This window comes from Paraburkholderia kirstenboschensis, from assembly GCF_904848585.1.
Lineage (GTDB): Bacteria > Pseudomonadota > Gammaproteobacteria > Burkholderiales > Burkholderiaceae > Paraburkholderia > Paraburkholderia kirstenboschensis.
Genome location: NZ_CAJHCR010000002.1, coordinates 1 through 57,671 on the forward strand (window position 1 = coordinate 1; position 57,671 = coordinate 57,671).

Sequence of the window (57,671 nt, forward strand, 5' to 3'; positions counted from 1 at the left end):
CAGCGTGCGCGTCGACCCAGCGAGCCGCACCGTGCGTGTCGATCCAGGCTGCACTGCAGCGGATGTCGATCACGCGACCCACGCCTTTGGCCTCGCCGTACCACTCGGCATAGTCGGCAGCACGGGGGTCGCAGGTCTGACCTTGGGCGGAGGAACCGGCTACCTCACGCGCAAGCACGGCCTCACGGTGGACAATCTGGTAGAGGTGGATGTAGTGCTGGCCGACGGCTCTTTTGTCACCGCTAACAAGGACAAGCACGTTGACCTCTTCTGGGCGGTGCGCGGTGGCGGCGGTAACTTCGGCGTGGTCACGAGTTTTCTATTTCAGGCCCACCCAGCCAAAATGGTGTTCGCCGGTCCGATCTTCTGGGACGCCAAGGAAGCCAGGCAAGTAATGGCGATGTACCGCGACTTCATCCCACACGCCCCCGAAGAGCTTGGTCTCTTTGTCGGCCTTAAAACTGTGCCTCCAACCGATCCCTTCCCTAAGGAGCACTGGAACAAACGCGCCTGTGCTCTGATCGGTGCTTTCAACGGGCCGATCGCAGAGGGTCAGCAGCTCATGACCGCGCTGCTCGAGAAACTGCCCACCCCGCTGTTCAACTGGATGGGCGAGATGCCGTGGACTGCCATCAACACGTTGTTCGACCCGTTCTTCCCTAAGGGCTTGCAGTGGTACTGGAAGGGCGACTTCGTCAAGGCGCTGCCTGACGAGGCAATCGACGTGCATATCGCCAACGCGCTCAAGGCACCGCCCCCCTTCTGCCTGATGCACCTTTACCCCATAGACGGCGCCGTTCGGCGGGTCGCCAGGGATGCCACGCCGTGGAGCGCGCGGGACGCATCTTTTTCGATGGTAATTGCCGCTGTCAGCCCGGATCCCAAGGACGCCGAGGCGCTTAAGACCTGGGGCCGTGCCTACTGGCGGGCTATCCACCCGTTCAATCTGGAAGGCGCCTACGTCAACTTCCTGGACGCCGACGAGGCCGAGAACCGAGTCGAACTGAGCTACGGCGAGAACTACACGCGCCTTGCCTCGATCAAGGCGAAGTACGATCCCAATAACCTGTTCCGAGTCAACCAGAACATTAAACCGAAAGCGTGAAAATTTAAGCGCGCAGCCTCGCGCGCCCGCGCCGCGTGGTGGCGTTCAGCGCGAACACGCTGCCGACATTGCCGTCGTCGTTGCTGGGTGACTTGCGTGGGCCGCGCACGTTTGAAGAGCGTCCACGTCGCCCGAAACTGATCAGCGCGACGCGTGAATCAGATCGGAGCTAACCGAACTCCGCGGGGTTCACGTTCCCCGCACTCCATCGACTGTGTAGAGGGTTGACACACGCTGTGCGAATATCCCCGGTCTGCGATCGGTCGTGATCGTCCCTCCCCGGGGCGTTAGCGACATGTGCTCACCGCGTCGGCATGCGAGGCGGGAATCGTGTACCGATTAGCCGATCTCGCACCTCGGTTTTTATTTGAGGTCGACCGTGACGAAGCTTCGTGCGTGATTGCGCTGGATCAGCAACGCTGCCTTCTTGCCAGCCCTTGCCGCAAGCGACGCCAGTTCATCCTGCGACGCGACCAGCGTGCCGTTCAACGCCAGCACGACATCGCCCGGCTTGATGCCGGCAGCGGCCGCTGTCCCCGACACGTCATCGACCATCAGGCCTTGAGGAAGGTCCATACTGCGCCGCTCCTGATCGGTCAAAGAATGCATCGTTAGGCCAAGATGATCGAGCGCGTGAAACTGCGGCGAGCCTGCGTCAGAGCTTGGGCCTGCAACACCGCCCGCACCTGCGTTCGCCTGTTGCGACGCTGGCCCGACATTCACCATCACGGTCATCGGCTTGTGATCGCGGATCAGCTTCAGCGGGACTTTCGTCCCGGTCTGCAACGCCGGGTTCTGTCCGGTTAGATCGGCCGCGTGGTCGATAGGCCTGTCGGCGAGTTGCACGATCACGTCGCCCGTTTTCAGATTGCTCGCCGCCGCCGAACTGCCCGGGTCGACCGACGTCACCAGCGCGCCCGCCGCGCGCGGCAGGCCGAACGCGCTCGCCAGATTCGTATCGACGTCCTCTACCTGAATGCCCAGATTGCTGCGCGCATTGTCTTGAGCGCTTGGCTGGCCTTGCTGGGCTTGCTGGGCTTGCTCACCCTGCAACCGCGAGCGCACGTTGTTCGCCATATTGATCGGGATTGCGAACGTCAGGCTCTGCAAGCGGTCGCTATCGGCATACACCTGGACGTCAATGCCGATCACTTCGCCCGCGCGGTTGAACACGGGGCCGCCCGAGTTGTCGGGGTTCAGCGACACGTCCGTCTGGAAGAACGGAAACGTGCTGCCATCGGCGAGCGTGCGCGACGTCGCGCTGACGATGCCCGCCGTAACCGTGTTCTGGTAGCTGTCTGGTGAACCGATCGTCAGCACCTGCTCGCCGACGCGCACGCGCGCCGAATCGCCGAGCTTGACGGTAGGCAGCTTCGTCGCGTCGATCTGGATCACGGCGATGTCGCTTTGCGTATCGACGGCCACGATTTTTGCCTTGAACTCGCGCCGGTCGGTCAGGCGCACGGTCACGTCATCCGACTGATCGACGACATGCGCCGTCGTCAGAATGAGACCGTTCGGGCTCACGATGAAGCCCGATCCGACGCCGGACATCGCGCGCGGCGTAGCGCCCTGCCCGTTTTGCGATTGTGGCAAGGCCTGCTTGAAGAACGAGAAGATGGGATCGTCACCGTCGACCGCTTCGGCGCTGGGACCAAAAGGGGGCGTCGCGCTCGCCGGCGCATTCACCGGCACTGTCACGCGGATATTGACAACCGCTGGCCCATAGCGCTCGACGATCGCAGGAAAGTCGATTGGCGCGGGCGTGCTGCCGGTTGCGGCGCGTATTTCCTTCGCTCGCGCGGTGGCGGCCGCCGATGGGGGCGCTGATGCAGGAGCAACCGCGGAAGCGGCTGCCGGAGAAGTGGCGACTGCGGCTGCGTCCGCGCAGGAACAACCGGTCACATATGCCGTTGTTACGGCGGTGTAAAACCAGATGCGAGACAGGGTTGAGCGGGTCGATTTGGTCAGGTTAAACACAGCGCGCCTCCCATGGTGCCTTTGCACTGTGAAGAATTATTTCGCGCGTGTGATAGCGTCGAGCGTTCCAGTGCGCTCGCGCGCAGGGATGCGATCGACCGGATACACGATCCTCGGATCAAAGTCGACTTGGGATTCGGCTGCAGCATGTTTGCCAGCAATGGGCCATCAGGACGCGGACGGTTTGCTTGCTCTCTCTCTTTTATTTATAGGGAAGCGGCGGGCAAATTGCAGCGAGTACAAATCCTGGCGTGCGTCAAAGGGTTGTCGTCGGCTCGCGTTTCATGCGGCGGTGCAAAAAGGGCCGACGACCCGTTCCTGCGCATAGCTAAGCGCGCCGTCGCCAGCCGCTTCTCACTGTTCGGCCCCGCGCTCGCCGCTGATGCCCAGTAGCCTTTTGTCGATGACAAGGCGCTGAGAGCACGCGTTTCAAATGCTCCTGATCGACCCGTTACTGGCGGTCGGATGGTCGCGGTTCCATCGGCAGGTATCTGAGTGGAACGGCCGTACTGAGCCCTTCGTTTATGGACTCGTCTTCGGACGAAGCGGCGCGCGACGGTAAGCCTTTTTGCCAAGATCTTTAAGATCCCATATTACATAAGAAGATTTTGGGCAGCGCCGCGAACTTCTTGTGATGGGAAATTTGAATGCGCTCCGCCAGTTCGCCCATCTGGACGGCACGGATTTCGGCGTACGAGAGCGTGGCGTCCGACACCGGTTCATCTGGCACGCTCGCGAGCCCATGCACGAGATTGGCATGACTAACTATGTCGATCACCCGCCCGGCGGCGGTGACCTGGTTGTTCGTGTAGGTCAGACTGGCGTCGATCAAACCGTAAAGCGTGACACTTCTTTGGGCATGCGCTACGCCCGCCAGTGTGATCATCGCCGCCGCACCGGATAAGTAACTTGTTCATTTGTCTGCCTCGGCTTAAGACCGAGAGAAGACATTCTCCGGCAATGCTTTGAACACAGACGTGGGTGCCTGGACGGCGCGGCACTATCGGACATGGTCAGGAGAAGGCGCGATAATCTATATGGCGCTGACCTCTCACAACTATGTGGAGTCGCCCCTCACAAGTGCCGGGTCGTTGCGCAGATACGGGATGCGAGCCCGCAAGGCTTAGAACGGATCGGGGCCCGTTAGCCGCCGAGCTTAATGATTGCTATCGTAAGCAGAATGCCAAGCGCGATCATTGCAATACCTGCCTTCATTGGCCCTGCACCGGTGTAGCGCCCCAGCGCAAAGCCGGCGATGAAAAGCATCCCAAGAGTAAGCACGCGCGAGGCGATCAATGCCGTTGTAACATCCCTCACGACGAGAAACGGCACCGCGACCGGAAACGTCCCCAGAACCACAAGCAGAAAGATGCCTAGCGCGCCGACGAAGTCACCACTCACAAAACTTGCCCGAGGTGGCAGCGTCGATGCGGTCGCGAGGCGCACGCGGATCCGCTCGAGGTCGGCATCTTCGACGAGCCGCCCCAGCTTCTCGGGCAATGCATCGCGCAACAACCGCACGGCTACCGCCTGGTTCTGCTCCCGCTGTACGGTCTCCGCGAGTTTCAGGCGCTGCCCTCGGTCGGCGAGCGTGCGTACGAGATACATCACGGCGTCGGCGAGTCCCCACGCGAGATTGCATCCAAGCGCGGCAAAGAACATCCTGTACCCCTCATCTTCGCGTGCAGTTACTGCCCTGACGGCGCCGACGAATGTCAGGGCCATGAACAGGCCAAAACATATCTCACAGACACGGTCAACAGTATTGAGAATCGGTTCACGCCGTTCGGGTTCGGCATGTCCGGCCGGCATGATAGTGCTCATATGGCCTCGACTGGAGATAGTCAACGAGACGTTTCGCTAGCTGCCAGCATGGGGTGCTGGTACGAGCAGTATATGAAAGAGACGACAGTTCGGAACTTATTTTGACAGACCGGGGACGGCGGGAGTGGCCCGAGAATCCCGACGCCAGCGGGATGCGGCTGTGGACCGGCAGCGACGTGACCGCTGATGCCTGCGCCTGACTGTGGCGCTTCGATCAATTGAGGTACACGAACGGTAGTTGACGCATCGCCATTCCTGCATTGATGCCTTTCGGGCTCCGGTGCCGGAATCGGTTCGCGATTATCAAGAAGAAGTGGATCGAATCGGACTTCATCGCGAGTGTTACGGCGGCGGCCGTCGTGCTTCCAAAGGCGACATCCTGGCGTCACGCCGAGCGCCTCGAATCCCCCGGATGGTTGTGGATCGCAAACCGATCACGCTGCAGCCGCAGCGGCGTGAACGTTTCAGATGCGAAACGGCATCGATCTTTTTCGGAGTATCACTTCCGCTTGTGGCGGGTTAAGTCGGTTAGCGGTCTTTCTGTTAAGTCGGGTTCGAGTAAAGCTGGGCCCTTTGCCGGTTGCCTATTAGTGTCGCGGGGCGGAGTTCGTGTGATTTCGTTGCTTGCAGGGATCCGCTTCACATGGCTATCATCATTGCAACCCGCGCCCCGCCTGCCCTCGCGGTGGCGGGGGGCCTCCCTCAGCTCAAAGCTGCGATTCAATGGGCAGCAGACCCATGAACCAGACGCCGGAGCGGCGCAGGACGGTGGTCTCCGGCTCTGTGTCCAGTTCCTTCACCGTCCCGTCCGCCGCGGTATCGATCCAGACGATTCTGCGACTGCCGTCTGCGTCGGTGCGCAGTCGGAGCTGCCATGCGATCTGATTCAGCCGCGGTTCGACGTAGCCGATGACCTGGTTTGCGATCGCTGCGCTGTCGCACAACACGCCTATTTCAGTGTTGAGATAGACCGAGCGCGGGTCGAGATTCATCGAGCCGATGAACACCCGTTCACGGTCGAACACAAACGTCTTCGCATGCAGCGACGCTTTCGACGAACCGAAGAACTGCTTCTTGTTAACCGCGTCTGCGCCTTCTGCAACGGGCTTGAATTCGTAGAGCTGCACGCCCGCGGCGAGCAGGTCTTCGCGGTAGCGCCGATACCCCGCATGAACGGCGGCGACGTCGGTCGCCGCCAGCGAGTTGGTCAGCACCGTCACGCGCACGCCATTTCCAGTCAACCTGCGCAGCCAGGTCACGCCATTTTTTCCGGGTACGAAGTACGGGGAGATGACCAGCAGTTCGCGACTCGGGTGAAGGTCCTGCGCTCTTAGAGCGGTCAGCAAGTGGCCTTGCGACTCTTCAGGGGCGCGCGTGACCTTGGACGGGTCATCGTAGAACAGCGTGGCTTTGCCCCAGCTATAGTCGGCGGCGCCCGTCTCGATGACTTGCGCAAGCCGTTGTCTCGCGTGCACGACATAGGGCGAGGCCTGTTCCGAAGCGACGTAGCGGTCCAGCTCCTCGCGATACGCCGATAATTTTTCGGGGTCTGCGGGGATGCCCATCAGCCGGTCGATCGGATAGGCCGCATCGGAATTCCAGAACGTGTCGAAGGAGTTCGAGACGTTCTGGACGATCGGCCCATGCATCAATACGTCGAGATCCCCGAATGTCACCACACTCGACGCACCGAAATATTCGTCGCCGACATTTCGCCCGCCCAGAATCGTGGCCCGGTTATCGGCTATGAGTGCCTTGTTGTGCATGCGGCGGTTCACCCGCGAGAAGTCGAGCGCAGCCGAGATCGTCTTGAACTGACGGCTCGCCACCGGGTTGAAGAGCCGAATAGAAATACTGGGGTGGGCGCTCAATGCGAGCAACGCCTCGTCGTCGGCGTTCGTGCCCAGGTCGTCGAGCAATACCCGCACCCTGACGCCGCGGTCCGCCGCCTTCAGCACGGCCGACGCAAGGGCGCGCCCCGTCAGGTCGCTGTGCCAGATGTAGTACTCAAGGTCGAGTGTTTTCTCAGCCTTTTCGGTAAGGATCACCCGCGCGAGGAGCGCGTCGACGGAATCGGGCAGCAGGTGAAACGCGCTCTCGCCAGGATGAGCGTGCTCGCCGGCCGCGAGGTGCTCGGCAAGCGGCGTCGCTCCTGTATCTTGCGCCGCATAGGTCGGCGTGCGTCCGATCTGTGGGGGCAGGCTGGCGCACGAGGCCAGCATTGCAATCAGAACGGCTGCGGCAAGATTTTGAAGTCTGGCCATATTCGAGCTCTCTTCGCTTGCTGGACTCGCCTGCCGACGCCTATGCCAGCTCTGCACAGCAATGGGCCAGCGCGGCCACGAGCCACCAGGACGGAGAGCAATCATCGCAGATTCGACCGCCTTCCGCCAAGCCCGCGCGGGCATGGCCAAGCCCGCGCGGACGTGGCGCACACGAGGTAGGCACGGGCGCCCCTCACAGGAGCGTTCGGCATTCGGGAATTCTGGAAACAGCAGCTGTGTGAGGAAAGCGTTGGTCGCCAGGAGCGCGGACGCGCTCACTCCGCACTTGATCGCGTTTCTTTGCTCAATCGCCGTGGTCTTGTGGGAGAGCTCCGACTGCGCGACATCGCGCAGGCCGGGCGTCGTCCACTGGAGGCTTCGCCTGCGCATAGCCAATGAGCGGCCGTAGTTGCACGCAAACCAGACACTCCCGTGGCCGATCAACAACTTGAGTGAACGACCGTTTGTGGCCGACCGTCGCCCCACGAGGGAGTTCTGCCACTTGCGTTGGTGGTCAGATCTGAGGCCGGTCTAGCATGACCCACTGCTCCACTGACGCTCGTTCCCATTGATGCGCTACGTACGACGCCAACTTTGCGGGGACATCATCGCCATTCATGACGAGGCGATTTAGCATCAAGGCCAAATCACTGTCTGCGATACACCAATCGCCGAATAGGTTCGATGCATGCTTTGAGAGAAGCCGATCCGCCGCAAAGTATAGCTTTTGCACTGCGAGCTGCACCGTGGCACTGAGAGGCGGGGCCTGCCTTTTGTAGAACACGAACTCCGTCGAGCGCTCCTGACGAATGTGAATCAGGTCGCTTCTAAAGCCACGCTTGGACTTGGTGTGCCCTACCCCTGAGATGTCGGTCCTGCGGATAAACGAGCGTCTCAGCGAAAGCATCGTCTAGGTACTCAGTGATAGCCGATGACCCGGAAAGCGCAAAATCGCATGCGCTATTGTGGGCACGCGCTGAGTCAATGATTTCGCGGCGTAGCTCAGGACGCCGGCTCTGAACTTGCACTTCGAGCCTCGGCACCCAGCCATTTTCTGAGCAAGGGTTCTACCCACGTCAGCGCCAGAAGAAAGCAGATTGCGACGGTAAAATTGAATATCAGATGGGCCCATGCCACCGCCATCCCTGGATTGGCTGTCAAATCCACCATTGCTCTTGAAAAGGATCTCAGGAATGGAAAGTAACACAGCACCCCGGTTGCGTTGAACAGAAAGTTCGTAATCGCCGTGGCTCTTGCGATGGGACTCATCCCGAGACCTGCAACCAACGCGGTCGAGGTCGAGCCGACGTTCGAGCCAATGACAATCGGTATAGCGGCCTGCGGCGGTAGCACCCCTTGCTGGACGAGGAGAATTGCCAGACCAGTGGTGACACTGCTGGACTGGACCAACGCAGTGAATACCAGGCCGCCAAGCACGCCTGCCCACGGAGCCTCTGCAAGTGCAAGCCATTCCTTGAACTGCGGGCGATTCTGCAGAGGTTTCAGTTCCGCGGATATCAGATCCAACGCGAAGAAGATCAATCCAAAATAGAAAACAGCTTTTCCGATGTACCGTGCGCGGATCGGCAACACCGAAATCAAGGCCCCAAGTACGATGAATATGGGTCCGATACCCGTGAGCTTGAAGGAGACCAACCAGGCCGTTGCCGTGGTCCCGACATTGCTGCCGAGCAGGATCCCGAGACTGGCGCGGAAAGAAATGACGGACGCGTCCACCAGAGTGACCGCAAGCGCTGTGATAGCGCTGCTTGACTGCACAATCGCTGTGGCGAATGCACCGACCAGAAACCCGAGCCAGCGGCTTGCAGTCACGCGTTCGAGCCATGACTGCAGCGCCGTGCCCCCGACCTCCTGCAGTTCGCGACTAAAGCCCTGAAGGCCGTAAAGGAAAAGAAGAACCGCGGAGACCGCGGCGAACAGTCCCTGGATTGGTGTCATGGCGACCTCCTTATCCGCTCTCCTCTCCGCAGGAAAGCCGTTCGAGTGCTCAGATCACGTCGATAGAAGACAATGCTGCGCCGCCCCCCAGTAAGTACCCTCTTCGGGGTTCTGGGCAATCATGTGGCCCCGCCGCTGTCGAAATGCAGAACACCGAGCGAACCGTGCCGGCCTGCCGCGTCGGCGTGCTTCACAGCTAGCGCACGCATTTCATCAAGCGCCGCGTTTGCGACGGGGCGGGTGGCAGAAATTTACCTGCGAAGCTCCGGGATAAACCTGAATGGATAGTCGGGTTCTTTGTAATCTCCGGGCTTCTGTCGTTTGGGCAACGTGACCTTCTCGCGCGCCACCTCCTCATAGGGAATTTTGCTTAGTAAGTGGCTAATGAGATCGAGGCGTGCGCGCTTCTTGTCATCCGACTTCACGACGTACCAGGGCGCAAACTCAGTGTCGGTCGCCATGAACATTTCATCGCGTGCGCGGGAGTAATCGTACCACCGCTGGTATGACTCAAGGTCCATCGGTGACAGCTTCCAGATTTTCCGTTGATCATGAATACGCGCTTCCAATCGACGCGTCTGCTCTGCCATACCGACTTCGAGCCAGTACTTGAGCAAAGTGACGCCGGAATCAGTCACCGCCCGCTCGACCAATGGCGCGTCTTTCAGAAATATCCTTGCCTGTTCTTCGGTGCAGAACCCCATGACCCGTTCCACTCCGGCGCGGTTGTACCAACTGCGATCGAACAGGACAATTTCGCCGCTCGCGGGAAGATGCGGCAGGTAACGTTGCATATACATCTGGGATTTTTCACGGTCGGATGGCGCTGGCAATGCGACGACGTGAAATATGCGCGGACTCACGCGCTCGGTAATCGCCTTGATCGTACCGCCCTTGCCGGCACCGTCGCGGCCTTCGAATAACACGCATATCTTGGCGCCCGTTGCAACGACCCATTGCTGGAGCTTGACCAGTTCGACGTGAAGGCGAGCCAGCTCTTTCACGTACTCCCTGTTTCCCAGATGATGCTGCCTGTTTGCCTCTGTCGGACTTGCACCTACCTTTGCATCCTTCATCGCGCTTCTCCCACGGCATGTCGGGTTTGCTGCCTTGCCGCACCTGGTTCGTCACAGTCCCTTTGAATTGCCCAAACACCTGTTGCCATAGCGAACGGCACCAGCATACGCGGTCAGAAGCGTTTCGAAAGCAACTGAGCGAAAACCCCCTTAACCGGACTAAGGCAAAATAGGCGAGTACGTTACGCGCGACGGCGGCATCGCGCCGCTGTGTTGCGCCAATCGGACGCATGGAGATGCGCTATGGAAAAGCTCACGAAAAGCTGCTCGACGCTTGCTGCGTTGGGGCTCCTCCTGACTGGCTATGCCGCCGCCGGAGTACCACACAGCGGGCCACACCTGACCCCAACCGAGTGCCGTGACCTGGCCGCGACCAAGAGCAATGCGCCTCGGACGAGGTCACAACACAGAAGCGAGCTTTCGGCTCTCAGCAAAGCGGGCTACAACCCATCACCATGGCACGACGACCCAAATTACCCAGCGGATCTACACGCGGCGCAGCGCCGGGTCGACCATTGGTTTGAAACGGAGTGCAAGCCGCCTCAGCCCAAATGAGGAGCCCGAAGCCACTTGGGTCCACGTCAGAGTTAGCGCGCCGCAACCGCGCGTCGCATTGCAGCGCAGCTGCCGATACCTTGGAGCGTGGCCCGCAGATCGGCCCACGGGTCTCCCTTTCGACGAAGTACATGGGCGCTGCTGTTTTCTCACGCCACTAGCCGGCGTTACTGACATCGCCCAGTTCGCGCCACCAGATCGGCATTGACAGCCTCCCGGTTGGCTCAAGCACTCTTATGCGGTCAACAAGGACTACCAGGTGTTGCACGAGACGATCTACAGGAGCCTTTATATACAGGCCCGCGGTGCGCTGAAGAAGGAATTACTCGAACGTTTGCGACGGACGCGAGCGATGCGTCGTTCCCGTCATCACACCCGCCTGAGGAAGATCCGCAGCATCCCTGACAACGTGGCTCTAATGAAAACGTGGTCCGATGAAACGGCCAATTGCGGTGGGACTCCGCCTCCAATTTCCGGCGGCACCCAATCGCCGGACTTCCGCAGCTGGCCCAAGGTTGACGGTTGCGCGCTCAAGCGAACAACGGCAACTTGGCGTGCGACCGCCTCGTTTCCAGTTGTCGGCTTACTGCATCTGGAGCACTCGACAGCCATTCGCAGAATGAGTAATGAGAGATCCTTTCGAAGGTGAATAAAACATACGCAGCCTTGCTCCCCGACCATACAATCTGTATTGCACGCTATGCATCGATGAATCGCAAGCGATTCCCTGCATCGACCGCACGTAGCATTACTGCATTCATTGCAATAGATGTTTAATCCGTCGTATGCCAAAGGGTCGCTAGCTGCTGCACATAAGACAATACGGCAACGCTACGCTCACCAGACCTGCGGCCAATGTTGTCGCCGCCGGGATATGCTCACCGAGGGCAAGCCACAGCTTCGGCGGATTCACGAACTACGGCTTGCCGCGAACAACATGCCAGCCCACCATCATGGCCGCGTATGCGCTTGTGCGTGCACGTGTTCTTCAGTGGACAGTTGGCGACTCTGAACTATGTCAGCCAACCGACCCGTTGACCGACGCCCGAAAGGCGCGGAGAGCTTGCAGCGATGGCTGCGCCACCTTCCTGGCGCCGCCATGCTCAAGGGCTATCACCTGGCGTGGCTCAGGAACGATATCGTCGCGGGCCTGGTGCTCACTACAATGCTCGTACCCGTGGGCGTGGCGTATGCGGAGGCGTCCGGCGTGCCAGGTGTGTGCGGCCTGTATGCGACCATCGTCCCGCTTGTCGCGTACGCAATCTTCGGCCCAAGCCGGATTCTTGTGCTCGGTCCAGATTCGGCGCTCGCAGCGCCGGTTCTCGCGGTGGTCGTGTTGAGCACGGTGGGCGACCCCTCGCGCGCGATTGCCGTCGCAAGCATGATGGCGATCGTCTCGGGCCTCGTATGCATCGTCTTCGGTGTGCTTAAGCTCGGCTTCGTCACGGAGTTGCTCTCCAAGCCTATTCGTTACGGATACATGAATGGCATCGCACTGACGGTCCTGATCAGCCAGTTGCCCAAGCTCTTTGCGATCTCTTTTGACGATCGGGGGCCACTACGTGATGTGGCCAGTCTCGTCAACGCGATCGCCGCAGGCCAGTCCAACTGGTATAGCTTTGCCGTCGGCGCGGGCAGTCTCATACTGATCTTGCTGCTCAAGCGCTTCGACAAGGTGCCGGGCATCTTGATCGCGGTCGTACTCGCGACTTCCTGCGTAATCGCGTTCGATCTCGACCGCGCGGGCGTGAAGGTGCTCGGCACGATTCCTCAAGGCCTGCCCGCCTTTGCGCTACCGTGGGCGAGCGGGGCCGACATCGTCCGGATCGTGCTCGGCGGGTGCGCGGTCGCACTGATAGCGTTCGCGGACACGAGCGTCCTTTCCCGCACGTTCGCGGCACGCGCGAACACGCGCGTCGATCCGAACCAGGAAATGATCGGGCTGGGCGTCGCCAATCTCGCGAGCGGGCTCTTTCAGGGCTTTCCTATCAGCAGCAGTTCGTCGCGTACACCGGTTGCGGAAGCTGCGGGCGCCCGAACGCAAATGACGGGCGTCGTCGGCGCACTCGCGGTGGCGGCAGTTCTGCTCGCGGCACCGAATCTGCTGCGCCATCTGCCGAGTAGCGCACTTGCCGCCGTCGTTATCGCCGCAGCGATCGGGCTCTTCGAGTTCGAAGACCTGAAACGCATCTATCGCATACAGAAATGGGAATTCTGGCTGTCGATCTGCTGCTTCGTCGGCGTTGCGGTATTCGGCGCGATTCCCGGCATCTGTATCGCCGTCGTGATCGCGATCATTGAATTTCTGTGGGACGGATGGCGACCGCACTATGCCGTGCTTGGGCGTGTGGACGGTTTGCGCGGCTACCACGACATGAAGCGATACCCGCTCGCCGTACAGATTCCTGGACTGCTGCTATTTCGATGGGACGCGCCGCTCTTCTTCGCAAATGCGGAGCTGTTCCAACAGCGCCTCATCGAAGCCGTCGATCAGGCGGCCACGCCGGTGCGGCGCGTGGTCATTACGGCAGAGCCGGTGACGAGCGTGGACGTCACCTCGGCCGACATGCTGCGTGACCTGCATCGGTCATTGCAGGAACGTGGCGTTGAGTTGCATTTCGCAGAGATGAAAGACCCCGTTCGTGACAAGCTCAGACGCTTCGAACTGTCGTCAATCTTTCCCGACACATGTTTCCATCCGACAATTGGTAGCGCAGTCGATACCTACATCCGCACTAGCGGCCAAGACCAGGTCACAGACCTGCCGTCTGACGATCGCCGAGGCGCCTCGTAGGCGGCATATCGCGGGGTTGCCTGAGATGCGGCTTCATGTCCGCCTCGCCTCTGTCGCCGTGCTTGCAGGCTGCCCGTCTGGCCGCTGCGCTCGTGATAAGGCCCGTGACAGCGTGCCCGTTAGACGAACCGTAGCGCGACGACTCAAAGGAAACCGATCGTCAGACTCGAACGCCTTAGTAGTGCGTGGGAGACAGACAGCGCCGGTATGCAAAGTACTGCTCGCGTCTGCCAAAACCTCAGGCCGGATGGTTGGCCTCTAGCGAGCCCTCATGCATCACCGCGGACGCCTCGACGACGGACATCGCGCGTCATGCTCAGACCTCGCAGGATGCGCGATGCCGATCGAAGGCCAGAAGCATCACACACGCGTAGAGCGTGACGGCGAGAAAAAGCCCCATGCGCATGGCGAACGCCGTGTAGACATCCTTCCCGGCGACGCTGTCCTGCACCGACTGGCCCAGCAAGATGATCATCGTGACGAAGCTGTTTAGCCAGAAGCCCGGCGAGTATCGTGTCGGATCGATGCCGCACAGCTTGCGCGCGACGAGCAGGCCGAAAAGCAGCATCCACAAGAAGAACATCCACAGGTCCACGGCGAGCTTGAGCGCAAACCAGAACGCGATAGCAAGCAGGCCACCGAGCAGCGTCGAGCCGATAAGCTCAAGCGCCGCACTGCGCGCCGTCGCAGTGCAACTCTGTCTGCCGAGGCTGACGGACTTCATGATGATCGGCATATAGGTCGCCGGGTCGGTCATGGCGAGCAGGTAGGCCGGCATGACCACGAGCGTTGCGCGCAGCGCCAGGTACATCGCCAGATCGGCGGGAATGGCGCGCGCGGCAGCCTGTGGGCGCGCGCTCGCGGTTCCGGGAAATAGCCAGTGGGTCAGTGCCGAGATCATCACGGCAAGCACAAGCCCCTTCACGAGTGCGCCGACCACAGTAACGGCCAGCGGGAAGTCGGCGGTGCCCGCCGCTGAGATCATGGTGAGCCCCGCCACGAGGAAGGTCGCGACGAGATCGTTCCCGCCACCGAGTCCGAAGCGAAACGCAAGAAAGAGCAAGAAGCCGACGAGAATCACGCCGGCTAAGGCGTAGTGACGAAGCAGCGGGACCAGCAGAAGGCCGCTGCCCGTAGCCAGCATCACGACGAGAGAGAGCATCACGCCTGTCCAAAGCGACAGCGGCCGGTTTTGCGTCGCGAGCAGAAAGACGGCGAACACTGGCGCGATCACGGGAATCGGGAGATCCAGCGCGAAGCTGATCGCGAAGCACAATGCAGCTCCAGTTGCGATGCGGAGCACGCTTCGGCCGGTATGCAGGCGCTCGCTGTCCATGACCGTCTTCAGTAGACGTAGGAAATCCAGCTCATCACGCGAAAAAAGATCCGCCCGAGGGGATTGAGCAAATTACCCTGAGTCGGGAACGCCATCACCTCGGCCTGGCCGCCCACACGGATGTTGGAGAGACGCGCACGCTCAGTCGGATCCAACTCGACGACCACCGGAAAGCGCTGCGCGGGACGCAGCCAGTCACGGCTATTCTGCACGCTGGGAAGGCTGCCGGGCGGCGTGCTCGACCCGACGCTCACGCCATATCCGATGCTGCGCACCCGCCCGTCAAAGACCTCGCCCGGCAGCGCATCCAGCGCAACGGCAACTCGGGTGCCGGGCTTCAGACGGCCGAGATTGTTCTCGGTCATATCCGCACTGATCCACACATCGCGGATCGCGATCAGCGTCATGACCGCCTTGCCTGCCGCCGCAAATTGCCCGACTTCGGTACTGAGATCCGTGATGACGCCCCCTGTGCGCGCCTTGATACGCGTGTTGGCCAGATCGAGGTCAGCCTTTTCGAGCGCCGAGGCGGCGCTGCGCAACTGCGCGTTCTCCGCTTCGACGCCACCCTGCTGCTCGCGTGCCCGCTCGACTTCTGCGCGCGCCGCTGCGACCTGGCTTTGTGCCTGCTCGTACGTGGCGCGTGCCACTTCGAGGCGCCGTAGGGAGATCGTGCCCTCGTCTTCGCGATAAAGCCGCTCGAGCCGCTCGCTGTCCTGCCTCGCCTTGACCTCGTTCGCGATGGCCGCGCGCAACGATGCGCGCGCCGAGTCGATGCCGGCCGTGCTGGCGCCGATCTGCCGGCGCACGGTTTCGAGATCGGCCCGCGCGCGGTCGGCGGCGATGCGATACTGCTGGTCGTCGATTTCGAAGAGCACGTCGCCTGCGGTGACCTCCTGATCGTTATGGACTGGCACGCGCGTCACTCGGCCTGATATCTCCGCCACGACGGGCACGACATAGGCCTGCACGCGCGCCTGTTGCGTGTAGGGTGTGAAACGGTCGGCAAGCAGGTACCAGATGAGGCTCACGACGATCAGCGCGACAACCCACTTCACCGCCCTGCCCGACGGATCTGTGCCCGGTCCCGGCGACGGCGACGGCGACGTATGCGCCGGTTGAGTCTGCGCCGGCGCGGCCCTGGTCGGCCCGGACAATTTGCTCATCGGGACGCTCCCTCGGCCGGCGCGTTCGCGGCGGGCGGCTCGCTCAGTTCGTTCAGCAGGTTACCCCAGTCGGTGCGTTGTTCCATCTGCTGGCGCGTTGCGGCATCGGAGAGCGGTTGCAGTGTGGTCCAGCCGCCGCCCAGCGCCTTGTAGAGCGCGATCAGACTGGCTGTGGCGTTTCGCCGGTTGACGACATAGGCGTCCTGCTGCGCAAATAGCGTGCGCTGTGCATCGAGCACGCGCTGAAAGTCCGAGTATCCTTCCCGGTAGATCGCGCCAGCGAGCGTCAGCGAGCGCCTCGCAGCACCTTGAGCTTCGTTCAGGATCGAGTCCCGCCGCAACGCGGCGAACAGCGCCGTGGCGGCATCGTCGGCTTCGCGCGCAGCTTCGCGCACAGTGTTCTGGTAGGCAACTGTCAACTGCTGCAGCCGGGCGTCCTGGACGCGCACGTTGTTGGTGATCCTCCCGTGATCGAAAACATTCCAGGTGACGCTCGGGCCGCCTGCCACCGCGAGGGTGTTCGCCGAGCCGGTGAGTGAACTGGCGCTCCAGACGAGCGTGCCGAGCAGCGACACCGACGGGTAGAGATCGGCTTTCGCCACACCGATGAGCGCCGACTGAGCGGCCATCTGATACTCGGCGGCACGCACATCCGGACGCCGCAGTAATAGTTCGGCTGGCACGTCCTGCAGCACGGCTCGGTCCACGAGAGGAATCACACCTTCCTTGCCGGAGGACGCGTCCAACTCCGGCAGCGGCCCGGGCGGACGCCCCATCAGCACGGACAACGCGTGCCGCGCGAGGACGATCTGGCTTTCGAAATCCGGGATACTGCTCAATGTGCCCAGATATTGCGTCTTCGCCTGCTGAAGATCCAGCTCGTCCGTCTCGCCGGCCTTGAATAGCTTTTGCGCGATGTCATAGCTACGCTTTTGCAATTGGGCATTCTCGCGCGCGATGCGCAGGCGCGCCTCGGCGGTGCGCATGGTGAAATAGGTGTCGGCGATCTGTGCGTGCAACAGGACCAGCACGGTATCGCGGTTCGCCTGCGCGGCAAAGAACGCCGCGTCGGCCGACTCGATTGCACGGGCGAAACGTCCCCAGAAGTCGAGCTCCCAGCCGACGACGAACCCCGCGCCATACTGCAAGTAAACGCCCGAGCGCGTATTGAAACCCTCCGAGCGCTTGCGCGCCGAGGCGAGCACCTCGGCGCTCGCCTGTTGCACCTGAGGATAACGTCCCGCGAGCGCAATGCCCAGTTGCGCGCGCGCTTCGATCACACGCAGGCCGGCGATCTGCAGGTCGCCATTGCCGGCATCGGCCTGCACGATCAGACGCCCAACAGTGTCGTCGCCGAAAACCTTCCACCATTCCCGGAGGTCGGGCTGCGATGCTTGCCGCGTAACGGCATCGAGTGTCGCGCTGCTCCAGCGCTCGCTCCAGTTTTCGCGTTGTGGATGAAAGTCGGGACCCACGCGCATGCAGCCGCTCAGGCACCCTGCAATGCACACGATGGCGCAGCCGCTGGCGTGGCGCAGACGTGTGATCCCGCATGGGCGCATTGAAGGCAACATGGGCGTCGTCTGCGCAGCGTCCTCAGGAGTGCTTTTGCTCTGTCAACAGATCGGGTTCCGGCTGGTCTTTCACCCAGCGCCAGAACAGTTTGTAAGCTACCGCCAGCATCACGGGACCGATGAACAGGCCGATCAACCCGCCCGTCACCATTCCGCCAAGCGCGCCGATCAGCACCACGGGCATCGGCACCGCAACGCCGCGTCCAAGCAGCAGCGGCTTGAGCACGTTGTCAGCGAGACCCGCGACAAAAACATAAACGGAAAACGCGATCGTCGCCGCGCTGATGCCGCTCGTTACAATCACGAAGATGATGACGGGAACCGTGATCAATGTGGCTGGCAGCTGCATGATCCCGATGAGCAGCACGGCGAGCGCGAGCAGACCCGCACCGGGGATGCCCATGACGACGAACGCGATGCCGATCAGCAGCATCTGGATGAATGCGATCCCGACCACACCCTGCGCCACGGCGCGAATCGTAGCCGTGCACAGATCGGCGATCTGCCGGCCGTTCTCGGGGCCGGAGATGCGCGAGGCGATCTGCACCGCGCTCTGATAACCCTTTTCGCCGTGCGCCATAAAGATGCCCGCGACGATCAAGGAGAGAAAGAAAACCAGCAGTGCGGTTCCGAGACCAGTAACCGTGCCGAGCACCGCGAGACCGGCTTGTTTGAGCTGAGGCGCGAACTCTTGCGCGAGGCCTGACAGATCCGTCGATGCCTGGGTCCAGAAGTCGAACACCCTCTGTCCCACCAGAGGCCATGCGGCCACTGATTCCGCAGGCGGTGGTATCTGGAAGCTACCGCTCCTGAAAACGGCCGTCGCGCGTTCGACCGAGCCGGCCACGGCAACGCCGAGCAGATACGTCGGGACGAGGATGACGACAAAAGCAACGAGGATGATCAGCGTCGCGATCAGGCCATCCTTGCCGGCGCGCCGACCGCGAAGCCGAACCTGGAGCGGATAGAGCGTGACCGCGAGAATCACCGCCCAGACCATCAGGTCGAGGAACGGGACAAAAACACGGAAGCAGAGGACGGCGAGAACAGCGACGAGTCCGGCGCGGATCAGAATGTCGAGCAGCTCTCTGGAGAGCGTGCGTTCGGTAATCGGCGATAGCATCTCATTGCCTCCTCTCAGCTTGACGCAGACCTTCCGAACGGCTAGCCACCTGGCTGGGACCCGCAACCTGGCGGCCGGACGCGAGTTGCTGTCGCCCATCCTGCAGCACCGGCGACACCGTCCGGCAGAACTGTTCCACCAGAAGTTCGACTGCCGGAGAATGTGCTCATCCTAAGTCTAGGATGGACAGAACCACTTCTCAAACATCCGGGGAACGGTCTCGGCTGTCGCCCGGCTCGAAGGTTCGTCAGGTCGTCCGCGCTCGCGCATGACTGCCAAAGAGCCGGCGTTGCGCGAGCAGCAGGAGTGGCGTCGATACCATCGAGAGCGCAACGACCAGCGTGACCAGCGACGCCTGACGTTGATCGATAACCCTTGCAGCCAATGAAGCGGCCATCACCACGAAGGCGAACTCGCCGCCCTGTGAAAGGAGAATCGCGAAGTACGCGCGATGCGGAGGCGGAACTTCGAATCGACTTGCCAGCATCCACTGCGCGATCGCCTTGATGCCGACCAGTGCGACTACCAGCACCGCGACCCGCACCGGCTCACGAGTCAATACACTGAAATCCATCGACATACCCACCGCGATAAAAAACAAACCAAGGAGCAGACCCTTGAATGGCGCCATGTCAACCTCAACCTCGTGGCGATAATCCGAATCTGCCAGCAGCACGCCTGCGACGAACGCACCGAGGGACATCGACAAATGCACGCTTTCCATAAGCAGAGAAATGCCGATGATCCAAAGCAGCGCGAACGCCGTGAAGATCTCTGGAACCCCAGTGCTCCTGATCAGACGCAACACGGCGTGCAGCAGATAGCGGCCCGCAAGCGCTACCGCGCCAAGCATAAGAAGCGCCTTTAGCGCTACGAGCCAACCGGGCTCCGCCGTAGGTATGGGCACGGTCGGCCCAAGCAGCGGTAACAGTGCAATCAGCGGAATGGCCGCCATGTCCTGAAACAGCAGAATGCCGAACCCGGCACGGCCTGTCGGCGTGTCCATCAACTTGCGCGCCTGAAGTTCGGACATCACCATTGCAGTCGATGACAGCGAGAGCGCAAGGCCGCCCGTCAGGGCAATCCGCCACGACAACCCCAGGAGCAGGAAAATCGCCGACAACGCTGCGGCACAAACGGTCATTTGCATCGCGCCGTAGCCAAAGATGGTGCGACGCATCGCCCACAACGCGTCCATTCTCATCTCGAGTCCGATCACAAACATCATCAACACGATGCCTAATTCTGAAAAATGGAGAATCGCGTCGACATCGGTCACCAACCGCAATGCCCATGGACCGATCATGACGCCCGCCACCAGATAGCCAAGCACCGCCCCGAAGCCGAGGCGGACCGCCACCGGTACCGTGACCAGCGCGGACGCAAGGAAAACTACAACGTCGATCAGCAAGTTTGACATTCACCGTACTCCCTATCCATTAGGACAACGGCTGGTCCACTCTCATTACCAGTTCGTGTTCGACGGGTTGCCTGCGCCCTTCGCGGGACGCTTCTCCCCGAGCGTGTCCACTACCAGCGCGACGTCACTCTTACCGCCTGAATTGTTTCTTTCGGCAAATCCCTTCAACACTTCGTAACGATCGACAAGCGCTCTTTTTGCAACCTCGCGGGCCGGATCGGTTGCCGCTGCGGCCGTCAGGACAGCCGTGATTACACGGATGCATCTAGAAGGGCCGCCGAAAGTGCGGCGCGGGCGGCAAACCTTGCATGGAGAATGGTGCAAGCAACTGAACTTCAGATTAGTCGACGTTTTTCAGGTTCGCAGGCCTTATCGCCTGAGCCGGACCTAGTGCCGTTCCAGTCGTTCGCTTATGAAAGGCACGCGCTAACGCTCAGAGCCGGTTGAAGGTGCAAGTAGCGCGGTGTGCCGCGCATTAGAGCGGTTCCGATTGTCAGACCGACGATCGAGTCACATGTCGCTGCTGGCAGAATCCGTTCCGTGGCAGCCGCCGTGTACGCCCACCTTGTGCGTCACGTGGACGAGTTCAATGAGCGACCTGGCTGGCGCCGGACTTTGTCGGTCGTCGGGGACACCGCACGGCAACCGCCACCAGCCCAAGGCGCAATTTGTGACTGCCTTCATACCTGACCATCATCGACGGCAAGCCTCCGTCGCGACGATGAGCGGAGAAATCGCCTTGCACTTCGCCGCTCCCGGCATCTCTTTTGTACATGTCGCTGGCGAAATCTGGCGGTTTCAATTGCGGTCGCATAAAGTGTACGAACAACATCGCGCCTTTCCGCACGATGTCGGCTGGACCATCACGTCTGTATTCAAAGCATTGCAAGAGAATTCTTTTCTCATTCTTTGGCTGGAGCAGACAAATGAACAAGGTACTTATAACCGGTGCTACAACGATAATCACCCTGACCGGTGTAGCGCACGCGCAAAGCGGTGTCACGCTGTACGGGCTGATCGACGCGGGTCTGACATACACGAACAGCCAGATCACCGGGACGGGCGGAGGCCACAGCAACTGGGAGATGACGAGCGGTGCGGTCCAGTACAGCCGCTGGGGCCTTCGCGGGGCTGAGGATCTAGGCGCCGGGTGGAAGGCCGTCTTCACCCTGGAAAGCGGCTTCAATCTGAACAATGGGCAGTATTCGTCGAGCAATCGAATCTTCAATCGCCAGGCCTATGTCGGCTTATCGAGCCGCGATTACGGCGCGCTCACGCTAGGCCGCCAGACCGACAGTATGGTCGATTTTGTTGCGCCGCTTTCATTGACCGGCACGGAGTTCGGTGGCACCCATTTCGCCCACCCCTTAGACAACGACAACCTGAACGATTCGTTTCAGATTAATAATTCTGTGAAGTATCTGAGCGCGGATCTGGCAGGCTTTCGGTTTGGCGCGTTGTACGGGTTCTCCAATCAGGCGGGCGGGTTCGCGAACAATCGCGCCTATAGCGTTGGGATGTCCTACGTATCGGGCGCGCTGACTTTCGGTGCAGGGTACCTCCACCTCAACAGCTCTGCGCGCACGCCGGGACAGCTGAATGCAAATGGTGCAGTCACCGATACGACCGGCTCGTCTTTGCAGGGCGCGCTCTCGCCGGCCACAGTTCCTTTAGGAGTGCTCGCCAGTAGCCAGAAGACCTTTGGCGCCGGCGTGAGCTACACCTTCGGACCGGCCGTGGCGGGCTTCGTGTACTCGCACAGCAAGCTTGCCCAATTCTTCCAGACCGGGCTGAGTGGAACTTTCCAGAACTTTGAGGGCAATTTTCGCTATGCGTTGACCCCGGTGGTCGAACTTTCGGCCGCGTACACCTATTCCCGCGCTGGCGGGAACGGAGGCGGCGGCATTCCCCATTGGAATCAGTTTAACGCGATGGCCGACTACCGCTTATCGAGGCGCACGGATATCTACATTCAGAGCACGTGGCAACGGGTAAGCCCGAGCGGCACTTCGCCATTGGGCGTGGCGTGGATCAACGGCGTCACCGCTCCCTCTTCCACGAGTGATCAGCTTGAGGCAACCGTCGGCTTGAGGCATCGCTTCTAATGCCCTAGTAACAACCGAACCCCCTGAAAGACCGTAGTCACTAAGGACTCGTTCGCCGCGATTGAAATATTTTTACGATTGTTGTTTCTGCATGACCTTCGACGTACACACCACATTTCGTTGCCGGTCGCGGCCGTTCATAGATAGTGAGCAGACCGTCGAGCGACTGGCTCGTTGGACTGTCCGTGTGACTGCTTGTGGCGACGCCGGTCCTCCTGTTGAGGGTTAGACGACGTGCTCATCGAAGGTTCGCTCTGAAAAACTGGAGCGCCATTTGGTCGAACAACGTATGAAAGGCGACTCGATCGAATCCGGCAGCATCGACACACAACTCAGGCGCGCTCTGCTTTAGCGAAACGGAGCATGGAGCGAGAAACGCAAAGCGTGTCGAGGTATTCGGAAAGATGGCGCACAAGGTACTTCGACGGCAGCCATCGTCAATACTTGATGTCCCGTTTCTGCTGGCGACCCTGTTGTTTCGCGTCGCGCTTGTCCTGCCTGCACTGAGAATTGCTCTTCTGGTTTGCGGCGCGACAGTCGACCTTGCTCGCGCGCGCTTCATGTTTGGCAGCCTGGTTCACGCTCCTGCCCTGTTGACGTTGTTGCGACTGGGTTGTGCCCAACGCCGCGCCCGATAGCGTCAGGAGGGCGGCGGACAGCATTGCGCCTATCCGCATGTGCAGCCCATTTCCGGAATCAGACATTTTCGCGCTACTCCGCACACGATAGAAAATGAGGAAACATGCACGGCGAGCACAGGCACTTCGCGTCCTCGCCCGTAAAAGCCGATCAGTGAAACGTCTGTTACGTCCTGCCGCTTCCGCCACTGCACTGAAGTCTAGGCTCTGATGCAGTCTTCGTAAACACGATGTGAGTGATTGTTCGTCGAAAAGCAGCTAGTCTGCACGTTGCGTTCAATAGCTCTCTTGCTCGCGCAGTGGATAAGGAAGCGAATTGCTCTGTGTGCTTTGACTCACTTCCCGAATAGTCCCGGAAAAAAATCGAGAACACCCGCGCTTGTCGCATACGTCGCGCGCGCGAGGATAGTCGATAACGTCAGCGCCAGGCCACCCACTCCAGCGTTGCCAGTTCAACGGATTCCCAAGGGAAATTGGTGAGAAACCGGTGCCACCATCGATCCGTGCAATGGTACTAAAACTAAAACTTACGTCTCGTCGATATCGTTCAACCGCGAATGTCCGTCAATGACAGCGCTCCACCACTATTGCTCAAAACGGGCATCCACTGAACAACATTGCAATACTTATACAGCGGGAAATTGTGGCGCGGAAAGATTGAGGTTCTGTTAATAATCAATTGTTTATATGATCTTTCGGCGTTCCAGAATTGTCGAGCGCGTACACCTCGGCGACCTGTCATTCGGATCGCGACGTCGTCGGATAGCGTCATGATTCCGTCCCACGCTTCCTCCGAGATCATTACGGCTCAGGCCCGTGATCACCGTTTTATCCGGGCATGGTCCGAGCATATCTGTCGATGAACGTCGGGCCTAGAATGCCGTTCCCGTAGCCATCTCGAAGATGAAGTCCTTGAGCAGGATCTTGGCTTCGTCGGTGCGCGCGCCGAACTCGGCACCGACCAGCACGCCGTCTTTTTTGCGCCTGACGTTTCTTGCGACGCAATTCCATAGGACAGCGTGCGTCTTGCCATCTGTCGGCAAACGCAATGCGAGCTTGAAGTGCTCGCCGGGCATCAGTGCTGCATCGCGCATTGACAATTGAAGACCATCGATGCTGACGTTGACGACAGTCGCATCGTATCCCGCAGCGGCGGCATCGTTGCGAATGACGCGGGCGGCCACCCTGGTCTCGACGCGTCGATGGCGCCTTACCCTGTGTTTGACCACCTTCTCGGGATGCGCGAGCACTACGAGATCGGTAGGAGCCGCGTGACGTGCGGTCACCCGTGTGCCGAACGTATACACGTCCCGCCCGAATATCATCTTTGCCTGGACCATGGCCCCGGGTTGCAGCAGTTCATCACCCGTTGGCGCTGTCACGATCAGCGCACTCCCCTTGACGGTGCCGACATACGCAGTTTGCACCGGGCCTCTGTCCACGCCCTCCACTGTGAGTTGCAAGCAATCCAGTGCCTGGGTCAGTGCGGGAAAGTCCACGCTGATTGCAGTAGCGGCGCTCGATGCTGGACGATGGTTCGCGCTCGAAATCAGCATGCTGCCGGCGGAACCGCTCCCGTTTCGCGGCCCGGCCCTGCTGTCGTCGCGATATGCACCGACATCGAAAAGGCGCTCAAGCTGCGCCTCGGAACTAATGCAGCAGCCCCGGTTCAGAAGCAGTCTGCCATTAGCTGTGTAAATCGAAAATCTGATGGGTGCACCCAGTTGGACGTCCCCTCTGCAGACTTGTACAAAGGCCATGGTGATCGATGGTATGAGTTGGACAGGTTGACTTCGCGCCGTTGCTTCGCGGCGGCTCGAATCATCGCGAGTCACCCGACTGTATCGCTTCAGTCGAATCACAAACGTGCGCCAACGCTCTTCCGTCACACTAATCCCACGGACCCCGCGCCTGTATCTGAAGACGATGCGCTCGTCCGCCCGCAATGATGTTTTGCGGGCTTGATAGAAGTCGGCACTTCGTCAGCGAGTCACGCTCGGCTTTATCCGCTCGCATGAACCAATCGCATGAGTCGGCACCGGCCACGAAGGAGCACTTCGGGGCCTGTGCAGACGTTCATCGTCTCAAATCAAGTCGCCGCAGAAACCCGGTGCTAGCGGCTCTTGCCGACCCGGTTGATGTCCATCGTGTAGCCTGCATGTCGATGCATGCTCGCTGTTCTGGCCGTAAAGACTCGTCTCTTTGACCTGTCCCATTCCTGACAGCTCCTGTCCAAGGGTCGCCTGAATCTGCGCCGACAGCTCCGCGATCAAAGCATGTTTCCGCCGGAACGCGGCTCGCTTGTTAGAAGGCACCTGGCCGATCTCCCGATGGTGCAGGATGCGAGGTAGGATGAAACGATCACCAGACTCCACGCCACCCATTTCACGCCAGAAAGCGTCGTAGTCTGCGTGAAACCCCTTGTCCCGGGCATGTGCCACGTGCGAGCTTTTCGCGACAGCTGCGAGCACCGGGATGTTCAGCAAGCGGCACAACTCGCAAAGCGCCTCCATTACGGCCGCTTTGGGACGAAGACCATGACATGCTTTCGTCGCGTCGCGTACACGTTCCCGATCAATTCCGCCTGGCCCCTGTAGGCCGCCAATCAAAAGCACCCACGAGCGCGTCTCCGCCGAGTACTCGATGCTTACCGTGGCCCACGCAAGATCGACCCCTGTCTGCCGGTCCATCCACGCGACTGTCAGCAGGCCTTCACGCCAGCATCGCGTGGGTTCGCGCAAAACGATGTCGTATTCAAGCGTGGACGACAGTGAGACCGATTCGCCAAGCAGATAAATGCGGGCCGTGAGCGCATCGCCCAGCATTTGCTCCATCGCCGCATAGTGTCCGCAAATCAGCGCGGCCCGACTCAGGGCGGCCATGTCCGCCCGCCCGAAACGATGGAACGGTTTTTCTACGAAGCGCCGGTTGCGGACGGCGAGATCGGTCAATAGGGATTGCCTGCTCAACGCCTGAAACCAAAACCATGCCGCGCGTGGATAGATCCCGGAATACAACAAAATCCGAAACCCTCGGAAAAGGGACTTTGGACTCGTCCCGACAACGGCTTTTCGAAGTAGCGTGTACGTGTTTGAAAACGTCGCCATCAAATCGGTCCAACAGCGGGACGGCGCTGCGATGTCAGCGGCAAGTGCCGTATAAGCCCAAGGCTCGGTCCCGCGTGGCGCCCAGCGAACGGCATTTTTTAACTTCATATTTTTCGCGCCCAGTTGCGATCGCCGACGACGGTCGGCTGCTCGGCGCAGATTGTAACGTCAAAACATTACGATTTATTACAAGGACCGCTTTTGGAGGTTCCATTAGGGAGCCGGAGTACAGACTGGAGACATCGCCGACCGGTCTACGGCCGACATAGTTGACACTTTCGGCCAATCGAACGCCGGACCCCTTCATGCCCTCGAACGTAAAAGACACCATGAGCGGGAGCGCCGCTATTTGATGCCGATTGCCATCGAGTCGGGGCCGACAAGCCGCTCCACACGCACCCGCGTAAAGCCCGCCTCGCGCATCCATTCGATGCATTGCGCGCCTGTGTAGTCGAAGCCGCCGGGAGTTTCGATCAGCATGTTCAGACTCATGAGCAGGCCAAAAGCGTTGTCGCGGCGCTCGTCGTCGATCATCGCGTCATAGACGATGAGGGAGCCACCATCCGGCAGCGAGTCGTGGCACTTGCGCAGCAAGGCGCGCTTCTGGTCAAGATCCCAGTCGTGCAGGACGTGGCCCATCACCAGTACGTCGGCTGTTGGGCACGGATCGTCGAAGAAGTTGCCTGCGTAGAAGTGCAGTCGCTCCTCCAATCCGTGCGATGCGACGTATTCCTCAAAGACAGGCCGCACTGGGGGCAGGTCAAAGCCGCCACCTGACAGATGCGGATGTGCGAGCGCCACCTGCACCGGCAATGCGCCCTGTGCCGCGCCGATGTCAATGAACGTACGGTAGTTCTGCCACGGAAACTGCTGCGCGATTGCACGCGCAGCCCCGAGACTGACGCCGCTCATCGCGTGCAGGAACGTCCGCAGTCGTGCTCCGTCGCTATAAATCGCCTCAAAGACGTTCCCACCCTGCCTGGACTCGTTTTGTGGCATGCCGGTGCGCAACGCTTCTGTGAGCGAGCCCCAGAACGGATACAGCCGCGAGTTCGCCATTTCGAGTAGCCCGCCGATGTAGCTCGGCTTCTCCTGGTCGAGGAAGAGATCGACGTCTCGCGTGTTGCTGTAGACGCCGTTAGTGCGGTTCAGGAACTTGAGCGCGACAAGTGCGTCGAGGAAATCGAGCGCCGATCGCGGATGCAGCCCCAACGCCCCGGTGAGTTGCGAGGCGTCTTGCGGGCCGCGTGCGAGATGGCTGAACAATTGCATCTCCACAGCCGAGAGCAATGTCTTTGATGCCCAGAACCCCATTGCCACCTGCAGGATCTTTTCGGGCGAAGGCTCCGCTTCTGTCGCTTGGTCGGCGCGCGGCGCCTCTTGTTGCGTGGCTGATACTGATGCCATCGATGTCTCCTATACGAAGATCGTTCGTCGTTGGATCACATCTGGTAGCCGCACGATCGCTCCCAGATGTCCGCTACCGCACAGACAGATGTATGTGCTTTATCCGGATCGTTCCTCGTTCAGCCGCCGCGGAACTGATCCGCGCGCGCTACATCCGGCAGAAGAACGCGTCGGCGTCAACCCGTCGTCCGTGCGCAAATGAAGTCTCAATGTGATCGTTCCACTATAGAGTCCGCTTTCCTGTTGGGCAATGCTGACCCGTGGCCCAGCCCACCCCATGTCTGCGACCGTCGCCGCTGGTTGTCAACCACGGGCGGTCACAAAATCGTAAATCTCTATATCGCCGACAACCAATGCGAAACGGCGATTCCCCTGGCCGACACTGTCGCCGGCCGCTGGTCCCGATCAATCCATCTGTTCTTGCAATGCCCTTGCCTTGTTTGAGTAGTAATGGAAAGCGGCAGTGTCGCCATTGCGCCGAAACACTTCGCTAATCTGCCGCGCGGCCTTGGCAGCAATGTTGAAGGCAGCGATCAGGTCATTACGGTCCTGATCTCCTAGTGGTTTGCCATCAACAAACTTCCCCGCGACATATCCAGACGGCGTTTCAATGACACCGATGGAGAGGCGCCCACGCTTTATCTCTCCGAAATAAGATTCGACAACTTTACCGTTAGAGTAAGCACGCAAAACTCCGTATCCGTCCGCTATTCCGTCCGCGGAGCAACCGCCGCTCCACCGCAAGACGGTGAAGTCCCACGAAGCCGGGGTCTCAAATCGGCATCCCGAACGCGTATCCGCCCCATTCAGCGCAGACGCGCAACCGTCCTGCGGAAATGCAAATCCCAATACCGCCGCTACGAAGGCGACAGGCAACGCTCGCAAAACAAACGGCAAGCGCTTCATTTCAGTACTGCAGGCCAGCTTGCGACGAGATCCTTGCCCGCCTCGAAGTGCATTCCGTCTTCGGTAGGAAAGGCGGCTCCCCAATACCAGCCGTGGCGATTAAAGATGGGACAGATAAGAGTCAGGCCGACCTGGACCTTGTTGTCTCCGCGTGTATCGAGCACGCCGGCTATCGTCAGGTCGACAGCAGTACCCCACGAGTGATTGGAAATCGTTGTCGCACTACCGCGCCGGTAGCGGCAGCACAACATACCCGCCGTTCCGATCTGCGCGGCGAGATCGGGTAACTCCCGCCCGATATCCGCGAAAACCTCTCGCAAGCTGTCCACAGCAGGCAACAACCCCTGAACGCGGAAATTCCCAATCCTGGCGACCACTACGTTTCTCTTCAGCCGCGAGTCGGTCAATGGCTGGCAGTCGGACGAATAACTTTGGCGCGGCTGCCCTAGCGTGCTTTTCATGAACGCGTCGGAGACGGGGTGTATGCCATGATTAATGGTGTTTGCCGCGGGGCGCGAGACGAGGCGCAGAAACGGAGAAAGCACGGAAGGTGGATGATGTTCGAACGCCACTAAATGACGCCAGGACCTTCCGTTCGGGTCAACGCGTCCATCCGGAAGCTTTGTGAACTGGCGCTGGAAACTCTCAATCGCCTGGATTGTTTCCTTGTCGCAGACACCTGCGGGCGGAGCGAGACTCGTGAACCCGTGCTGGACCAGCAGGGTTTGAACCAGAGCGACGTCGTCTTTGTTGTTCGCGCCACCCTGACCTACGGATTTGGCAATGCTTGCAGTCATAGATGACCTCGCCGCGAAAACGCCTACCCTAATTCTCAAACGTCGATAACCTGAATGGATACGCGGTTGCGCCGGGACTCAAAAGCCCCTGCTCTACTCCGATGGGCACCTGACCGTCGCCCGGCCCATACAACCAATACGTAAAATAGAGCGCCCCCGGACTACTCACGGCCAGCCGTTCCAAAGCCTGGAACGGACCGCTATTGATCTTGCCCAACTGCGGCACGAGGTTGATATCGGTCGAGCCGCCTAGCGTATGTGGAATCGCATGTCCGCGGTGGTACGTGCCACCGTTACTGAGCGGATGTCCACGCATCCGCGTCGCAATTTCCTTGCGGGGCACATTGCTCTTCCCTTGACTAATTCCCCATGCTGCAACCAGGCGTTCGGTAGAAACGTCGAACAGATAGGAGAATCCTCCAACGGAAGCTTCGATCAGCTCGCAAGATGCAAAGCGTCGGAAATAGTCGTTTGCCCACAAATCAACCAGAAGCGGAGTAATCACTTCGTGTAACGCTGTGTCCGCGTCCGTCTGCGACAGATGAGGCAAAAACACATTCAGTTCCGCGTAATTCGTCATGCATCACCCTGCATTTCATGGCGCCAATTCTCGCCCCTCTGGCCCAACGGTGACGCTTTCTTGCAGCCGCCGCCGCACATCGCCCACATCCACGCCGCCAACCCCCTTGGTATCAACGATCGGCATGTACTCCGCTGGCGTATGCAGCAAATACGCCTGCATCTCATCGATCACCACACGGTCGCTCGGGTCGTAACCCAGCTTCGCTAGTTGTCGAGTCAGTTCTGCGCGTTCTTCAAAGCTCAGCACTCGCCACCAGAACGCGCGGCACGCTTGCGCATACGCACTGTTCGAAAAGTACAGCCAATGCCCTAATTCGTGACTGAGTATTGCTGCTCTGACGGCGGTGTCGATCGCCTCTCCACCCGGCCCTGGTCCAAGACCCGGAATAGTGATCAGAAAATCGTGAACGCTCACCGCTTTCCAGTTCCGTTGCACTTCGCGGATCAGATGCCATCGCACAAGGATCGTCCGCAGCGCGCGCTCGTCCTGGCTCAGCACCACGCCTTGCTCGTGCGCCACTTCGAAAAAATGCGCCAGCTCGACCGTGCTGAAATCGTTGCCGACGGTCAACCCGGCGGAATCAGTGCCGAAGCGCCGCGCATGCGCCGCGATGGCCGCCGCGGGCACTACGCGATTACGCGGCATATCCCGCCTTTCCAGCAACGCAACTATTCGTGCAAACATGGCGCCCTGTTGCGCGAGGCTTGCTGCCTGCATCACGTAGAGCCCCGGTTTATCCGTAATGCTGAACAATTGCAGTCTTGCGTCGGATGCAAGGGCAGCTTGCAGATCAGCAAGCGGCAGACGTCGCGCGCCAGTTTCGCGATCCACTGCGACCGTAAGTGCTTCACTCGCGCCATCGGCCGCGTTCACCGAGGTATTCGCCTGCGCAGCGACCGCGACTGGCGTTGCGGAAACAAATAGCAGCGCCGCCATTGCCGCCCGGGCAGAACACGCGCGATAACTTTTCATCAGCGTCGGCCCGAAAAGCAGCTACTCGGTGACGGTAATTATCGTCACACGGCGATTTTCCGGCGCCGTCGGATTACGCCTGTTCAACGGTTCGGAAGAACCTTTACCGAGCGACGACAGCCGCTCCGGAGCGATCCCGTCTTTCTGTGTCAGATACTTGACCACCGCGGCCGCGCGATCCTCGGAGAGTTTCATGTTCGTATCGGGCGAACCGCGCGGGTCGGCGTGCCCTTCCACACGAAACCGGTACGCGGCGAGCTTTTCGGACTGTAACGCGCTGGCAACCTTGTCGAGCGCCGCTTGAGCGCTGTCGGTGAGCGTGGCCGAATTGCTGGCGAATGTAATGAGCATTTGGGCGGCCGGCTTTCTCGCGGCTGCCGCGGGTCGCGCCGCGCCAGACGGCTGTTTGTTCGAGAGCACGAAACCGCGTGTTACGACGTCGTCACTGGGCGCGTCGGGCTCCAGTGCGCGAGTTACCGACTGCTCGTTGATGTCCTGCTCGTTCAGGACCGGTTCTGCCGCATGCGTGGGCGTGCAAAACAATGCAACGAGCCATACCGCTACGACAAGTAGAGCGCTTCCCGCGCGTTGCACGGAAGATGAATGTCTAAGGCGCGACATACGGCGATCTCCGCAGAATGCATGACAGCCTCAACTTCAAAGACGAACGATGGGCAGACAATTTGAAACCACTGCCAGCGCACAGCGCGCTGCGGTGAGTTATGTCTGCGTGCCCGGATTCGATATCACTGCAGCGTCAGTTCGACGATGGAATCCCATTCATTCGTGCCAACGTCGAGAAGGCTCGCGAACCGCAAGCCGCTCATCGCGCCCGCACAGATTCTCGCCGATGCCGCCAGGTCGGGCGAGCCCTCGCTCCACCAGATACCTTGTCCCGCTATGGCAGCTTTCACAAGCAACGTTGCGAAGCTGTCATCGGATGCGTCTCTTACCGCGAGCCGCCATGGCGTCGCCTCCTGATTACCACCGGAGAATTTCACCGCGCGCAACGCCTCATCGAAACCATCGAGTGAGAACTCTGGGGTCAATGTAGTCAACGCCAATTGCGTCAAGCGGTCATACCATCCTTGTGCGCCGCTCAGCCGGCGCCCGAGCTCCGCCCCCTCGAATGCCTGAGCAATCGTGAACGGAAAGTAACGCCCGACGCGGTCGACGCCCGGCATCAACACGCCTGCCCACGCGTTCACGCCATACACATCTGGACCCAGCGCGAAACACCACACCGGCGCATTCAGATACAACGGCAGCCATTGCGCACCGAAGCGCTGCTGCGCAGCCAGCATGTTTTCCTGTAGGCCCTGGTCCCAAGGCCTCAAGAACTCTGCGGGCAAGCGCCGGGATACGAAGTCGCCATGCGTGCGCACCTTGCCGAAGAAGCCGGGCGCTGGGAAGATGCTCGCGCTCATAACCGGTCCGGGCAGCGGAACTGCTCGACGATGCCGCGCCGAAACGGATTCACGATACTGCTGGCCGCCAGTTCGAATTCCGCGCGACGGCCATCCGAGTCGAAGCTCAGACGGAACCGGTCCGGCTGCGAGGTAGGCTGCAAGTGCGCGCCATCCAGCAGGTGCAGCAGCGCCCACGGACCACCGGCGCGTGCCGCAGGTGCGCCACCAGGCGGCGTAAACTCGACGTGCGCGTCGCCCGTCCCTTTGCCGCTCGGCCACTGAAATACCATTGATTGTTGCGCGCCCGGTTTCACAACCAGTTGCTGTCCGTCGATGTCAAGCGTGAACTGCACGATTGCTGGATCGATCGTCAGAGGTTTCACTTCGAAGCGCACCGATACATCGCGCCCGCCCGCGCGAAAGAACGCATCGCGGATCTGCGCCGCACGCTGGAACTGGACGAGTACATCCGCAGGTATGCCGAGCGTCTCGGTGCCGCTGCGCCAGCGCCATTGCGGCCCTGACATGTCGACGAGCGTCGCCAGGTTCTTCTGGAAGAAATCGTCGATTAGCCCGCCAGGCCCGAGCAGCCTGCCGAAGTCGTCGGGCGCGGCATCGCGCGTGGACCCGCGCACAAGCGGATAACGGCCGTCGAGCGCCCGCCGGCACAACTGCGCGACATTCGCCTGCCACAACGCATTGAGCCGTGCGCGCTCGCCCCCGACCATCAGCAATCCCGCGCCGGCCGCGACGTCGGTGGCTACCGCAGCCAACGGCGGCGGCGAGCCTTGCGCGACCAGCTTGAGCTTGTTCAACGCATCGCCCGCAGGGGCCGCGAGACCCTGGCGGCGCGCGGCGTCCGCTGCCTCCAGATAGGCCGCCGCATCCTTCAACGCGGCGAGTTGCACGTCCAGCGGAACTGGGCCTGCCGCGCCGGGTTTGCCGGCAAGATCGTGCAGTGCCTGGAAATGTACATCGACAGGATTGAGTTCCGCCGGTGGTGGCGCTGCCACGTCTTCCGGCTGGTTTCCCAAGGCGCTTTCCAGGCGCTTCCTGGCCGCATCGAGCTTGCCGCCCAGCGCGGCGACGCCCTGCTGGGCCAGCGATCCGCCGGTCTTCGCGTCACCCAGCGTGGTCTCCTGCGCCGCCGCCAGCATCAACGATCGCAACGGAGAATCCGGCGCGGACAACAGGTTCGCCACGCGCGCGCCTTTTTCCAGACCGTCGAACGGCACCACGTCGATGTCGTTCAGCAGCCCGTCCCACTGCCGGATGTACTCGTCGAAGTACAGGCGCGTGATGCCCGTCCTCAAATCTTCTATGCCGGTTGGTGTCAATACGGATTCCTCACGGCCGAGAACCCAGTCGTCCTTCGCGATATCGAGCACCGCCTCGTTGCGCAGCTGGATGAACTTGCGATAGCCAGCCCGCGTGTAAGCTCCGGAAACGCCGCGCGTCAATGGTGCGCCGCTCTTGCGCACGAGCACCAGCGCCGCGTTGCGGCCTGCCGCGTTGGCGACGCTGAACTCCGGGAGGCCGGCCTGTTCGAGATTGCGCTTGACGCGGTTGAAGAGCCGTTGCGTCAGCGGCATTCTCGCGATGACCGTACGTGCCTGCGCGATCAGATCCTTGTCGAGCGGTAGCGACGCATCGAAGCGCGCCGGCTGGAATAGCGCTGCAAGATGGCCGTCGATATCGTTGCGCTGTTCGTCGCTCGCAGCACGCAACGGACCGCGTCGCCAATCGACATCGGCCCACAAACGCACGGAGTCGGCGTCATAGTGCAGCGGGTCGCCGAGCATCAGATAGGCGCGCAGGACTTCATACTGAAAGTCCGGATTGTTCGCGTCGCCACGCCGCAGTTCCTGTTCCATTGTGCCGACCACGAGCGGCAGCAAGGTCTGCCGCAGCAAGCGCCGATAGCTCGCCTGCGCTTCGAGACCCAGCTTGTCGCCCTGATAGAGGCCGAGGCGGGACAACCACGGCACGCTTTTGTCGCGGTCCGCGTAACCGCCGGGAATATCGCGCGCGGCGTTGAGCAACGGCAGCAGCGCAAGCGGGTTGTCACTTTGCGCAGTAGTCTGCGCGAGTTTCTGCAACTGGCCGACATGCTGTTCGACATCGGCAATATAGGCGCGATTGCGCTGATAGCTGACAAAGAACAGCAGCAGCGCGACGACCGTGAAGATACCAATCGCTGCCAGCGCCGCGCGCTGGAACCACACGCGGCGCCGTTCCAGTTTCCGGTTCGCGCCCGCCAGCCCGGCTTCTTCGAAGATTACGTCCCGCAGCAGGCGCGTGATGAAGTAGGCGCGTCCGCTCGAAGCGTCCGGCACTACGACCTGTCGTTGCAAGCCGAGCGCCGCGGCCACGGCGCTCATCACGCGGTCGATCGGCCGCCCCTCCTGAGTGCCGCTCGTGAAATAGACGCCACGCAACAGCGCGGACTGCTCGAAACGCGAGGTGCTGAAGGTCTCGTCGAGAAACCCTTTCAGCACCGACTCGAGACCGGCGAACTGCTGTGGGAAACCATAGACCAGCGCGCGCCTGCGCGTGTCGGTCTCGCGCTGCATGCGGTTCAGCACGCGGGCTTGCAACTGCTTCTCCAGCGCGTCGAATTCGGCGGGGAATGCGGCGAGCGCCTCGTCGGGCAAGCCTTGCTCGTTGAATGGAAAAGTCATGCCCCATACCTGCTCGCGCTCGTCGCGGCCGAGGTCGTCGAAAAACTCTGCGAAGCCTGCGAGAAGATCGCATTTGGTCACGACCACATAGACGGGAAAGCGCATGCCGAGCTGGCCGTACAGTTCCTTGAGCCGTTCGCGCACGGCGTTCGCCTGCTGTGCACGTTGCGTTTCCGACAGTTGCAGCAGGTCGCCTGCCGACAGCGCCACGATCACGCCGTTCAGCGGCCGGCGCGGACGATACTTGCGCAACAGTTGCAGGAAGCCGGCCCAGGCGGCCTGATCGGCTTCGGCGAAACTGTCCTGTGTGGTGAAGCGGCCAGCGGTATCCAGCAGCACGGCGTCGTCGGTGAACCACCAGTCGCAGTTGCGCGTGCCGCCGACGCCGCCGATCGATTGTTTGCCGAGCCGGTCGGCCAGCGGAAACTTGAGGCCGGAATTCAGAAGCGCAGTGGTCTTGCCGGTGCCGGGCGCGCCGACGAACATGTACCACGGCAACTGATATACGTACTGGCTTCCAAAGCGGCCCTTCACACGAGCCTTTCGCAATGTCGCCATGGCGGCTTCGAAACGCTGCTTCAAGGCCGCGACGTCGGCCTCGGATTCCTGCTTGCCGGTCGCAGGCGCGGCTGGCTCCTGTGCCACGACGCGTGTGAACCTGACGTTGACGAAGCGCATTGCGATCCAGCGCACGATCCAATACAGCGCCCATAGCAGCAACAGCACGACAATGACCGTCAAGCGGCTGCCGGGCGTGTCGAGCGGCTCGTGACCCGCGTATCCGAGCAGCGGCCCTTCGACCCAGACGATCAGCGCAAGCGCCAGCACGCCGAGCAACGACAGCACGATGGGCCGTCTCAGCCAGTTGAAGATTTTCATAGCTGGCTCCCTTGCACGCGCGGCGCGCTAGTCACCATGGCGCTCACGATGCCGCCCCCGGCGCAAGAACCGTGATATCGACCCGGCGATTCTTCGCGCGATTCACACTGGTGTCATTGGGCACGATGGGCTCGGCGTCACCGCGCCCTTCGGCGCTGAAGCGGCCTGGCGTGCCAGCGCGGGCCGCGAGCATGTCGCGCACGGCTTCCGCGCGTGCCTGCGACAAATGCCAGTTTGACGGGAAGCGCGCCGAGAGGACCCGCTGATTGTCCGTGTGGCCCGCGACCACGACATTGCCCTGCACTTCCTTCAACGCGTCGCCGATGCGTTGTATGAGCGGCACGAAGCCCGGCGCGACATCGGCGCTGCCCGAGGCGAACAGGCCGTCGCCATTGATGGTGACGACCGTGCGATCCGGCAACTCCGTGACCCGCACGAGGCCGCGCGCAATTTCAGGCGAGAGGAACTGCGAGAGCCTGGGCGCGAGCTTGGGCGCTGCCGCCAGTTTCGAGGCGAGCGCGGGAGCCGGCGCGACACGAATACCGTGAAGCGCTTCGAAAACGCGATCGGACCTGTCGTTCAGACTGAAGCTCAACAGCAGATGAACGACCACCAGCACCACGCACGCAACCGCCGCTGTCACCCACACCGGCACGAGGTGCAACAACGGCTTGCGCTCCGCCTTCACGGGGAGCCAGTGCGGCGACAGATCGCGCTCGGCGGCGCCGCGCTGTCCGCGAATCATCTGTTCGAGGCGCTCGCGGATCGTGTCGAGTTGCGTCCGGCCCCCGTCGATCAGCCGGTAGCGGCCTTCGAAACCGAGGCCGAGAATGACATACATCAATTCGAGTACATCGACGTTGGCCGCCGGATTTTGCGCGAGGCGCTGAAGAATCATGTAGAAACGCTCGCCGCCCGACGCCTCGTTATGAAATATGACGAGCAGGCTGCGGCTGCCCCATAGGCCCGCGCCCCACGGCGTGCTCGCGATCGCCTCATCGAGAAAGGTGCACAAGCAGTAGCGCGACGCACCGAGCTTTTCGTCGTCGATGCCGTTGGCGCGGCCTTGCGCTTCGAAGTTGCGCACCATCTGCACCAACTGATTGCGCAACTCCTCGACATTCGGATGAGTCGGCAACAGACGCAGCGGCAAGGCAAGTTCGATCAGCGGATTCGCCGCTCGCAACAGCGGATTGAGACCCCCGCCTGCCGCCAGCATCGGCCCGGGTGTTGTCGCGGCCGCCATCAACGCCGCGCGCGCGCCGCCGGGCGTCGGGATCAGGATCGTCGCGCCGGGATCGTCGGAGCGGCCGCGCAGTTCGTCAGGACTCACGATGAACTTCCTCAAATCGATTGCATCAGCGGCGAATTGCCCAGAACTCCATCGTCAGCCCAGGGAAGTCGCCGGCGACATGCAGCGCCATACCGGCGGAACTGGAGAACTGCTTCCACAAGTCGTTGCCGCGGTCGAGTTCGAAGTAGGTAAAGCCCGCATGAAACGGCAACTGCCGGGGCGCCACGGGCAACGCACGCAAGCCGACGCCAGGCAATTGCAGGTTGACCAGATCGCGAATGCGCTCGATCGGCCCGATCTTCACCTGCGGCGGGAAGCCGGTCAGAATCTGCTCGGCCGGCATGTGCGCGCGCACCGCAAGGACGAAGGCGGCCCCGGTGAACAGCGTCTTGTCCGGCACGAGCGCCACGCGCAAGCCGAACTTGCGTTCCTCGAGCGGAATCGGCACCGCGTGCGGATCCATCACCATGCCTAGAGAGGCGCGTATATCGTCGATCACCGGCGCAAACGTCTCTCTCAGCCATTCATGGCGATAGACCGGATACGCTTGCGGCCGCTTCGACGGCTGGCTGAAGGTCGCCAGTTCGCCGGCGAGCTGCACCGCCACCCGGTACAGCTCTTCGGGGTGCAGGCCGGTCATCGTCGAGAGATGGGAGGCGAGCGGCTCGTGGCGGTTGACCAGTTGCAGCAACAGAAAGTCCGCCACTTCCGCGACACCGGTCACACCCGGCTGGGCAAGGCGCGCGGCCAGCGCTTCGCCGCGCTGATGCAGAAGCCCCACCAGATCGTCGACGAAAGCGCCAAGGCGGCGCGCCACCCGGTAGTCGAGACACGGCGGGCTGTAGTCGTTTTCCAGTACGACCCGGTTGTCTGGCAGGCGTTCGAGCACGCGGGCAACTCCGAGCGCCGTGTAGCCGTTCGCCACTTCGGGTGCCAGCGCGAGGCGCACTCGCAATTTGCCGATCTGCATCAACGCGGCTCCCGCATTCGGATCGTTGCTGTCGCTCACGTCGAGTTCGGCGATGCGGTGCCGCGCGAAGTTTTCCTCGCTCGCTTCGTTGCCAGTTTCGGCGACACCGGGTCTGCGCACCGGCAGCGCCAGTTGGACGAGCATGTTGCGCGTGCCTTCGGGAATGTCGAGCGGCTCCGGCAAGTCGTCGTCGGCAGGAAGATCGAATGGCGTGCCGTCAGGCAGCACGCCCGAGCACGACAACAGCGCGAGCTTGCCGAGCTTGAGCAAGGGCTCGTCGATGCACAGCGCCGTAAAGCCCCAGCTATACGAATGCAGGCCGCTCGCGCGCGCCTCCAGTTGCCTCTGCAGATAGCGGTCGTGCTGCTGCAGATGCTGGGGCTGAAGAAACATCCCCTCCGACCAGATGACTTTGCTGTTCCAGGACATATCGTCTCGTTCAAAAGTAAGTCAGGTGGATTTGGCCGGGTGCTTCGGCTGACGCTCGCGGGCCGCGTGCAGTGCCTCGATCTGGGCCTCATATGCGTCGTTGAAGGCTTTGCCGAAGAGTTTCTGAAAGTCGTCGTCGGCTTCGCGCGCGACCGTGCCCCGCAATTCGACGAACAGATCCCACAGCTTCGCCTTGCGGTTCGACAGCACTTTTTCGAGTGCACCAGGCTCCTTCAGTTGGGCTTCGATCGTCGCGGGATCGAAGCGGCCGAGCACGTGCGCGAGCGCCGCGCGCATGCCGGCGAGCACGGCGAGTTCGTGTGCTTCGATGTCGTCGAAGGCGCGCTTGAGCGCTTCGTCCGGCGGCAGATAGCCGGCGCTGCGGCCAGTCAGCATTTGCGCAAGCGCGCTGTCGACATCGGGGAAAAACTTGAGCGGGTTGTTGTCGCGCGCGACGATCATCGTCGTATCGAGGCGCGCTTCGCGTTTGGTCATCGACCGTGCGCGCAGTACGGCCATTGTTCCGCGCAGCGACTCGCGCAGCATTTCGCCGATGAGGCGCGCGAATTCCGGCTCGGGCAGGTTCGGCGGGCGTGATGCATCGAGGCCGAGACCTTCGAGCAATGCGTGGATGGTGCTGGCGTTTTCGCTGACTGGGGCGGAAGTATCGCGATGTGCCGGTGCGGCTGGCGCGCCAGGCGTGGCCGGCGGCGCGGCTGATTGGCCACTGTCATCCGCCTTCGTGGCGAATGTCCGGAGGGGCGCAATGTCTGCGGTCGGTGACGGCACGGAAGTTTGCGGTGTGATTGAAGCGGGCTGCGGATCAGGGGATGTAGCCTCCGGCTGGATAGACGCAGCAACAGGCGTGACGAGCCGCGCGCTAGCCGCTTGCGGCGCCACGACCGGCACGACCACCGGCACCACCGGAGCAGACGGCCCGGAAGACGCGGACGGCTGAGCAGACGGCGTCGCAAACAGATCGTCGAACGGTGTGGCTGCGGCCCCTGTCATCGAGGTATCGAGCAGTCCCGGCGGCAAGCCCGTTGGGCCGCCGCTCGGTGCAGCCGCCGTGGCCGCCGTCTCGTGCGCCGCATGACGCGGCGCTGCCGCGGGCGACGGACCGCCCGCCTGCGCCGGCGTTTCCCATTGCGCCAACGCATCGGCGAGCGGATCGTAATTGGCCGGAATGCCTCCAGCGGGTGGGGACGGTGTGCCCTGCTCCTGCCGCGGCGGTTGCGGAGCCGAAAACGCTTGCAGCTCCGGCGACACGTGATCGCTCTCCGAACCCACAAAGCCCGGCCGCGACGATATCCGCTGCTGTTCACCGAAGCCCGGCTGGCCGAGCGGATCGAGGGAGCCGATACGCAACACATCGCCTTCTGGATCGGCCAACGGACCGCCGAGCACCTGCGCGGCGCTCAGAGGATCACGGCCGCCCGTCAGGCCGCTCAACGGAGCAGTCTGCTCGCCAATCGACACCTCCAGCAGATACGGCCCAATCAGCAGACGGTCGCCGTCCGCGAGCCGGGCCTCGCGCGTGCCGCCGAGCGCGCGCTGATTCAACACACTCGGATTGCTGCCCAGGTCGCACAGCAAATAGTCGCCGCCGCGAAATTCGACGCGCGCGTGAACGCGTGAAATAGCGCGCTGCTGGTCGGGCAGCACGAGCGTGCAGTCGGTCGCGCGGCCAATCGTGCCGCCCGCCGGTCCGAACGCAATGGCAATCGGCTCGGCCAGCGTTTCGTCGTTGAATCGCACGACCCGCAGCGAAAGAATCGGATAGCTCACTTGGCTCCCCACAACCGGTCAGGTCAGTAACAAGTCACGATTTGACTTTCTTGGTGCCGTCGTCGGCGTCATTGGGTGCGCGCGGCGCGGTCGGCGACGAACCGCCGCCCGAGCCCGCCGAGCCGCCCGAATTGAGCAGGATCGGCGTGCCCGACACCGCCACGCTCACTGGCCCCACCACCACGAACGCGCCGCCCGCCTTGAGCGTAATGCTCGCGCCCGCTTCGATGACGACGTTCATGCCCGCTTTGATATGGATGTTCATGCCGGCGTCGATCGCATAGTCCATCCCCACTTTCTCCTGCAACTTCTGCCCGACCTTGAGCGACGCGTTGCCATTGACCTCGGCGTTCTGGTCGCCCGTCACCGCGTCGTGGCGTGCACCGGTGATCGACACGAATTCGTTTCCGGTGACCTTCAGATGCCGGTCGTTGCCGACGTTGCACAGCATGTCGTTCTTCACCCACGTTTCGTGATCTTTCTGTGCGTGGAAGAACAATTGCTCGTCGCCTTTGTTGTCGTCGAAACGCATTTCGTTGAATCCGCCGCCGCCTTTCGTCGAATTGCTTTTTAGCGTAGAGAGCGCCTGATTCGCCGGCAGTTCGTACGGCGGCATGGTATTGGCGTTGTAGACGCAGCCCGTAACGAGCGGCCGGTCCGGATTGCCCTCGACAAAATCGACGATCACCTCCTGGCCGATCCGCGGCACGAAGAACGTGCCCCAGCGTTTGCCGGCCCAGCCCTGCGACACGCGCACCCAGCAACGCTTCATACGAGCATCCGCGTCGGCCGGCGGCGCAAACTGCTCCCAGTGAAACTGCACCTTGATACGGCCGTACTTGTCCATGAGGATCTCTTCGCCGTCGGGGCCGACCACCACGGCAGTTTGCGGACCCGCGACGACCGGCTGCGGTGTCAATCGCTCCGAGCGGAAGTGATTTTCCTTGCGAAACGCGGTGAACGAGCAATCGAAAAACGGCAGCGATGCATCGCTGCGAACGGTCGATACATAGACATCCGAATTTATTTCGTAGACCGCGCTGATCACCAGATACTCGTGGTTCTGCGCGGTAGAGGCATGATCCTGAAGCTTGAACTGGCCCCCGGGCCAGATGCCGCGTGCGCTTGAACGGCCCGAGATACTGTCGTTGCGCGCCTCGCGAATCTCGATACCGACCTTCGCATAACGGTCGCCATCGGCGGCCTCGACGTGACCGCTCAGATGCTCCTGCATCGTGTACACCGGCGGGTCGTAGACCTTCGGCCGCGTGGCACGCGACAGCAGCCCTTGCTGATTGCTCAATGAAGGCTTTTCGAAATCGTAGTCGTTGACCTCATATTTTCCGGTCTGCAATTCCGCGCCCGAACTCCACGCGTAGATGCATTCCTTCTCGTGCGAAGGCTCGTACCATGCATCGTAAGAGATAGACGGATAGTGATCGATCGGCCCATGCACATCGCTCGAGTCGGTCAGCACCATCGTGTGCTTGCCCATCTTGTGCTCGAAATAATAGTAAATGCCTTCATGCTCCATCAGCCGGCTGATGAAAGCAAAATCGGTTTCCCGGTACTGCGCGCAATGCGGCAGCGTCGGATACGCCGCCTGACATTTATCGCTGACGTCGACGTTGTAGTCCTGAAGCACACTCGTCACGATGTTCAGCACACTCTGCTCGTGAAAGAAGCGGCTGTGCGAGGCGCGCGTCAGCAGCCACAGCCGCGGGCGCACCACCGCTTCATAGCGCGCCATGCGATTGCGAGTGCCGTCGCCGGGCGCGACGATCCGGAACGCGGTGACGATGCCGTTGAACTGGCGCTCGCCGTCGCGTGGCAGCGAGAGCGCGACAGAGATGTCATGGCCCAGCAGATCGGCTGCCTGCAAGTCGTTGCGCGTGCTCAGCAGGTCGAGCCGCCACTCGGAGAGGCGCCCCAACTCCTCAGTACCGCTCATGTGCAGGAACAGCAGATCCTCGCCGGCAGGCGCGCAACTGACGGTGACGTGTCGGTTCGGGATTTGCGTGGTCATGTCATGGAATCATCGTTTTGACAGTCGCCGGATTGATGATCGAGACCACGCCGCCCCAGTTGCACATGCAGGTCGATACGTTATCGAGCGAAGGCTGGTTGCCGAGCAGCACGCTCGGCGCACCCGGCGTCCACGGCGTCATGGTCGCGGGAATGCAGGGCATCGGCGTGAGCACGCCCATCGCGGCCGCCGTGGCCGCCGCGACCATGGGATTCGCGGGCGAGGTGCACATGCCAAACGGAAGAATGTTGACGAGCGGAATGTGATCCATGATGTTGGCCGCAGGCGGCCCCTCGCCCATCACCCGGTTGATCGGCAGCACCACCAGAGACGAGGGCGCCACGCCGAACGAACATTGCAGCGTTGCGCCCATGCTGACTTGTTGCGGCATATGAATGCGTCCATCATGCGAAGAACTCTGAAAACCGCGCGCGCGTCCCTTCGATGAATCAATCGAAGGTATAAACGAATTCGCCGTCGCGCGCCCCGATCTGCACTTTCGTCACCGAGCTTCCGTTCATCATCCGCGTTAGAAACTCCGTGCTGATACGCGGCAACAGCGTGTTGGTCAGAATCGCGTCGATCATGCGGCCGCCGCTTTCCAGTTCGGTGCAGCGGCTGCCGATCAGCTTCACCACGTCGTCGTCGTAGCTGAACGGAATCTTGTGCGACGCGCGCACGCGCTTCTCGATTCGCCCCAGCTGCAAGCGGATGATCGCGCCAAGCATTTCGTCGGATAGCGGGTAGTACGGGACCACCACCACGCGCCCCAGCAAGGCTGGCGGAAAAACCTTCAGCAATGGCTCGCGCAACGCTTTCGCGATGCCCTCGGGCTCCGGCATCAGTTCCGGGTCCTTGCACAAACTCGTGATCAGGTCCGTTCCCGCGTTGGTGGTCAACAGTATCAGCGTGTTCTTGAAGTCGATCACGCGGCCCTCGCCGTCTTCCATCCAGCCTTTGTCGAACACCTGGAAGAAAATTTCGTGGACGTCCGGATGCGCCTTCTCCACTTCGTCGAGCAGCACCACGCTGTACGGACGGCGGCGTACCGCCTCGGTCAGTACGCCGCCTTCTCCATAGCCGACATATCCGGGCGGCGCCCCTTTGAGCGATGACACCGTGTGCGCTTCCTGATACTCGCTCATGTTGATCGTGATGACGTTCTGCTCGCCGCCGTACAACACCTCGGCGAGCGCGAGCGCGGTCTCGGTCTTGCCGACACCCGAGGTGCCGGCGAGCATGAACACGCCGATCGGCTTGTTCGGATTGTCGAGACCGGCGCGCGATGTCTGAATGCGTCGCGCGATCATTTCGGTGGCGTGTGCCTGACCGATGATGCGCCGGTTCAGGTTCTCCGCGAGCTTCAGCACGTTTTCGATTTCGTTGCGCACCATCCGGCCTACCGGTATACCGGTCCAGTCCTGCACCACGGAAGCCACAGCCTGCTGGTCGACGGTCGGCAGGATCAAAGGATCTTCGCCTTGATGTTCGGTTAGCCGAGCCTGAAGCTCGCGTAGCGTGGCGAGCCGGGCGTCGCGCGTTGCAGCGTCGCTGGCTCCGCTCTCGCCCGATTCGGCGGTTACGCCGGTTACACCGCTTTTGGCGGTTTCATTAGCGCCTTCGACCTTGCCAGTCTCGCCGCGCAGCTGTGCGCGCAGCGCGAGAATCTGCGTCACCAGTTCCCTTTCCGCCTCCCAGCGGCTCTCCAGCGTAGCGAGGCGAGCCTGTTCGGCAGCCAGTTTTTCCGATGCGGCGGCCTCGCGCTCCTGCGTATTCACCCCAACCGCCGTTTCGCGGCCGATAATCTCCAGCTCCGTTTCAAGAGCCGCAATGCGCTTGCGCGAATCGTCGACGGAAGCCGGCGTTGCGTGCTGACTGACCGCCACGCGCGCGCACGCGGTATCGAGCAGGCTCACCGCCTTGTCCGGCAACTGGCGCGCAGGAATGTAGCGGTGCGAGAGCCGCACTGCGGCTTCGAGTGCTTCGTCGAGCACCTGCACCTTGTGATGCTGTTCCATCGTCGAAGTGACGCCGCGCATCATCAGGATCGCTTTGGTCTCGTCGGGTTCGCTCACCTGCACGACCTGGAAGCGCCGCGTGAGTGCCGGATCCTTCTCGATGTGCTTCTTGTATTCGGCCCACGTGGTGGCGGCGACTGTGCGCAGCACGCCGCGCGCAAGCGCCGGTTTCAGCAGATTCGCGGCGTCGCCAGTGCCGGCCGCGCCGCCCGCGCCAACCAGCGTATGCGCTTCGTCGATAAAAAGAATGATCGGCTTTTCTGACGACTGCACCTCCTCTATCACCTGCCGCAAGCGGTTCTCGAACTCACCTTTCATGCTCGCGCCCGCCTGCAACAGACCGACATCAAGCGTGCGCAACTCCACGTCGCGTAAGGACGGCGGCACGTCGCCGGCCACGATGCGCTGGGCGAAGCCCTCCACGACCGCGGTCTTGCCGACGCCCGCTTCGCCGGTCAGGATTGGATTGTTCTGGCGGCGGCGCATCAGGATATCGACTACCTGGCGAATCTCTTCGTCGCGGCCGACGATCGGATCCAGCTTGCCGTTGCGCGCCTGCTCCGTCAGATCGGTGGTGAAGCGCCGCAGTGCTTCCTGTTTGCCCATCGCGGCAGGCGGCACCGGCCCGCCGGCGCTGCCGGGATCGCCGCTATCGCGCTGTGCGCCGGCCGTCTGAAAACCGTCGCTCGCGCTCATCCCCGCTTCCGGCGACTCGCGCAGCATGCTGTCGAATTCGTCGACGAGCGAATCGAGCTTGATGCGCTCGAACTGCCGCGAGATACCGTACAGTCCGTTGCGCAGCGACGGTGTCTTCAGCAGTCCGACCATCAGATGACCGGTGCGCACCTGGGCCTCTCCGAACATCAGCGAACCGAATACCCAGCCGCGTTCGACCGCCTCCTCGACTTGCGACGAAATATCCGTCACGGAACCCGCCCCGCGCGGCAGGCGGTCGAGCGCGTCGGTCAAATCCCGCGCCAGCCCGGAAGGATCGAGTCCGTAATGTTTGACGATGCGGTGCAAATCGGAGTCCTGCAACTGGAGAATCTGGTGAAACCAATGCACCAGTTCGATATAGGGATTGCCGCGCAGCTTGCAAAAGACATTCGCGCTTTCGATTGCGCGGAATCCGAGCTTGTTCAGCTTGCCAAACAATGCCGCCCGTTTGATCTCGGCCATTTTGCTATTCCCTCGCTGATGTCTGTGGCGACGCGTCGGAAAGCGGCGTGCGGGCCGCGGCGGCAACCCGCGAGCGGCCGTCCGGACCGGTCGGATGCAACAGCAACTGGCGCTGGTCACCCTGCGCCGTGCCGCGCAGCGTCCACGTGGTGTATCCGAGCCGCGTGTGACGCCCGAGTCTTAAGCGCGGCACCTCGTCTTGTCTGAGCACCAGCCGAAGGTCCCAGTCGAGCCCGTCGCGCGCATAGTTGCGCAGCCAGTCGACGAGGCGGTTCAGGCTCTCGCCGCCCGGCAGAAAGCGCTCATAGTCGGCGCGGCTCAACGGCCCAATGACGATGCGGAACTTATGCTGGCAATCCCACACGCGTGCGCCGAGCACCGTCGAGACGCCGAGCGCGGCGGACCCGTCCAGCGAGCCGAGGCGCGATAGCGAACCGGTGGGCAACGCCATCCAATGGCCGACCCACTGCTCGATCTCGACCGGCAGGTTGAAAAAACGCGCCAGCACCAGCTTCAGACCCGCGGCCGGACGCGTCGGCGCGGCCAGCAAACCGGCGAAGTGCAGCTTGGAGAAATCAGGCACAGCGTCGCGGTCCCGCAGCGACGCCTCGCCGAGTCCGAACAGACTGCCGACATAGAAAGAGAAACGATCCCGCCCGGGACGATCGAGGCTCACCGCAGGCTGCGCATTGGCCCAGGCGCGGTAGAAAAGCGACACCATCCGGTGATGAAAGACGTCCAGAAAACGGGCGAAGGTCGGATCGTTCGCGTTGCGCGCACGGTCGCGCACGTACTCCGTGAGATGAGTCGGCAGCGGACCATGCGGCCCGAGCAGGCCGAAGAACTTGACCGCAAGGCGCGCGGGGTGGTGTTCGCTCGCCGCTGTGAAGGCGCCGAGCGTGGTGGGATGGAACACCAGCTCCGGTTCCTGCACGAAGCGAATCGCATCGTCGCGAGGCTGCAGCGACTCGCCCACGCGGGGCTTGTCCGGATACGCATTTTCCAGCAGCCGGATCGTCTGGAAAAAGTCAAAGCGATGCGCTTCGTCCTCGAGCCGGCGCAACAGTGTCAGAGCGTCCAGCATTGTCCGACCCTCGCTGGCCAGCGCATGATCTCGCCGCGCGAGACGGTCTTCACGACGGTTTCGGCGAACGAGTTGATCGATACGTATTGAGCAAAATAATGCGCGAGCACGGCGCCGAGCAAAAATGCGCCGGCGCCTTCGAACGCTGCTTCGTCGAGCGTCAGCGTCACTTCCAGTCCACGGCCGTACACGATCGGTCCCGCGCAGGGCAAGCGCCGTGTCACCGGGCGAGAATCGATCGAGCGCACTCCTTCGATCAGGCGCTGGCTCGCGATGTCGTCGGAGGGGCAGTAAAGGCCCAGCAGATCGCGCAGCGCCCGGGCGCCCTCCTGCGCGTCGTTGTCGAGCAGCGACGCGTAATTCAGCGACAGGTGGCTCAACAGCCGCCACGCCACCGCGCCATGCGCGTACGAGGGCAGCGGCCGGCTCGGGCCGCTCACGCAGCGTATGGTTTGGACCGGCGCTTCCACGTCGAGCGTGAAATCGGCGGGCCCGACACCGATCGGCATGGTCAGCGGCAAGTCGCGGTTTGTACACAGCACCTGCAAGCCGAGCTGGCGAAGGTCGCCGCGAAACGGCGCGTTTGCCGCGTCCACCAGCGCGACAAACATCTCGCTGCCCAAATAGCTCGTGCGCGGCCCGCGCTCGTGCTGTCGCGCGGAAGGCAGGCGTTTCTCGCGGCGCACCTGGTAATAGGCACCGGCCCGATATGTGGCGCCGAGATCGCGCGCGTGATAGAACGGCTCGAACTGCTGTTCGCCGCCGGCACCCGCGCTGTAACCGGTCGCCGCCTGGATCTGATAGATCTCGAAGTCCATCGGCCGTGTTCGGTCGGCGACCACGTGATATTCGAATTGCTCGTCAGACAGCGCGATTCGATCCGTGCGCCGCGAAAACAGGTTGACCGCGGGCGTGCAATGCAGCGCGAAATTCGCGGCGTCGAGCGATTGTTCGAGCAGCGGATCATTGCGCCTGAGCAGCACGATCACCTCGATCTCCGTGTCGGCACAACGCCGCAATGCCGCCTGCAAGCCGTCGATTGCCACGAACATGAAGCGCTGCGGAAATGCGAAATACTCCTGCAAGAGCCGGTAGCCGCCAAACGACTGCCGGCTGACCGGCAGCAACGCTTCGTCTTCCGTAAAACCAAGCGGGCGCAACGCCGTCGCGGGCAACTGCACATGCCAGGCGGCCGGACGTTTGGCCGGCATCACGACGACGCCGCTCACCGAACCGAGCAGACGTTCGTGAATGCGCGTGGCGAGCCCGTCGGTACCGCGCAGATAGAGTGTCAGCCGGTCGAGCTTCAACTGGTTGAGCTTGAGACCGGCGGTCGCCCGCAGGCGCAGCCTGAGGCCGGCCTTGATAGCTCCCCCAGCGGCCATGCTCGCCGGCAACGCGCTATCCATGCCGCCGAGCGAGCCTGAATGCGTAAAAAATCTGGCCTCGGCGATTTCGAGCGGCCAGAGCGTCAGTTCATGCGCGCTGCGGTATTCGCAGCGCGTCGAGCCGTTCTTGTCGAGCACGCTGCGCAGTGCGCTGCCGCGGGCAATCCGCACGCCGTCCGCGAGACTGGTGCTCGTGAGATCGGGCTGAATCTGCACCACGGCCATCGACGGCGTCGGCGTGAGGTAATGGGGATACACGAGTTCCGCGAGGTGCTGTGTGAAGCGCGGAAACTCATCGTCTATTTTCAGTTGGACGCGCGCCGCAAGAAAGCTGAATCCCTCGAGCAGACGCTCGACATAGGGGTCCGCGCATTCGAGACTTTCGAGTCCGAGCCGCCCGGCGATTTTCGGAAACTCGCGGGCGAACTCGCCGCCCATCTCCCGGAGATGCTGCAACTCCTGACTGTAGTATTTGATCAGGTCTGGATTCATGGTTTCAGCGCGGTCCGCCCTGGTCGATCACCCGGATTTCGCCGGCCTCCAGGTCCAGTTCGGTCCTGAAGTAGAGACGCTCCGGATAAGGCTGCGCCCACAGATCGCCCTCGACGAGAAACGACACGGTGTTATGACGCCCAGTCGTTTCTTCGAGCTGCATGGAACTGACTCGCACCGTATCGCGCAAGATGCGTGGCTCGAACGCCCAGATCGCGTCGCGCACCAGCTTGCCGAGTTGCAGCGGATCCATGCCGGATGCAGTCTTGCCGGCAATGTCCGGTAAGCCGAAATTGATCACCGAGGTCGCAACATAGGGATAGCCCGTGAGATCCTGTACCGACGCGAGGCCATTGGCGTTGAGCAGCCACGCGAGATCGCGCTGCACGCTCTGGCGCAGCGCGCGCATCGACAGGACGCGGCGCTCTCGCGGTTCCACTTTCTTCTCGGGTTCGAGGTCGGTCAGCCGGTCGAGCAGCGAAGGCTGCAGGCGGTCCCGGGCGGTAAGCTCAGCCATGGTTCGGCACGGCCGCGCCGCCCTCTTGCGGATGCATGTCGCCGCTCGTCAGTTCGATGGTGCGCACGTCGAATAACGCATAGTCGTTGACATCCGAGGTGAACATGCGCTGCCCCACGGGATGCGAAGCCTCTGCATCGTCACTGGCCCATTCGGTCAAATGCGCGAGCCACAACGAAGGATTTTTTTCTGCGAGCGTGCCTGGGTAGCGAGCCGGAATGAGGCCGGCTGCCTGGCCGTCGTTGGCCCACGTGAAGATGGCCGGCATCCAGACGCGATCGCGCAGGTCCGACGGCGGCTCGATTTCGATGCGTTTGATGCGGGCAAACGGAATCCAGTAATAACGGCCGTTCAATATGGTTTCCAGCGTGGGGCCGAGCCGGTTGTCCGCGTCCGCGAGCCACGCGAATGGCTCGCCGTTCAATGTCCCGGCTGTAGCGGGCGCCTCGTCGAACGCCTGGGCGCGCGCGGCGGCCGCCGCGCGGGTGTCGCCGGCGGCATCGAACCGTAATGCTTCGAGTAGTAGCGCGAGCCAGCCGGTCGGCTCGCCGAAAATCAGCGGCGCTCGCTCGCCTTTGAAAACCGCCTCGCGCAGCGCCTCGCATTGCAGCGCTTCGCGATAGGTTTGCACCATGGGCAACGCCGCGGCATCGAGCTCGCCCGCTACGTTGAGTTGCGTGAGCGCACGATCCCATGCCCCGGTTACCGCGAGTAACTGGAACAGAAAGACGCGATATGCGGCTTTCGACGGCTCCTTGCGAACCCGGCTTTGCAATTCACTCAGGCACCCGTCGAGATCGCCTTCGCGCAAACGCTCTTCTGCGGTCATGCTGGCTCGCTCCGGTCAGGCTTACGTCATGCCACGCGCCATCGCACTGCGGCGGCGCGGCCCATGCAGTGCGGTCGCCCTATGCGCTCACCCGTTCAACTCTCGGCGTTGGCGGGAATATTCCATTTCACTTCGACCACGCCGCCCTCCTTTGCACCCTTCGCGTTCTGCGGCTGATACTCGACATGGAACTTCTCGAAGTTGAGCGTCACGTTCTCGGTAAAGCGCTCTTCACCACCCGAACCTCCCGTCGAATAAGAGCTAACCAGCACACCTTCCAGTGTGATCTTGTAGTACTCCAGCGGATTGTCGCCGCCCGCCTTGCGCACGGTCAGTAGCGCTTTGTCGATGTGCGTGCCTTTGGTGCAGGCCGCCATGATCGGCGGACTCGCCTTGTCGCTGTATTTGGTAAACGAAAGATCCTGCACCGACACCTTGCCGGCCCCGCCCCCAGTGCCCATGTGCATCGTGCCGCTCTGGCTCAGGCCCCAGCTCCACGCGAGCAGCTCGATTTCCTCCTTATGGGTCTTGTCCTGCGACTCGCCTTTGATATCGCCCAGCTTCATGAACATATCGATGGCCATGTCTTCCTCCGCTCAAAACGATTCGTCACTGCAATAGGGTTTCCGTTATGCCGCCTTGGCGGACGGAAGCTTTGAAACCAGCCGTAGCGATACGGTCAGACCTTCCAACTGATAATGCGGACGCAGGAAAAACTTCGATGTGTAGTAACCCGGATTGCCTTCGACCTCCTCGATGACCACCTCTGCGGCGGCGAGCGGCCGTCGCGCTTTAGACTCTTCCGTCGAATGCGCCGGATCGCCATCCACGTACTGGAGGATCCAGTTTTGCAGCCAGCGCTGCATGTCGTCCTTCTCCTTGAAGCTGCCGATCTTGTCGCGCACGATGCACTTCAGGTAATGCGCAAAGCGGCTGCATGCGAACAGATAAGGCAGACGCGCGGCCAGGTTCGCGTTAGCGGTGGCGTCGGGGTCTTCGTACTCCGCCGGCTTATGCAGCGACTGCGCGCCGATAAAGGCGGCGAAATCGGAGTTCTTTTTGTGGACGAGCGGCATAAAGCCGTTTTTCGCCAGCTCCGCTTCGCGGCGATCGCTGATGGCGATTTCGGTTGGGCACTTCATGTCGACGCCACCGTCGTCCGTCGGGAACGCATGCACCGGCAGATTCTCGATCGCTCCGCCCGACTCGATGCCGCGAATCCGCGAGCACCAGCCATACATCTTGAACGAGCGGTTGATGTTGGTCGCCATCGCATACGCCGCATTGGCCCACGCATACTTGCTGCTGTCCGCGCCAGCCGTGTCTTCTTCGAAATTGAACTCATCGACTGGATTGGACTTGGCGCCGTAGGGCGCGCGCGCGAGAAAGCGCGGCATGGCGAGGCCCACGTAACGCGAATCCTCCGACTCGCGCAGCGAGCGCCACGCTGCATGCTCGGGGGTCTGAAAAATCTTTGTCAGGTCACGCGGATTGGCCAGCTCCTGCCACGACTCCATGAGCATCACAGCGGGGTCGGCGCCCGCGATGAACGGCGCGTGCGAAGCGGCCGAAATCTTCGCAATCTGCGTCAGCAAATCGACGTCCGGTCCGCTGTTATCGAAGTAGTAATCGGCTACCAGCGCGCCATAAGGCTCTCCTCCGAACTGGCCGTATTCCTCTTCGTAGAGCTTCTTGAAGATGGGGCTTTGATCCCACGCGGTGCCCTTGTATTTCTTGAGCGTCTTGTGCAGATCACCCTTCGACACGTTCATCACGCGGATTTTCAGCGACTCGTCCGTCTCCGTGTTGTTCACCAGATAGTGCAAGCCGCGCCATGCGCTCTCGACCTTCTGGAATTCCTCCGAGTGAATGATCTGGTTGATCTGCGCGGTAAGCTTCGCGTCGATCTGCGCGATCAGCGCTTCGATCGTGGCGAGCACATCGCCGGAAATCACGTTGCTGTCGCGCAGCGCCTGTTCGGCGAGCGTGCGCACCGCGGTTTCCACGGCTTCCTTCGCCTTGTCGCTCTTCGGTTTGAATTCCTTTTGCAGCAAGTTGGCGAAATCGCTCACTTCAAGCGCCGTTTCGCCGGGTTGCGCTTGCCCTTGGGTGGTAGGTTCAGCCATCGTAGACTCCCCTTAAATCACGCTCATTCCTGCGGCTTCGGTGCGGATGCTAACGACTGCAGCAACGCTGGGTCGTTCAGCAATTTCGCGATCAGATCCTCCGCGCCGGTCTTGCCGTCCATGTAGGTCAGCAGGTTTTGCAACTGGCCTCGCGCCTCCAGCAGTCTGGACAACGCATCTACCTTGCGCGCGACCGCCGCGGGCGAAAAGTCGTCCATGCTCTCGAACGTCATGTCGACCGCAAGATTGCCCTCGCCTGTCAACATGTTCGGCACCTGCACCGCAACACGCGGTTTCATCGACTTCAGACGTTCGTCGAAATTGTCGACGTCGATCTCGAGAAACTTTCGATCCGCTACCGGCGCGAGCGGGTCCGCCGGCTGACCCGAGAGGTCGGCGAGCACCCCCATGACGAAAGGCAGATTGACCTTCTTCTCCGAACCGTAGACCTCGACGTCATACTCGATCTGAACGCGCGGCGCTCGATTGCGCGCGATGAACTTCTGGCTGCTTTCCTTTGCCACGACTGTTCCCCTGGTTGACGCTGCACGAGCCGCGAGCGGCGTGGCGCGTGACTGGCGTTGCAAAACGTGAAAAAGCCATCCCTGCCCGACTACTCGTTCTCATTCTCGATACCGCCGACCTGCCGCGCCTGGCCCATGCCTTCGGGCGCGAGGTCCTGCAAGATCTCCATGAAGCTTTTGTCGACCAGACGACGCGCGCGCATCAGCAACATCGGCACCGGACTGGAGGGTTCCTGGCGCTCGTAGTAAGCGCAGATCTTGTCGATCATTCGTACGACGTCCTGGCGATTCAAAATGTCGCCGGAGATCTGTATGGCGGTCGGCGTCGCGAGCTTGCGTGCTCCGGCGCCAGCCTCGCCAGCCGGAGCATCCGTGAAAACGGCGCCGCCGCCTGTATCGCTGCTTGTATCTCCGATACGCTCGCCGATAAAGTCGGCGGCTCGCCGCAGCATCCGCACGAGCGGCGCGAGGTCGATCGAACGCGCAGCACCGACGCGTTCGGTCAACACCGTTTCGATGCGCGTGGCGCTCCTCAGCGCGTCGCTCAACGCCGCATGCGTTGCGACCGCGTCTTCGTGCGCATCGGCGATGGCCGCGTCGATAGAACTGAGCGAGTGCGTTTCGGCGTCATCCGGCGACGGTACTTCGCCGGTTGCATATTCGATGCTGCGCAAGGTGACCACGCCGTGTGCGCGGGAAGTCACCAGAGGCGCATCGCGAACGTCGAGCAGCAGGCCGGACTGATCGGTAAGCGCAGCAAGCGCGTTGACGCGGGCAGTGGGATCGTTGTCGTCGTCGGGATCGAGCCGTGGATAGACGTGGTCCCAGCGCTGTTCCAGCAGGCCCTCGATAAGCGCGAGGCTCTCCGCAAAACCGCTGAAACCTTCACGGTTCAAAAGCGCGCGAGACAGGTGCACGGCGATACGCAGATCGCGGCTCTTTGCCAGCAGGCCGAGCGATAACGTTTCCGCAATTTTCCAGTCTGGCGGCGTGGCGGCGACAACGGTCTCACCGTACTGCACATCCGGCTTGCCATGTACGACCTGTTCCAGTTCGAGGAACTCAGAGTCGTACTCGAGGTCGTCCCCGCAAGGATTGGCATCTGAAATTTCGGCAAGCATTGCGCCGGCAGCAAGCGTGGCCATGTCTCGGATCGGTCTCGGATGAATAGTCTCTACGTACCGCGAAGGGCCGGCACGGGGCGCCTCGATTGCAATGAATCAGCACTTCCAGAAGCGCATGGCAAGCTCATTCAATTGCTTATGCGCCCCGTAATTCAGTGCAGCATTCTCACTCCGGACTTTCTCCACGGCCAATCCGAATACGAGAGTAGCACGCAGCCTGAAAAAGCAAAGGCAGGTATCAATAAAAATGAGGTTGCTTTTATTGAATCACCTATTATTCAGTCGTACAGGTTCATTAACTATTTAAAACGCGACGGCCGGCTTACATGCTTGTAAACATAAGACAATATCAGTGCTTCAGACGTGCCTGTTGGCCGTTTCTGGCGTACCATCCACCGTTTTTCCAGCCATATAAGTAAACGAACGGAGCGCCTCTTTTTTCAAGAATTTCCGCGCCGTCACGACGCAACCTCGGCCGCGAATGCATTTAAGGGTTTATACCAGACGCGTTTGGACCGCAGCGTGAATTACCATTAATCACACATCAGCTTTATCAGTAGCGAAAGAGATCGAGCCAATAAACCGGCTATCGTTCTGGCGCTGCTGTTGGCGCAATTTTTGTGCATATGCGAATTGCGCGGGACCGGACGTACGATTTACCGATCGCAGGCGGTCGCGATGCGTCATGTTCAATGCCAGCGGACCGGCGAGGTGGACAGCAAAGCGCTGCGGCAGCAGAGCCCAGCACTGCGGGGGACAGGTGGAAAATACCCAAAGCACCACGGCAATCGTCGACCACGCAATGGACGGCATGCTTCCCGACCTGTGGCAGCGGCGCGCATCTTTAAGTCACGACGAAATGGCGTCCATCTATACGATCGTGCGGCGTGCGTTGAGGGGCTATCACCCGTCAGAGTTGCAGGCGCTAGGCGAGGACAAGGAAGAGCTCATCTCGCAGTTCCTCTATCTGAAAGTATTCCGTCTGGAGTCGGCGCCGACGGCAGCAACCAGCTTCCCGCTGCACAGCGCGCCCTCGAGCAGCCATGCAGTGTGCGCATACTTTCGCCGCTATCTCATCGACTGCCTGCGTAGTGCGGCCCATCAACACAACGTGTCGCTGGATGAAGGCGACGTCATGCTCGAACTCGACCGTCAAACGGCTTTCCATCCCGATCCGATCGGCTCGGTTCTGATGCAATACGGGTTGCACGAAGCAGAAGTGCGCGAATCGGCGTCGCACTTCATCGACTCGCTCGACGACGCCGACCGCATGCTGCTCGCCGGCAGTCTTGGCTGGCTCTCGAACAAGAAAGGCGGTCTGTCGCAAATAGCAGCGCGCTATGGCATTGCTTCGTATCACTACCGCGCGCGTAAGCTTGGCGTCACGTTGAAGAAGCGTTCGATACCGGCCGACTTCGCCCGCACGGGAATCGGCCAATGGATCGAGGGCAGGCTCGGCATCGACATCGTACCGGGCAATCGCATCGCCATTTTGCTGGTGTTGGGCATTCTGTCCGCACAGTCCCACGCGCAGGAATGAGCTCGCAAGACCATCAGCCAATGAGGGGTCAACGGTGCAACTCGTCACCGCAAGCCTGACTGACCAGGGCGGCCGGCCACGCAATGAAGACTCGTTCGGCGACTGGTCGAGCGAGCGGCTCTACTGTTGCGTCGTCGCGGACGGCGCCGGTGGACACGGGGGCGGCAATACGGCCTCGCGCATTGTCGTCGATTCAGTGCTGGCGGATTTGCGCTATCTGACCGTTACCGAATTGCCGCCGACGGGCGAGCGGCTTGTCAGCGCGCTAGCGCATGCGAACGAAAACATCGTCGAAGAACAATTGCGCGGTAGCGGCGAGGAAACGGACATGCGGTCGACCGCCGTAGTGCTGGCGATAGACCGCGAATGCCGGACCGCTGCATGGGCGCACTGCGGAGACACGCGGCTCTACTGTTTCCGCCAGGGCCAGATTCACGCGCAGACTCGCGATCACAGCATGGTTCAGGAAATGGTCGACGCACGGTTGCTCCTTGCAGAGGAGATACGCCATCATCCGCGCCGCAACGTGCTGTACGCAGCGCTCGGCACAGAAGATCAACTGGACATTGCGGGCTCGGACGGCACTTTCGCATTGCTTGAAGGCGATGCTTTTCTGATCTGCACCGATGGTCTCTGGGAATATAACGAAGAAGCCTTTGTTGGCGATGCGCTCGCGTCCGCCGGGACGCCCGCTGCGTGGCTCGACGCGCTTGCCGCCAGGGTGCGCGCGACCGCCAGGGCCAACCACGACAATTACACCGCTGTCGCGGTATGGGTGCGAGGCGATGATCTGGAGACGACGGTGTTGAAACCGACACCGCGTTCGGCGCTGGTTTAGCTATACCAGCTCCCCGCGCCACGTTGCAAGGTGCGCACATCTCGCGCGGCTTGGCCCCTCATGCCTAAAAATCTCCGCAACCATGCTGACCAGTCAGCACCATACAGCTGTTCAAATTCGGTTGCGAGCGAACGCGCTTCCATTCCACGGCGAGCAGATCCTGCGTATCGCCGGGTGGCGCCGTTGTGAAGAGCGGCTGATTCGAGCCGACGCAAATGTTGGTGCCTTGCAGGTTGTTTTCATAGACAAAGGTTCGCTCGTCGTTGCCGAAAAAGATTTGCAAGCCGCTTTGGGCGACCGGCTGGGGAACCAGTTGCTCGACCGTCAGCGTGCCCGCAACGTTGTTCACCACGTAACCTACGCTCGACACGAAATTCGGATCGATCGCATACTGCCCGGCGGGCGAAGCCGGCGTCGCAGCCGAGCTCAGGCTGCCGCTCAGCGCGCCCGCGGCGGTGTCCCCATTGATAAGGCCGCTCGTGGTGTACGTAAATGGCGGATTGGCCGCGCCGATCGGACGCGTTTTGCCATCGGCAGTGACCGTTAGCGCAGGCCGGTCGATATACACGAAATGGTTGCCTGTCGCGGGCACCACGCCGCCCCAACTGCAACTGGAGCCGAACACGCATCCGTAGAAGTTGGGCTGCGCGGTGTTGGGCTGCACGTTTCCACGCGTTTCGCCATTCCACGTCAGTGCCCACGTTCGCCACGCGTTGCCGGCGCTCAGCGTCCCGCTTCCAGCATTAGTGAAGACGCCTCCTTCCATCACGAGGTCAATCGATCCGCCAGCGTTCAGATTCGTATTGGCTCCGCCAGTCGGTCCGCCGGGCGACGCCGCGCCACCGCCCAGCCCAATATTGCCCGTGGCTGCCTGGGCGTTGAGACTGCCCGTGAGCGTGGAGTTTGTGCCGTCGATCGTCGTTACAGTGCTGGATGCGGAATTGAAGGTGCGACTGACGACCGGACCGATCACGAAACCGCCTGAATTCTGGAAGTTGACACTGCCCGCGCCGACCATCGACAGCACGCCGACCTGGTTTTGCGGGTCGGTCAACAGGAACGCACCTGGGCCTGCGAGCATCAACCCGGCCGCCTGAATGCCGCCGGGATCGGTAACCTGCCCCGCCGATGCCAGCGTCAGCGTTTTGCCGGGCAACGACAAGCCAAAGGGCAATGTAATGCCCTGGCTGCCTGAGCCCGGATTGGCTAGTGTCAGGCTGGTGGCGAAGCTGGGGCGCGCCGGGGTGCAGGCGGTGCTGCCCGACGGGCATTGCCCGTTCACCGTAATGGGACCCGTGTGCGTGCTGGACCCGAGGACGATTGTCTGCAAGGTCGTCGCGAACGTCTGGACTGTCGATGGATCGATGCTGAAGCCTCCACCCGTGCCGAATAAGCTAATCGTCGTCGCGTCGAGCGCGGTAATGGCGAAATTGTTCGATGCATCGACCGAAGCGGGCGCCAACACCAGGGTGCCGTTAGGTGCGTCGATGGTCGCGGACCCGTCGATGGGCGAGGACCGACTGAGCAGGCTGCTGGTGCTGCCGTCATTGGAGGCACGCAAAATGACGGAACCCCGATCGCCAGCCGTGATCGTGACCGGTCCCGGGTTATCACCGGACTCTGATGGCAGCGGTACGGCGCCAATCGCCACGCCGGCGTCCGAGGTGTTAGTCGATCCGGTGAGCAGGACGGAGCTGCCGGAACCTTGAGCCTGAACGCTACCGTTCAGAATCAGGACGCCATAGTCGAAGAGCTGATTCGTCGGGCCTTCCGTTCCTGTGGGGCCCGCCACCGCCCCACGAAGATCAATGCGATTGCCGTTCACAGACCGAATGGAGGAGCCGT

At 61.5% G+C, this 57,671-nt stretch carries 42 protein-coding genes and 3 pseudogenes (1 of these 45 running past the window's edge); 7 read left to right on the forward strand and 38 right to left on the reverse strand.

The window, feature by feature from the left end; all coding sequences use genetic code 11:
* Positions 1–1,105, forward strand: a 1,105-nt coding sequence (locus tag JMY24_RS06775) for an FAD-binding oxidoreductase (protein ID WP_201701602.1), incomplete at its 5' end; no start/stop codon positions are given.
* Between the two features lie 363 nt (positions 1,106–1,468).
* Here the strand turns inward: JMY24_RS06775 and JMY24_RS06780 are convergent.
* The 7 genes and pseudogenes from JMY24_RS06780 to ppk2 form a co-directional block, all read right to left on the reverse strand.
* Positions 1,469–3,010: a trypsin-like peptidase domain-containing protein gene (locus JMY24_RS06780; protein WP_236597341.1), complete on the reverse strand. Its 1,542-nt coding sequence runs from the start codon at positions 3,008–3,010 to the stop codon at positions 1,469–1,471.
* A gap of 856 nt (positions 3,011–3,866) precedes the next feature.
* A pseudogene (locus tag JMY24_RS38275) lies at positions 3,867–3,971 on the reverse strand (porin); the annotation flags it as partial.
* A gap of 257 nt (positions 3,972–4,228) precedes the next feature.
* On the reverse strand, positions 4,229–4,909 hold the full coding sequence (locus tag JMY24_RS06790; RefSeq protein WP_128586983.1) for a VIT1/CCC1 transporter family protein: 681 nt from the start codon (positions 4,907–4,909) through the stop codon (positions 4,229–4,231).
* 707 nt (positions 4,910–5,616) lie between these two features.
* The gene (locus JMY24_RS06795; protein ID WP_201701603.1) at positions 5,617–7,173 is read right to left on the reverse strand and encodes a phospholipase D family protein; all 1,557 of its coding nucleotides are present in this window, start codon (positions 7,171–7,173) and stop codon (positions 5,617–5,619) included.
* A 514-nt stretch (positions 7,174–7,687) separates the two neighbouring features.
* Positions 7,688–8,176: pseudogene (gene yfcF, locus JMY24_RS06800) on the reverse strand (glutathione transferase); the annotation flags it as partial.
* On the reverse strand, positions 8,176–9,132 hold the full coding sequence (locus JMY24_RS38280; protein ID WP_128595132.1) for a Na/Pi cotransporter family protein: 957 nt from the start codon (positions 9,130–9,132) through the stop codon (positions 8,176–8,178). The pseudogene yfcF and the gene JMY24_RS38280, both read right to left, overlap by 1 nt.
* Positions 9,133–9,383: 251 nt before the next feature.
* Entirely contained in the window at positions 9,384–10,208 is an 825-nt protein-coding gene (gene ppk2, locus JMY24_RS06805; RefSeq protein ID WP_128584893.1) for a polyphosphate kinase 2, read from the reverse strand.
* A 243-nt stretch (positions 10,209–10,451) separates the two neighbouring features.
* On the opposite strand from ppk2, the gene JMY24_RS06810 reads away from it, so the two are divergent.
* From JMY24_RS06810 to JMY24_RS06815, 3 genes and pseudogenes are all read left to right on the forward strand, one after another.
* A complete protein-coding gene (locus JMY24_RS06810) occupies positions 10,452–10,763 on the forward strand; it encodes a DUF4148 domain-containing protein (protein ID WP_128584875.1) in 312 nt (103 codons plus the stop codon).
* Positions 10,764–10,971: 208 nt separating this feature from the next.
* Positions 10,972–11,142: pseudogene (locus JMY24_RS38285) on the forward strand (IS30 family transposase); the annotation flags it as partial.
* 636 nt (positions 11,143–11,778) lie between these two features.
* Positions 11,779–13,557: a SulP family inorganic anion transporter gene (locus JMY24_RS06815; protein ID WP_128595131.1), complete on the forward strand. Its 1,779-nt coding sequence runs from the start codon at positions 11,779–11,781 to the stop codon at positions 13,555–13,557.
* Between the two features lie 316 nt (positions 13,558–13,873).
* Here the strand turns inward: JMY24_RS06815 and JMY24_RS06820 are convergent, their stop codons facing one another.
* The 5 genes from JMY24_RS06820 to JMY24_RS06840 form a co-directional block, all read right to left on the reverse strand.
* Positions 13,874–14,893, reverse strand: a complete 1,020-nt coding sequence (locus JMY24_RS06820; RefSeq protein WP_128595130.1) for a DUF2955 domain-containing protein — start codon at positions 14,891–14,893, stop codon at positions 13,874–13,876.
* Positions 14,894–14,901: 8 nt separating this feature from the next.
* Positions 14,902–16,059 carry an HlyD family secretion protein gene (locus JMY24_RS06825; RefSeq protein WP_201701604.1) on the reverse strand — a complete coding sequence of 386 codons (1,158 nt, stop codon included), beginning with the start codon at positions 16,057–16,059 and terminating at the stop codon, positions 14,902–14,904.
* Positions 16,056–17,633 carry a TolC family protein gene (locus JMY24_RS06830; RefSeq protein ID WP_413231226.1) on the reverse strand — a complete coding sequence of 526 codons (1,578 nt, stop codon included), beginning with the start codon at positions 17,631–17,633 and terminating at the stop codon, positions 16,056–16,058. The genes JMY24_RS06825 and JMY24_RS06830 overlap by 4 nt, the downstream gene beginning before the upstream one ends.
* A 22-nt stretch (positions 17,634–17,655) precedes the next feature.
* Complete coding sequence (locus JMY24_RS06835; RefSeq protein ID WP_128584879.1) at positions 17,656–18,756, reverse strand: AI-2E family transporter; 1,101 nt, start codon at positions 18,754–18,756, stop codon at positions 17,656–17,658.
* A 247-nt stretch (positions 18,757–19,003) separates the two neighbouring features.
* Positions 19,004–20,176 (reverse strand): monovalent cation:proton antiporter-2 (CPA2) family protein, encoded by a 1,173-nt coding sequence (locus JMY24_RS06840; protein ID WP_201701605.1) that lies wholly within the window; start codon positions 20,174–20,176, stop codon positions 19,004–19,006.
* A gap of 926 nt (positions 20,177–21,102) precedes the next feature.
* On the opposite strand from JMY24_RS06840, the gene JMY24_RS06845 reads away from it, so the two are divergent.
* Entirely contained in the window at positions 21,103–22,281 is a 1,179-nt protein-coding gene (locus JMY24_RS06845) for a porin (protein WP_128598463.1), read from the forward strand.
* 437 nt (positions 22,282–22,718) lie between these two features.
* Here JMY24_RS06845 and JMY24_RS06850 read toward each other — a convergent pair whose 3' ends face one another.
* The 25 genes from JMY24_RS06850 to tssA form a co-directional block, all read right to left on the reverse strand.
* Positions 22,719–22,985 (reverse strand): hypothetical protein, encoded by a 267-nt coding sequence (locus JMY24_RS06850; protein WP_128584881.1) that lies wholly within the window; start codon positions 22,983–22,985, stop codon positions 22,719–22,721.
* An 806-nt stretch (positions 22,986–23,791) separates the two neighbouring features.
* Positions 23,792–24,418 carry a PilZ domain-containing protein gene (locus JMY24_RS06855; protein WP_164853863.1) on the reverse strand — a complete coding sequence of 209 codons (627 nt, stop codon included), beginning with the start codon at positions 24,416–24,418 and terminating at the stop codon, positions 23,792–23,794.
* Positions 24,419–25,003: 585 nt separating this feature from the next.
* Positions 25,004–26,134 carry a DUF535 family protein gene (locus tag JMY24_RS06860; protein WP_128598465.1) on the reverse strand — a complete coding sequence of 377 codons (1,131 nt, stop codon included), beginning with the start codon at positions 26,132–26,134 and terminating at the stop codon, positions 25,004–25,006.
* Positions 26,135–26,371: 237 nt separating this feature from the next.
* Positions 26,372–27,433 (reverse strand): methyltransferase, encoded by a 1,062-nt coding sequence (locus JMY24_RS06865; protein ID WP_128598466.1) that lies wholly within the window; start codon positions 27,431–27,433, stop codon positions 26,372–26,374.
* A 405-nt stretch (positions 27,434–27,838) separates the two neighbouring features.
* On the reverse strand, positions 27,839–28,339 hold the full coding sequence (locus tag JMY24_RS06870) for a hypothetical protein (protein ID WP_128598467.1): 501 nt from the start codon (positions 28,337–28,339) through the stop codon (positions 27,839–27,841).
* Positions 28,336–29,136: a M15 family metallopeptidase gene (locus JMY24_RS06875; RefSeq protein WP_128584885.1), complete on the reverse strand. Its 801-nt coding sequence runs from the start codon at positions 29,134–29,136 to the stop codon at positions 28,336–28,338. The genes JMY24_RS06870 and JMY24_RS06875 overlap by 4 nt, the downstream gene beginning before the upstream one ends.
* Positions 29,137–29,164: 28 nt before the next feature.
* Complete coding sequence (locus tag JMY24_RS06880; protein WP_128584886.1) at positions 29,165–29,716, reverse strand: DNA/RNA non-specific endonuclease; 552 nt, start codon at positions 29,714–29,716, stop codon at positions 29,165–29,167.
* 15 nt (positions 29,717–29,731) lie between these two features.
* Entirely contained in the window at positions 29,732–30,691 is a 960-nt protein-coding gene (locus JMY24_RS06885) for a hypothetical protein (protein WP_193414780.1), read from the reverse strand.
* A gap of 21 nt (positions 30,692–30,712) precedes the next feature.
* Positions 30,713–31,312, reverse strand: coding sequence for an OmpA family protein (locus JMY24_RS06890; RefSeq protein WP_128598468.1), 600 nt, complete (start codon positions 31,310–31,312; stop codon positions 30,713–30,715).
* 125 nt (positions 31,313–31,437) lie between these two features.
* A complete protein-coding gene (gene tagF, locus JMY24_RS06895) occupies positions 31,438–32,118 on the reverse strand; it encodes a type VI secretion system-associated protein TagF (protein WP_128584888.1) in 681 nt (226 codons plus the stop codon).
* The gene (gene tssM / locus JMY24_RS06900; protein ID WP_201701618.1) at positions 32,115–35,660 is read right to left on the reverse strand and encodes a type VI secretion system membrane subunit TssM; all 3,546 of its coding nucleotides are present in this window, start codon (positions 35,658–35,660) and stop codon (positions 32,115–32,117) included. The genes tagF and tssM overlap by 4 nt, the downstream gene beginning before the upstream one ends.
* A gap of 43 nt (positions 35,661–35,703) precedes the next feature.
* Positions 35,704–36,993 carry a type VI secretion system protein TssL, long form gene (tssL, locus tag JMY24_RS06905; protein WP_201701625.1) on the reverse strand — a complete coding sequence of 430 codons (1,290 nt, stop codon included), beginning with the start codon at positions 36,991–36,993 and terminating at the stop codon, positions 35,704–35,706.
* 25 nt (positions 36,994–37,018) lie between these two features.
* Complete coding sequence (tssK, locus tag JMY24_RS06910) at positions 37,019–38,353, reverse strand: type VI secretion system baseplate subunit TssK (RefSeq protein WP_201701628.1); 1,335 nt, start codon at positions 38,351–38,353, stop codon at positions 37,019–37,021.
* Between the two features lie 21 nt (positions 38,354–38,374).
* Positions 38,375–40,141 carry a type VI secretion system-associated FHA domain protein TagH gene (gene tagH / locus JMY24_RS06915; protein ID WP_201701634.1) on the reverse strand — a complete coding sequence of 589 codons (1,767 nt, stop codon included), beginning with the start codon at positions 40,139–40,141 and terminating at the stop codon, positions 38,375–38,377.
* Between the two features lie 34 nt (positions 40,142–40,175).
* A complete protein-coding gene (locus JMY24_RS06920; protein WP_201701642.1) occupies positions 40,176–42,167 on the reverse strand; it encodes a type VI secretion system Vgr family protein in 1,992 nt (663 codons plus the stop codon).
* Between the two features lies 1 nt (position 42,168).
* Positions 42,169–42,558 carry a DUF4280 domain-containing protein gene (locus JMY24_RS06925; RefSeq protein ID WP_128591573.1) on the reverse strand — a complete coding sequence of 130 codons (390 nt, stop codon included), beginning with the start codon at positions 42,556–42,558 and terminating at the stop codon, positions 42,169–42,171.
* A gap of 58 nt (positions 42,559–42,616) precedes the next feature.
* The gene (gene tssH, locus JMY24_RS06930) at positions 42,617–45,364 is read right to left on the reverse strand and encodes a type VI secretion system ATPase TssH (protein WP_128598295.1); all 2,748 of its coding nucleotides are present in this window, start codon (positions 45,362–45,364) and stop codon (positions 42,617–42,619) included.
* Between the two features lie 4 nt (positions 45,365–45,368).
* Entirely contained in the window at positions 45,369–46,448 is a 1,080-nt protein-coding gene (gene tssG / locus JMY24_RS06935; RefSeq protein WP_128598296.1) for a type VI secretion system baseplate subunit TssG, read from the reverse strand.
* On the reverse strand, positions 46,433–48,328 hold the full coding sequence (gene tssF / locus JMY24_RS06940; protein WP_128598297.1) for a type VI secretion system baseplate subunit TssF: 1,896 nt from the start codon (positions 48,326–48,328) through the stop codon (positions 46,433–46,435). The genes tssG and tssF overlap by 16 nt, the downstream gene beginning before the upstream one ends.
* 4 nt (positions 48,329–48,332) lie before the next feature.
* Positions 48,333–48,845, reverse strand: coding sequence for a type VI secretion system baseplate subunit TssE (tssE, locus tag JMY24_RS06945; protein ID WP_128598298.1), 513 nt, complete (start codon positions 48,843–48,845; stop codon positions 48,333–48,335).
* The gene (locus JMY24_RS06950) at positions 48,838–49,674 is read right to left on the reverse strand and encodes a type VI secretion system accessory protein TagJ (protein WP_201701644.1); all 837 of its coding nucleotides are present in this window, start codon (positions 49,672–49,674) and stop codon (positions 48,838–48,840) included. The genes tssE and JMY24_RS06950 overlap by 8 nt, the downstream gene beginning before the upstream one ends.
* Before the next feature lie 95 nt (positions 49,675–49,769).
* Positions 49,770–50,258 carry an Hcp family type VI secretion system effector gene (locus JMY24_RS06955; RefSeq protein WP_128588221.1) on the reverse strand — a complete coding sequence of 163 codons (489 nt, stop codon included), beginning with the start codon at positions 50,256–50,258 and terminating at the stop codon, positions 49,770–49,772.
* Between the two features lie 45 nt (positions 50,259–50,303).
* Entirely contained in the window at positions 50,304–51,800 is a 1,497-nt protein-coding gene (tssC, locus tag JMY24_RS06960) for a type VI secretion system contractile sheath large subunit (protein WP_201701652.1), read from the reverse strand.
* Positions 51,801–51,823: 23 nt separating this feature from the next.
* Positions 51,824–52,324, reverse strand: coding sequence for a type VI secretion system contractile sheath small subunit (gene tssB, locus JMY24_RS06965; RefSeq protein ID WP_128588217.1), 501 nt, complete (start codon positions 52,322–52,324; stop codon positions 51,824–51,826).
* A gap of 89 nt (positions 52,325–52,413) precedes the next feature.
* A complete protein-coding gene (gene tssA, locus JMY24_RS06970) occupies positions 52,414–53,469 on the reverse strand; it encodes a type VI secretion system protein TssA (RefSeq protein ID WP_201701658.1) in 1,056 nt (351 codons plus the stop codon).
* A gap of 838 nt (positions 53,470–54,307) precedes the next feature.
* On the opposite strand from tssA, the gene JMY24_RS06975 reads away from it, so the two are divergent.
* The gene (locus JMY24_RS06975; RefSeq protein ID WP_236597360.1) at positions 54,308–54,988 is read left to right on the forward strand and encodes a hypothetical protein; all 681 of its coding nucleotides are present in this window, start codon (positions 54,308–54,310) and stop codon (positions 54,986–54,988) included.
* 34 nt (positions 54,989–55,022) lie between these two features.
* Positions 55,023–55,826 (forward strand): PP2C family protein-serine/threonine phosphatase, encoded by an 804-nt coding sequence (locus tag JMY24_RS06980; RefSeq protein WP_201701660.1) that lies wholly within the window; start codon positions 55,023–55,025, stop codon positions 55,824–55,826.
* A gap of 64 nt (positions 55,827–55,890) precedes the next feature.
* On the opposite strand, the gene JMY24_RS06985 is transcribed toward JMY24_RS06980, so the two are convergent.
* A protein-coding gene (locus tag JMY24_RS06985) for a two-partner secretion domain-containing protein (protein WP_201701662.1) crosses the window boundary here: on the reverse strand, positions 55,891–57,671 show its 3' portion. 2,020 nt of this gene lie beyond the right edge of the window; the window shows 1,781 of its 3,801 coding nt (coding positions 2,021–3,801); its start codon lies beyond the right edge, outside the window; the stop codon is at positions 55,891–55,893.

Excerpts from the sequence above, each read along its gene's own strand:
- JMY24_RS06790 (WP_128586983.1), bottom strand. The coding sequence starts at position 4,909 with ATGAGCACTATCATGCCGGCCGGACATGCCGAACCCGAACGGCGTGAA.
- JMY24_RS06795 (WP_201701603.1), bottom strand. The coding sequence starts at position 7,173 with ATGGCCAGACTTCAAAATCTTGCCGCAGCCGTTCTGATTGCAATGCTG.
- JMY24_RS38280 (WP_128595132.1), bottom strand. The coding sequence starts at position 9,132 with ATGACACCAATCCAGGGACTGTTCGCCGCGGTCTCCGCGGTTCTTCTT.
- ppk2 (WP_128584893.1), bottom strand. The coding sequence starts at position 10,208 with ATGAAGGATGCAAAGGTAGGTGCAAGTCCGACAGAGGCAAACAGGCAG.
- JMY24_RS06810 (WP_128584875.1), top strand. The coding sequence starts at position 10,452 with ATGGAAAAGCTCACGAAAAGCTGCTCGACGCTTGCTGCGTTGGGGCTC.
- JMY24_RS06815 (WP_128595131.1), top strand. The coding sequence starts at position 11,779 with ATGTCAGCCAACCGACCCGTTGACCGACGCCCGAAAGGCGCGGAGAGC.
- JMY24_RS06820 (WP_128595130.1), bottom strand. The coding sequence starts at position 14,893 with ATGGACAGCGAGCGCCTGCATACCGGCCGAAGCGTGCTCCGCATCGCA.
- JMY24_RS06825 (WP_201701604.1), bottom strand. The coding sequence starts at position 16,059 with ATGAGCAAATTGTCCGGGCCGACCAGGGCCGCGCCGGCGCAGACTCAA.
- JMY24_RS06830 (WP_413231226.1), bottom strand. The coding sequence starts at position 17,633 with ATGTTGCCTTCAATGCGCCCATGCGGGATCACACGTCTGCGCCACGCC.
- JMY24_RS06835 (WP_128584879.1), bottom strand. The coding sequence starts at position 18,756 with ATGCTATCGCCGATTACCGAACGCACGCTCTCCAGAGAGCTGCTCGAC.
- JMY24_RS06840 (WP_201701605.1), bottom strand. The coding sequence starts at position 20,176 with ATGTCAAACTTGCTGATCGACGTTGTAGTTTTCCTTGCGTCCGCGCTG.
- JMY24_RS06845 (WP_128598463.1), top strand. The coding sequence starts at position 21,103 with ATGAACAAGGTACTTATAACCGGTGCTACAACGATAATCACCCTGACC.
- JMY24_RS06850 (WP_128584881.1), bottom strand. The coding sequence starts at position 22,985 with ATGTCTGATTCCGGAAATGGGCTGCACATGCGGATAGGCGCAATGCTG.
- JMY24_RS06860 (WP_128598465.1), bottom strand. The coding sequence starts at position 26,134 with ATGAAGTTAAAAAATGCCGTTCGCTGGGCGCCACGCGGGACCGAGCCT.
- JMY24_RS06865 (WP_128598466.1), bottom strand. The coding sequence starts at position 27,433 with ATGGCATCAGTATCAGCCACGCAACAAGAGGCGCCGCGCGCCGACCAA.
- JMY24_RS06870 (WP_128598467.1), bottom strand. The coding sequence starts at position 28,339 with ATGAAGCGCTTGCCGTTTGTTTTGCGAGCGTTGCCTGTCGCCTTCGTA.
- JMY24_RS06875 (WP_128584885.1), bottom strand. The coding sequence starts at position 29,136 with ATGACTGCAAGCATTGCCAAATCCGTAGGTCAGGGTGGCGCGAACAAC.
- JMY24_RS06880 (WP_128584886.1), bottom strand. The coding sequence starts at position 29,716 with ATGACGAATTACGCGGAACTGAATGTGTTTTTGCCTCATCTGTCGCAG.
- JMY24_RS06885 (WP_193414780.1), bottom strand. The coding sequence starts at position 30,691 with ATGAAAAGTTATCGCGCGTGTTCTGCCCGGGCGGCAATGGCGGCGCTG.
- JMY24_RS06890 (WP_128598468.1), bottom strand. The coding sequence starts at position 31,312 with ATGTCGCGCCTTAGACATTCATCTTCCGTGCAACGCGCGGGAAGCGCT.
- tagF (WP_128584888.1), bottom strand. The coding sequence starts at position 32,118 with ATGAGCGCGAGCATCTTCCCAGCGCCCGGCTTCTTCGGCAAGGTGCGC.
- tssM (WP_201701618.1), bottom strand. The coding sequence starts at position 35,660 with ATGAAAATCTTCAACTGGCTGAGACGGCCCATCGTGCTGTCGTTGCTC.
- tssK (WP_201701628.1), bottom strand. The coding sequence starts at position 38,353 with ATGTCCTGGAACAGCAAAGTCATCTGGTCGGAGGGGATGTTTCTTCAG.
- JMY24_RS06920 (WP_201701642.1), bottom strand. The coding sequence starts at position 42,167 with ATGACCACGCAAATCCCGAACCGACACGTCACCGTCAGTTGCGCGCCT.
- JMY24_RS06925 (WP_128591573.1), bottom strand. The coding sequence starts at position 42,558 with ATGCCGCAACAAGTCAGCATGGGCGCAACGCTGCAATGTTCGTTCGGC.
- tssH (WP_128598295.1), bottom strand. The coding sequence starts at position 45,364 with ATGGCCGAGATCAAACGGGCGGCATTGTTTGGCAAGCTGAACAAGCTC.
- tssG (WP_128598296.1), bottom strand. The coding sequence starts at position 46,448 with ATGCTGGACGCTCTGACACTGTTGCGCCGGCTCGAGGACGAAGCGCAT.
- tssF (WP_128598297.1), bottom strand. The coding sequence starts at position 48,328 with ATGAATCCAGACCTGATCAAATACTACAGTCAGGAGTTGCAGCATCTC.
- tssE (WP_128598298.1), bottom strand. The coding sequence starts at position 48,845 with ATGGCTGAGCTTACCGCCCGGGACCGCCTGCAGCCTTCGCTGCTCGAC.
- JMY24_RS06950 (WP_201701644.1), bottom strand. The coding sequence starts at position 49,674 with ATGACCGCAGAAGAGCGTTTGCGCGAAGGCGATCTCGACGGGTGCCTG.
- JMY24_RS06955 (WP_128588221.1), bottom strand. The coding sequence starts at position 50,258 with ATGGCCATCGATATGTTCATGAAGCTGGGCGATATCAAAGGCGAGTCG.
- tssC (WP_201701652.1), bottom strand. The coding sequence starts at position 51,800 with ATGGCTGAACCTACCACCCAAGGGCAAGCGCAACCCGGCGAAACGGCG.
- tssA (WP_201701658.1), bottom strand. The coding sequence starts at position 53,469 with ATGGCCACGCTTGCTGCCGGCGCAATGCTTGCCGAAATTTCAGATGCC.
- JMY24_RS06975 (WP_236597360.1), top strand. The coding sequence starts at position 54,308 with ATGGCGTCCATCTATACGATCGTGCGGCGTGCGTTGAGGGGCTATCAC.